The sequence below is a fragment of the Pseudomonas sp. CFII64 genome, assembly GCF_000416235.1.
Taxonomy (GTDB): domain Bacteria; phylum Pseudomonadota; class Gammaproteobacteria; order Pseudomonadales; family Pseudomonadaceae; genus Aquipseudomonas.
The window spans coordinates 57672-105978 of sequence record NZ_ATLO01000054.1 but is presented as its reverse complement, the minus strand read 5'-3'; the positions used below and the strand labels follow the sequence as shown (position 1 = coordinate 105978).

The window sequence follows — 48307 nt, the reverse complement described above, 5'->3', positions numbered from 1 at the left end:
GCATCGATCGTCGTGTACGCGCCGGCGGGAGCCAGACTGTCCTGTTCGGTGTGGGCCAGTTCCGTCGCCCGAAAAGTGCCATCGCCCTGATTGATATCCGGATGGGTGGGCGCTTGATACGGCGCGTCGAGATCCTGCTGCGCGGCATCCGGCCAGAGCATGCGGTGCATGGGATGTTGCGGGTCGTTGACGACTCCATACATAGGACCGGCTTTAGCCGGGAGGAGGCCGGCCCATTCGCAGCGGGTCTGTTGTCTGAACACTCACCCTCCCGGCTAAAGCCGGTCCGACAGGTCCATTCTTTACCGAAAGATCAAGGTTGATCATACCCAGCCACTGACCTGCATCGCCTTGTACACCGCGACCAGTGCCAGCACGAAGAAGGCGCAGGCCGCCAGGCGCCGGATCAAGGTCAGCGGCAGTTTGTCGGCGGCGAAATTGCCCGCCAGCACTACCGGTACGTTGGCGATCAACATGCCCAGCGTCGTGCCGATAATCACCAGCCAAAGGTAGGAATATTGCGCGGCCAGCATCACCGTGGCGATTTGCGTCTTGTCGCCGATTTCCGCGATGAAGAACGCAATCAGCGTGGTCAGGAATGGCCCGAATTTGCGGCCATTGCTGGCTTCGTCATCGTCCAGCTTGTCCGGGACCAGCGTCCACAACGCGGTGGCGGTGAAGCTCGCGGCGAGAATCCAGTGCAGCGTGGCGTCGGAGAAGAAACTGCCAAACCAGGCGCCGACCGCACCCGCCGCAGCGTGGTTGGCCAGGGTGGCCGCGACAATGCCGGCGATGATCGGCCAGGGCTTGCGAAAGCGCGCGGCGAGAATGAGGGCGAGCAGTTGGGTCTTGTCACCGATTTCGGCAAGTGCGACTACAGCGGTGGGGACCAACAGGGATTCCAGCATCAGGGTTTTCCTAAGGGGCGGGTCGACACGGCTATGACACGTACAACCTCCCCGCCCCGGGTAAGGTGTTCGTGTCATAGGTCTGGTCAAACCACCGATCCGTCTGAGCGGATTCGGGGTCGTACGCACCATGGTCTGAGGACCAAGTATGTTGATGCGTACCGGACGAGCATGATGCTCGTGGGAGACTACTCCCCTAGGACGGAGCGGATTCTGCCTACGCAAGCGGCATTCGGCAAGCGCTTATTTTCAGGCGCGCTTGGCGCGGTAAATCCGGAAACCATTGCCCTGAGCCTTGATCGCGCACACGCCCAGGTGCTCTTCGATCAGCGGTTGATACTTGAGGAAGGCATTCGCAACCAAGCGTAGTTCGCCACCTGATTTCAGATGTTGGCGTGCTTTTCGCAGCAAGTTTTCCGTTGCCTGATAATCGGTATGCACCCCGACATGGAACGGTGGATTGCTCAGAATCGTGCTCAAACCCATGGGCGCGGCGTCGATCCCGTCGCCGGTCAATACCTCGGCTTCCAGGCCATTGGCGGCGAGAGTCAGACGGCTGCTGGCGGTGGCGAAAGCGTCCACGTCGAGCATGATGACGTTGTTGTGCGGGTAGCGACGTTTTACCGCAGCGCCGAGTACACCGGCACCACAGCCGAAATCCAGCAGATTGCCGCTGGGCAGCTTGTCGATGTTTTGCAACAGCAGCGCCGAGCCGCGATCCAGACGACCGTGGCTGAAGACGCCCGGCAGGCTGACGACTTTCAGTGGACCATCTTCCATTTCCACTTCGTAATGCTGGGCGAGGCTTTCCAGGGTTACTGCTTGCGGGGCGGTTTCGACAGTGACCTGCCACAGTTGGCAGTGCCGCGCGCTGTCCAGCTTGCGGGCGCGACCGAACGGGCTCAACTGGCGGGCTGCCGCTTCAATACCGCTGCGCTTCTCGCCGACCAGGAACAACTCGCGGCCGGCCAGTCGCGAAGCCAGGGCATTAAGGATGTAATCGGTCAGGTCGCGGGACTTGGGCAGAAACACCACGGCAGCGTCGAAGGGTTCCTGCGGCGCGTCGACGCCAAAGTGCGTGCGGCCTTCGAAACGGGCATCCAGCGCGGCTTGATCGCCCGCATGCCAGCACCAGCCGCGTGCTTTTGGCAAACGGCCAAGCAAATCATCTGCCGGCAAGCCAGCCAGCAGCAGCGAACCCTGAAACAGCTCGGCCTGACGGAGTAACACTTCACTGCGCGGGTCCATTGAAGGGCTCCTTGAAAAGGGGCGCAGTCTAGCAGAGCTTCGCAGTCAACTACGCGCCGTCCCCCGTAGGAGCGAATTCATTCGCGAATGGCCAGTCCAGGCGGCGGAGATTTCCCTGACCCTGACACCGCTTTTCCGGATATATCCGGTCCCACACAGTCTGCACGGGATCTCCCGCTATCAGCTCACCACCCGCACCGGATTACCGGCAAAGAACCCCAGCGCATTTTCCGTCACCTGGGTAACAATCCGTTGCCGCGCCTCACGAGCGCCCCAGGCACTGTGCGGGGTAATGATCAGGCGCGGAATATCGCCAGCCAAGAGCGGGTTGCCAGCGACCGGCGGCTCCACGGTCAACACATCCGATGCCGCGCCGCCCAAGTGGCCATTACGTAGCGCATCCGCCAGCGCCTGTTCATTGATCAGCCCGCCTCGAGCCGTGTTGATCACGTATGCATGGGGCTTGAGCAGGCTCAGTTCATGGGCGCCGATCATGTCGCGGGTGTGCTCGTTGAGCGGGCAGTGCAAGGTCAAGGCGTCAATCTGCGGCAGCAGTTGCGCAAGCGGCAAGCGATCAGCGCGGGCCGGGCGGCCGGGGATCTGCCCGAGCAAGACGCGCATGCCAAAGGCTTCAGCCAGCTTCGCCACCGCGCCGCCGAGTTCGCCATGCCCCAACAAACCCAGAGTTTTGCCTTCCAGTTCGAAAATCGGGAAGTCCAGCAGGCAAAACTGTTTCGACTTCTGCCATTGGCCGTGTTGCACCGCGCTCTGGTAGTCCGGCAGCCGGGTGGCGAGGGCGAGCAACAGCATCAGCGTGTGCTGCGCCACCGACGGCGTGCCGTAACCCTGACAATTGCATACGGTGACACCGTGCTGGCGGGCGGCCTCCAGGTCGACGTTGTTGGTGCCGGTCGCCGTCACCAGCACCAGCTTCAAGTCGGGACATGCGGCGAATGTGGCGGCATCAATCATGATCTTGTTACTGATCGCCACGCTGGCGCCTTGCAGACGCTCAATCACCTGATCGGGTGTGGTGCTGGCATGCAGCACCAGATCGGCGAAACATTCGCGCAACGTACCCAAGTCCAGATCGCCCAGATCCAGGGACGTGTGGTCGAGGAAAACTGCCTTACCGTGATTGCTCATCAGCTGTACCTGTTATTGGAAGTTTCGAAGGCTTAATGTGGTCAGCCTAACAGAGCGAAACGCTTGCTTACATTTTTGGAGAAACGCATGTATTGGGCAGAATTTCTGACCGTTGCCTTGATTCACCTGCTTGCCGTCGCCAGTCCAGGCCCGGATTTCGCCGTGGTGGTGCGTGAAAGCGTGACCCATGGCCGCAAAGCCGGGACCTACACAGCCATGGGCGTGGGCACCGCGATTTTTGTGCATGTGGGCTATTCGCTGCTGGGGATCGGCCTGATCGTTTCCCAGTCCATCGTGTTGTTCAACGCGCTTAAATGGGCAGCTGCTGCGTATCTGCTGTACATCGGCTTCAAGGCCTTGCGCGCCAAACCGGCCAATGCCAGCGATGCACCCGTCAAGGTTGCCGAGGGCGAGCGCACCGCACGCGGCGCCTTTACCAGCGGCTTTGTCACCAACGGCCTGAACCCCAAGGCGACGCTGTTTTTTCTGTCGCTGTTCACCGTGGTGATCAATCCGCACACGCCATTGTGGGTGCAGGCGGGTTACGGCGTTTACCTGGCTGTGGCGACCGGCCTGTGGTTCTGCATGGTGGCGCGCCTGTTCAGTCAAGAGCGTGTGCGTGCAGGCTTTGCGCGTATGGGCCATTGGTTTGATCGGGCCATGGGGGCGGTGCTGGTGGCATTGGGCTTGAAGCTGGCGTTTACCGAGATTCGCTGATAAAGCCAGCTTTGGTCTCGTCAAACCCCACATAACCTGGAATGCGTTCCGTAGGACTGGCTTTAGCCGGGAGGAGGCCATTCCATGCGCAGCAGCTACGTCGTTAGCACTGTCGCCCTCCCGGCTGAAGCCGGTCCTACGGATCTGCGGTATGGCGCGGTGTCAGCTTCAGGGTGAAATCCTCCATGGCTTTGAGCGAAGGCTGGCAATTCGCCTCCCCTGACGCTCATCCAGCAAATCATCCCTTCGGCTGATTTGGCTGGCGGGCCGGGCCTCTAGAGTGCATATTTTCAAGCCTCGACTTTGCACTCGAAAAGGAACTCCCATGCTGCAGACCCGCGTTATTCCACCGGCCGATGGCGCCTATCAGTACCCCCTGTTGATCAAGCGGCTATTGATGTCCGGCAGTCGCTATGAAAAAACGCGTGAAATCGTCTACCGCGATACTGTTCGCTATACCTATCCCGAGCTTTCCGAGCGGATCTGTCGTCTGGCCAATGTCCTGACTGCCGCAGGCGTCAAGGCTGGCGATACCGTTGCGGTGATGGATTGGGACAGCCATCGTTACCTGGAGTGCATGTTTGCCATTCCAATGATCGGTGCAGTGATTCACACGGTCAACGTACGCCTGTCACCCGAGCAAATCGTCTACACCATGAACCACGCCGAAGATAAGTTCGTGCTGGTCAACAGTGAATTTGTCGGCCTGTATAAGGGGATTGCCGGGCACCTGACCACGGTCGAGAAAACCTTGCTGCTCACCGATCTGCCGGAAAAGACCGCTGATTTGCCTGATCTGGTCGGCGAGTACGAAACTTTGCTGGCGCAAGCGAGCAACCAGTACGAATTCGAAGATTTCGACGAAAACTCCATCGCCACCACCTTCTACACCACGGGTACGACGGGTAACCCGAAGGGCGTGTATTTCAGCCATCGGCAACTGGTCCTGCACACCATGGGCGTAGCAACCATTGTCGGCAGCGCTGAACGGTTGCTGGGCACCGATGACGTGTACATGCCGATCACGCCGATGTTCCACGTGCATGCGTGGGGCATGCCGTATGCGGCCACCATGCTTGGCATCAAACAGGTCTATCCGGGGCGTTACGATCCTGAAATGCTCGTCGAGTTGTGGCGTAAGGAAAAGGTAACGTTCTCCCATTGCGTGCCGACCATCCTGCAAATGCTGCTCAACTGCAAGTCCGCTCAAGAGCTGGATTTTGCCGGTTGGAAAATCATCATTGGCGGCAGTTCGCTCAATCGCACGCTCTTTGAGGCCGCCAAGGCCCGTGGCATTCAGTTGACCGCCGCTTATGGCATGTCGGAAACCGGGCCGCTGATTTCCGTTGCTCACTTGAATGACGAGCTGCGCGCTGGCACCGAAGACGAGCGCATTACTTATCGGATCAAGGCCGGGGTGCCGGGGATTCTGGTGGACGCGGCGATTATCGATGAAGACGGCAACTTCCTGCCCGCCGATGGCGAGTCCCAGGGCGAACTGGTGTTGCGCGCGCCCTGGTTGAGCGAAGGGTATTACCGTGAGCCGCAGAAAGGCGCCGAGCTCTGGGCGGGTGGCTGGATGCATACCGGTGACGTGGCCACGCTGGACAGCATGGGCGTCATCGATATTCGTGATCGCATCAAGGACGTCATCAAGACCGGTGGCGAATGGATCTCGTCGCTGGACCTCGAAGACCTGTGCAGTCGCCATCCGGCGGTGCGCGAAGTGGCCGTGGTGGGCATCGCCGATCCGCAGTGGGGCGAGCGGCCTTTCGCGCTGCTGGTGATTCGCGATGGGCACAGCATCGACGCACGGGATTTGAAGGAACACCTCAAACCATTCGTGGAACTGGGGCACATCAATAAGTGGGCGATTCCGCATCAGATCGCGCTTGTTACTGAAATTCCCAAGACCAGCGTCGGCAAACTCGACAAGAAGCGCATGCGCGTAGACATCGTCGAATGGCAGAACAGTAACAGTACCTTTCTCTCGACGCTCTGATACCCAACCTGCCGCGCTCCCCGAGTGCGGCAGGTCCCGCCGATAGCCCCCTGACAAGCGCCTGCCCTGTCAAAAACCGATTTCACGCCACTCTGCGCACCGGTCTCGCCACAGCGATCGCCGGGAAATACGCGTGCCAGAGGGTTTGATGCTGCAAATCACACTTTAGAGGGATCTAGTGCTGCAACCGGCTGGATATAGTCGGCATCAGGGGCTGGGTAAGAGCGCAAAAAGATGCAATGTCGTGTCGTAACCCTCTGGGTTACCCGATTAGTGTCAAAATCGGAGTTTCGACGAGAAGCCCGGTCGTTTTTAGCAGTACCCACTGCCAAAAAAAAATAAAAGCACATGGAGTAGCGTCGATGACATCAGCAAACCAGTTCTGGCGCCGGGCGAAATTGCCTTTGGCCGTCAGCCTCGCTTCTACGCTCGCCGGTCCTGCATTCGGCGTCAGTTTCAACATCGGCGAAATCGAAGGCAAGTTCGACTCGTCGCTCTCTGTGGGCGCCAGTTGGTCGACTGAAAAGGCCAACAAGAACCTCATCGGTGCCAATAATGGCGGGCACGGCCTGTCGCAAACGTCCGATGACGGCCACTTGAACTTCAAACGTGGGGAGACGTTTTCGAAGATCTTCAAGGGCATCCATGATCTGGAACTGAAATACGGCGACACCGGCGTGTTCGTGCGTGGCAAGTACTGGTATGACTTCGAGCTCAAGGACGAAGGGCGTGAGTTCAAGGACATCAGCGACTCCAACCGCAAAGAGGGCGCCAAATCCTCCGGCGGCCAGATTCTCGATGCGTTCGTTTACCACAACTACAGCATTGGCGATGAGCCAGGTTCGGTACGTCTGGGCAAGCAAGTGGTCAGCTGGGGTGAAAGTACCTTCATCCAGAACGGCATCAATAGCATCAACCCGGTCGATGTTTCGGCATTCCGCCGCCCCGGCGCGGAAATCAAGGAAGGCTTGATTCCGGTCAACATGTTCTACCTGTCGCAAAGCATCACCGAAAACCTCTCGGCTGAAGGCTTCTACCAGCTGGAATGGGACCAGACCGTTACCGACAACTGCGGCACATTCTTCTCCCAGCCGGACGTGATTTCCGACGGCTGCGACAACAACCTGGCCGTCTTGCGCAGCCGCAACAGCCTGAACAGCTCACTGACCTCTGCGGGTCTGCCCGCTGCCGCCCGTGGCGCTGTGTTCAACTCGCTGAACCAGCAAGGTGTGCGTTTCGGCAGTCCTGACGAGGGCGCCATCGTTCGTCGCGGCCCGGACCGTGACGCCCGTGACAGCGGCCAGTTCGGCCTGGCGGTGCACTACAACTTCGAACCGCTGGACACCGAGTTCGGCGCGTATTTCATGAATTACCACAGCCGTGCGCCGATTTTCAGCGGCAAGGGCGGTCCGGCCAGCGCTTACAGCGCGGCAGGTCTGGTGGGTTCATTGGTACGTAACGGAATTCCGGCCCAGACAGCGGCCGCGTTGGCGCCGACGCTGCTGCCGGTGGTGGTTGCGGGCAACTCCAGCTACTACGTCGAATACCCGGAAGACATTCATCTGTACGGCCTGAGCTTCTCCACCACCTTGCCTACAGGTACAGCCTGGAGCGGTGAAATCAGCTACCGCCCGAATGCTCCGGTCCAGGTCAACACCACTGACATCCTGTATTCGGGCCTGTCGCCGCTCAACCCGAACGTATCGGTATTGACGGGTCGCCCGAACACCGATCAGCCGGGTTATCGCCGTAAAGAAATCACCCAGATGCAAACCACCTTCACCCAGTTCTTCGATCAGGTGATGGGCGCGGAACGTCTGACCGTGGTCGGTGAAGTTGGCTGGACCCACGTTGGTGGTCTGGAAAACACCTCGAAAGTTCGTTATGGCCGCGACCCAAGCTACGGTCCGGGCCCGCTGGCTGGCGGTCAATGCACCACGCTCAACGCCGGCACCCTGACTGGCGCTGCGCAGAACAACCTCAGCCGCTACTGCGAAGACGACGGTTTTACCACTGCCAACTCCTGGGGTTATCGCGCCCGGGCCATCTGGGATTACAACAGCGTGTTCGCTGGCGTGAACCTGCGTCCGAGCGTTGCCTGGTCCCATGACGTCGAAGGTTACTCACCAGGCCCAGGCGGCAACTTCGAGGAAGGTCGCAAGGCTGTCAGCCTCGGTCTGGATGCCGAATACCAGAACACCTACACCGCGAACCTCTCGTACACCAACTTCTTCGATGGCAAGTACACGACTGTGGATGACCGCGATTTTGTTGCGCTCAGCTTCGGCATGAATTTCTAAGAACACGGTTTTCAGGACGATTATGAAAATGAAAATAACAACAGGTCTATTGCAAATCGGTGTCTTGAGCCTGTCATTGCTGGCAACCGGTGTCATGGCCGCAGTGTCTGAGTCGGAAGCCGCGAAGCTTGGAACCACGCTGACGCCAATGGGCGCGGAAAAAGCCGGCAATGCCGCCAATACGATTCCCGCCTGGAGCCCGATGCCGAAAAATGCGGGGGCAGTGGACAGCAAGGGTTTCCTTGCCAACCCGTATGCCAATGAGAAGCCGCAGTTCACGATTACTGCGGCCAACGTCGAGCAGTATAAGGACAAGCTTGCTCCGGGGCAGTACGCGATGTTCAAGCGCTACCCGGAAACCTTCAAGATGCCGGTCTATCCGTCCCATCGCGGCGCGACCGTGCCGGATGACGTTTTAGCCGCCATCAAGAGAAACGCCACCAACACCAAATCGGTGGGCGGCGGCAACGGTCTGGAAAACTTCGAGACCGCAGTGCCGTTTCCGATTCCTGCCACTGGCGTCGAAGTGATCTGGAACCACATCACACGCTATCGCGGCGGCAGCGTGACGCGTCTGGTCACTCAGGCCACTCCGCAGCCCAACGGCTCGTTCAGTCTGGTGTACTTCCGCGATCAGTTTGTGTTTCGCGACAAGATGAAAGACTTCGATCCGAAAAACCCTGGAAATATCCTGTTCTACTTCAAGCAGGAAGTGACCGCACCGGCACGTCTGGCCGGTGGCGTGTTGCTGGTTCACGAAACCCTTGATCAGGTAAAGGAACCGCGTTCGGCGTGGGTGTATAACGCCGGTCAACGCCGTGTGCGCCGCGCGCCGCAAGTGTCCTATGACGGCCCGGGTACTGCGGCCGATGGCCTGCGCACCTCTGACAACCTCGACATGTACAACGGTGCGCCGGATCGCTATGACTGGAAATTGATCGGCAAGCAGGAACTGTACATCGCCTCCAACAGCCACAAGCTGGACGATCCAAAGCTCAAGTACGCCGACATCATCAAGGCCGGTCACATCAATCAGGACCTGGCTCGCTACGAGCTGCGTCGTGTCTGGCATGTGACGGCAACCTTGAAGGAAGGCCAGCGCCATATCTACGCCAAGCGTGATTTCTTCATCGACGAGGACACCTGGCAGGCAGCGGTGATCGATCACTACGACGGTCGCGGTCAACTGTGGCGCGTGGCGGAAGCTCACGCCGAGAACTACTACGACAAGCAAGTGCCGTGGTACGCCCTGGAAACCCTGTATGACCTGCAATCGGGCCGTTATCTGGCACTGGGCATGAAGAACGAAGAGAAAAGCGCTTACGACTTCGGCTTCACTGCCACCACCAGCGAGTTCACCCCGAATGCGCTGCGTCAGGAAGGGGTGCGTTGATCTGGTTTGATCAGGCGTGAAAGCCGGTCCTACGGATCACATTGATATTGGATAGACCTTAAAGCCCCTTAACCGGGGCTTTTCTATGTCCGGGTATTCGCAATGATGATTGTAGGAATTTTGTTACAGTCTTTTCGGCAACCGCCTTCAAAAGGCGCTACTTAACCGCTAGTCTCGGGACTATCTGCTTAGCCGCTAATAGCGCTTCAACAACAAGAGCCGGCCATGACTGATCTGTCCCGTATGCAAGGATTCGCAGACAGCGCGGTACCCGCGCTGGAAGGGCGATTTTTTCGACCTCCGTTACCAGACGGATACATATCCCGTCCTCGCTTGTGCGAGCGGCTGGCGGCTGGCTTGTCCGGGCGACTGCTGCTCGTCAGCGCGCCGGCCGGCTTCGGCAAGAGTTCGCTGGCGGTGGAGTTCTGCGAGAATCTTCCGCCTCAATGGCAGAGCGTCTGGATTGGCTTGAGTCAGCGCGACAGTGATCCGGGACGGTTTCTCGAACGTTTGCTGGCCGGATTGCAGCAGTTTTTCCCCCAGCTGGGTGCCCAGGCGCTCGGTTTGTTGAAGATGCGTCAGCGTCATCAACCGTTTGCCTTTGAAGAATGGCTGGACGGACTGCTCGATGAGCTCGCCATGCATCTATTGCTGAGCAAGCCGCTGTTGTTGGTCCTCGATGATTACCATCTGGCGCAAGGGCCGGTACTGGATCGTTGCCTGCAATTTTTCCTCAATCATTTGCCCGCCGGCCTGATCATCATGGTCACCAGCCGCCAACGCCCGGACTGGCATCTGGCGCGCTTGCGCCTTTCGCGACAATTACTCGAACTCACTGAACAAGACTTGCGCCTGACCCATTGTGAGTCGCGGGCGCTGCTCGATCAGCACAGCAGTTCGTTGGACAGCGAGGCGTTGCAAAGCCTGATCCTGCGCAGTGAAGGCTGGGTCGCCGGGCTGCGCTTCTGGTTGCTGGCCGCGTCTGAAGCGGGTGGTGACAACGCGCTGCCTCAGGCGCTGCACGGTGGCGAAGGGTTGATCCGCGATTACTTGCTTGAAGAAGTTATCGATTGCCTGCCTGCTGACGTTCAAGCGTTTCTGTACGAAACCGCGTGCCTGGAACGTTTCTGCAGTGAGTTGTGCAATGCCGCGCGTGACAGTCACGACAGCGCGCAAATGCTGCGTTTCCTGCAATCACACCAAGTATTTCTCGTGCCGCTGGACGAGCATGGTCGCTGGTTTCGCTATCACCATTTGTTTTCCGATCTGCTGCGGGCCCGGCCCGATGCCGAGCTGCGGCAAACCCGGCTGCACCTGAATGCATGCCGCTGGTTCAGCGATCAGGGGTTGCTCGACGAAGCGGTCGAGCAGGCGTTGCGCGCGGGTCATCTGGACGTCGCCGCCAATCTGGTGCAGAACCTGTCCGAAGAGCAACTGCTGGCCGAACAGAACGTCGGCATGCTGTTGCGCTGGAAAATGGACCTGCCAGATAGCTTGCTGATCAGTACGCCGCGGCTGATTGTCCTGTACGCCTGGGCATTGGGTCTGGCGTGTCAGCTGGATGCCGCCGAAGAGTTGGCCAGCAACCTGAGTCGCTTTTTGCCCGCGCCGTCGTCCACGGCGCAAAACTCCATGCTTGCCCAATGGCTGGCGCTCAGCGGCATTATTGCCAGGGGGCGAGGCGACAGCGCCCGGGCCCAGCTGTATTGCTCCGAGGCCCTGCTGAGCCTGCCGCAGAAACGTTACGGTCAGCGGTTATTGTGCCTGTCGACGTTGTCCGGCCTGGCCATTGTCGATGGCGATCTGTGGCGAGCCCGTGCGCTGAACCGAGATGCGCTGGAGTTGGCCCAACGCGTTGCCAATCCTCTGTTCGAAGCGCTCGCGCATTACGATCGTGCGCGAGTGCTGCAAGCACGCGGCGAAATCAATCGATCACTTGATGAAGTCCACCAGGGCATGCATCGGCTCAAGGGGCTGTCGTCGCAACGGTTGTATGCGATCCGTGCGCGATTGACGCTTTATGAAGGCTACCTGTTGACCCTGCGCATGCAGGCCGAAGACGGCCGGGCGCAATTGCTTGCCGGTCTGGCCGAAGCCCGTGCCTGTCGCGACATCAGCGTGTTGATCGGCCACTGTGTAATTGCCGGGCTGGAAGGCCGCGAAGGCCGCTTTGCCGAAGCATTTGCCGAACTGGGTGAAGCCGAGCGGCTGATGCATATCTGGGACGTGCCGCCCGTGTATTACCTGGCAATGATCACCTTGGTCAAATGTGAATTGTGGCTGGCGCAAGGGCGTGTCGATCTGGCCGAAGCCTGGCTCTTGCGCCTGACTCAGACCTACAGCGGCGACGCGCCTGCCGCAGCGCCGGAGTGTCATCCGCAATTGCCGCAGCAAGTCGAGCTGCAACGCGCCGCGCTGGAACGGATTCAAGGCGATGTCGTGGCGTGCGCCCAGCGCTTGCAGAGCCTGGAAAGCTACGCGCAACAGGTCGATGGTCAGCTGCTGACGCTGACGACATTGATTCAGCAAATCCTTCTGCTGCTGGGCACTGCGGACGAAGGCCGCGCACGGCTGTTGTTCACTCGCTGCCTGCACGCTGCTTCCGGGGGCGCTTTGCTGCCATTCCACGAGTTGATCCAGCGCCATCCGTGCTGGTTGCGCGAGCAGCTGCTGCAAGCCGAGCCTTGCCCGCTGCGCGATACGCTATTAAGCAAACTGCCCATCGAGATTCGCGCGCGTGAACCCGTCGAAGCGGTGCATACAACCGATACCTTGAGCGTCCGGGAGCTCAGCGTGCTTCAGCTCATCGCCCAGGGCTGTTCGAATCAGGAAATCAGCGATCAGCTGTTCATTTCCCTGCATACGGTCAAGACCCACGCCAGCCACATCAACAGCAAACTCGGCGTTGAACGTCGCACTCAGGCGGTGGCGCGGGCGAAGGAGTTGGGTTTGTTGGGGTGAGGGGTTGGTGTGTTGAATTGCCCTCCCGGCTAAAGCCGGTCCTACAGCTCGCCAAAAGGAGTTTCCAGTTTCATCATGGCGTCAACGCCCCGGATTTCGTACCGCACCACAGCGCTTCAATATCGGTAATCCCCCAATCTTCCGGGCACTCGACTTTCAGAATTGTGTCGTGGTCTTGCGGATTGGCAAGATTGACCAGGCGGTGTTCGATGGGGCGTTTGGTGTGGGTCGACATGAACACTTTGACCTTGGGCAATAACAGGGATTTTTCATTCTGTTCGACGACGATGCCCAAGCGTCCGCTTGCCAGCCTGACCAGCGCCCCGACCGGGTAAATGCCCAGCGTCTTGACGAAGACCTGAAATACTTTTTCGTCGAAATGACCTTTCCAGGTAGCCATCTCCCGAATCGACTGCGCCGCGCCCCAAGCCTTTTTGTAGGGCCGTTCCGAGGTGACTGCGTCATAGACGTCGCAGATCGCACCCATCCTGGCATATACGCTGATCTCATCGCCGGCCAGTCCATGGGGGTAGCCGCTGCCGTCGATTTTTTCGTGATGGTGAACGCAGACGTCCAGGACCATGGCGTTGACCTGCTGATTGTCCTCGAGGATTTTCAAGCCGGCTTCCGGGTGATGCTTCATGACCGCGAATTCTTCAGGGGTGAGCCGGTCGGGTTTGTTGAGGATTTCCGGGTCGATCATCATTTTGCCTACGTCGTGCATCAGGCCCGCGACGCCCGCGTCACGCACCTGCTCATCGGTCAGGCCCATGCGCCGCGCAAGGGCAACCATCAAGGCGCAGACCGCCACCGAATGCATATAGGTGTATTCGTCTGAGGTCTTCAGACGCGACAGACTGATCAATGCATGAGGATGGCGCAGTATTGAGTTGGATATCTCTTCGACCAGCACATCGACATCCGCGACGTTCATCGCTCTGCCCATCTTGGCCTCGGTAAATATCGTCATCACGGCCAACTTCGCCCGACCGCAGATCAGTCTGGCGCGGGCCAGTTCCTTTTCCAGGCTGGCAGGTGAGGTGTCATCAAGTGGTGCAGCAGGTCGAGGTGGGCATTGACCGGAGGCTGATTTGCCCAGGTGGGTGTCGATCCAGACTTCCCTGACAGTTGATTGTTGAATTCTGTGCAGGGCTTCTATGTCATCGAGCGGCACTTCGATCTGATTAACCCACGGCACCTCGCTGCCCGGTGTGCGACAGAATTCGTGGATATGCATGCCCAGTTCAAGATCGGTAACAAGGATTTTTTTCAGCATGACTGCCGCCTTGAGGTACTGATTGCGTTACGCCAGTATATAAAAATATTTCTAAAAATAACCAGTACGACCAATGACTTTAAATACCTGGATAGTTTTAAAAATATAGAACTATTTCAACGAGTTATAAAGAAATTACTTTTGGCGTGAGAAGCGCTTGGCAAATATATTTATTAGCCTCCTAATGATTAGATATTCGGTCTCTTATCACGCAGTTGTTTGTCGGCCAGCGCTTACTGACAAATGTTCATTATTGTTCGTTAACGCACGTTACTTGTGGCGACAGAGTTTTTTCCTGGCCGCGCAGCTGCACATTGGCTGCAGCGTGCGGCGAACCTGTTGTCTGCGCATTGATTTACGTCTAGTTTGCTGCATCCAACAAGCACAAAAAGGAACCCACCATGCAGCCGATTCGTCTCGGTTTAGTCGGCTACGGCAAGATAGCCCAGGATCAGCACGTACCGGCGATACTCGCCAATCCTGCGTTTCGGCTATTGGCAGTAGCCAGCCTCGGGCAGCCATGCCCGGGCGCGGAGAACTTCAGCTCGCTTGGCGAAATGCTGGCCAACGGCCCGGAAGTGGACGCGATTGTCTTCTGCACGCCGCCTCAAGGCCGCTTTGCGCTGGTGAGCGAAGCCATTGCTGCCGGTAAGCACGTATTGGTGGAGAAACCGCCATGCGCGACGCTTGGTGAAGCCATGGCCTTGATTGATCAGGCTGGAGCCCAAGGGATCAGCGGTTTGTTTGCGTGGCATTCCCGGTTTGCCCCTGGAGTCGAGATTGCACGGGACTGGCTGGCGAGCCGAACCCTGGAGTCGGTGCACATCGACTGGAAGGAAGACGTGCGCAAATGGCATCCAGGTCAGGCGTGGATTTGGCAGCCGGGTGGGCTGGGAGTCTTTGATCCGGGCATCAACGCGCTGTCTATCGCCACCCACTTGCTGCCCTTGGCGTTGTTCGTGCAGTCCGCCGAGCTTCGCGTGCCGAGCAATTGCCAGTCGCCCATTGCGGCGTCCCTGCGGTTATCGGATTCCAGTCAGCTGGATGTTCGCGCCGAGTTCGATTTCGATCACGGCCATGATGAATTGTGGAGCATCGAAGTGCGCTGCAAGGAAGGTACGCTGCGCCTGGATAACGGCGGCGCTAATCTGAGCATTGATGGCGTTGCCTGTCAGGTCAGTGAAGAAGGAGAATACCCGGCGGTTTATCGGCACTTCGAAACCCTGATTCGCACCAAAACCAGCGATATGGACCTGCAACCGTTGCGTCTGGTGGCGGACAGCTTCTTCGTCGGCAGCCGCGAACTCGTGGAGCCGTTTTACGACTGATCGCCTTGCTTCACCGAATCGCATTCAACTTTGGCCATTGTTTTCCAGGAACCCCCATGAACCCCGCAAAACCCGCGCTCATCCGCGAAACCTTCCCTGTTGGCCCGTTGCAGTGCAACTGCACGATCATTGGTGACCCGATCACCAGGCAGGCCATCGTGGTCGATCCGGGCGGCAACCATGAAATGATCATTGCTCGCCTTGAGGCGTTGGGTTTGAAGCTGGTCAGCATCATTCACACCCATGCGCATCTGGATCACTTCCTGGCGTCCGGGCAGTTGAAGGAGAAAACCGGCGCGACGCTGCATCTGCATAAAGAGGATCAGTTTCTGTGGGACAACCTGGAAATGCAGTGCCAGATGTTTCGCGTGCCCTATACGCCAGTGCCGTCGCCGGATCGCTGGCTGGAAGATGAGGAAGAGCTGGCTTGCGGTTGTGGGGTTGCCTTGCACACACCGGGGCATACGCCGGGTTCGATGAGTTTCTGGTTTGCTGACGCCCAGTTGCTGATTGCCGGCGATACCTTGTTTCGTCGTGGAATTGGTCGCACGGACTTGTGGGGCGGTGATCAGGCGACCATCGTGCGTTCCATCCAGCAACGGCTCTACACCCTGGATGAAGACGCGACGGTTATCACCGGCCATGGTCCGCAGACGCGTCTGGGTGACGAGATGCGTGAGAATCCCTTCGTCCGCGCGTAAGACCATTCAGGGATCGTTAAGGAATTATTATCGGATGACGTGCTCTAATTTGCGCATTAGGCGCCAGCCTTGACGTTCATAGAATCAGGAGCTTTTCCATGTTTACCTCGCGTCGTTTGATTATTGTCGCTACTGCCGTGGCCATGCTGTCCGGCTGTGCATCGCAGAATCCGTATGACAACCAGGGCCAGGCAGAAAGCTCTGGCGGCATGAGCAAAACCGCGAAATATGGCGGCATCGGTGCCTTGGTGGGTGCTGTTGCCGGTGCGGCAATCGATCACAACAACCGTGGCAAAGGTGCCTTGATCGGTGCGGCGGTTGCGGGCGTCGGTGCGGCTGGTTACGGTTATTACGCCGACAAGCAGGAAGCGGCGTTGCGCGCGAGTATGGCTAACACGGGCGTCGAGGTTCAGCGTCAGGGCGATCAGATCAAGCTGATCATGCCAGGCAATATCACCTTCGCTACCGATTCGGCCGCCATCGCCAGCAGCTTCTATTCGCCGCTGAACAATCTGGCGGGCTCGTTGAAGCAGTACAACCAGAACATTATCGAGATCATCGGCTACACCGACAGCACCGGGAGCCGCCAGCACAACATGGACCTTTCGTTGCAGCGTGCGCAGAGCGTCAGCACGTACCTGACGTCACAGGGCGTGGACGCCAGCCACTTGACCGTACGCGGCGCCGGTCCCGATCAACCGATTGCCAGCAACGCCGACGTCAACGGCCGCGCGCAGAACCGTCGGGTAGAGGTCAATCTCAAGCCGATTCCGGGTCAGCAATATGATCAGCCTCAGCAGTAAAGTGTAGTGAGACCCCGCAGGACCGGCTTCAGCCGGGAGGAGGCCGGTACATTCGGAGCAGTTGCGTCGTCAGACCTGCCGCCCTCCCGGCTAAAGCCGGTCCTACGAATCCTCTGTGCTGGCCGACTACAGGGGGGACGTCTTCAGCGGCTCAGCGAGCAGGCGGATACTCGCGGTGCATGCGGTCCAGCAACGCGTCCTTGTCTTCCCACAGCTTGTTGATCCACTGCTGGAATTCCAGGCGGTACTCGCCGTCCTGGTGGTAGGACCGGCTTTAGCCGGGAGGAGGCCGGTACATTCGGAGCAGTTGCGTCGTCAGACCTGCCGCCCTCCCGGCTAAAGCCGGTCCTACGAATCCTCTGTGCTGGCCGACTACAGGGGGGACGTCTTCAGCGGCTCAGCGAGCAGGCGGATACTCGCGGTGCATGCGGTCCAGCAACGCGTCCTTGTCTTCCCACAGCTTGTTGATCCACTGCTGGAATTCCAGGCGGTACTCGCCGTCCTGGTGGTAGGACCGGCTTTAGCCGGGAGGAGGCCGGTACATTCGGAGCAGTTGCGTCGTCAGACCTGCCGCCCTCCCGGCTAAAGCCGGTCCTACGAATCCTCTGTGCTGGCCGACTACATGGGTTGTGTTTTCAGCGGCTCAGCGAGCAGGCGGATATTCGCTATACATGCGGTCCAGCAACGCGTCCTTGTCTTCCCACAGCTTGTTGATCCACTGCTGGAATTCCAGGCGGTACTCGCCGTCCTGGTGGTAGGACCGGCTTTAGCCGGGAGGAGGCCGGTACATTCGGAGCAGTTGCGTCGTCAGACCTGCCGCCCTCCCGGCTAAAGCCGGTCCTACGAATCCTCTGTGCTGGCCGACTACATGGGTTGTGTTTTCAGCGGCTCAGCGAGCCGGCGGATACTCGCTGTGCATGCGGTCCAGCAACGCGTCCTTGTCTTCCCACAGCTTGTTGATCCACTGCTGGAATTCAAGGCGGTATTCACCGTCCTGGTCGTAGTTCTTGCCAATGAAATGCGCCGGGATCTTGATCTCTTCGAAGTGCGCGACCACTTCCCTGACGTTGCCACACAACAGATCCCAATAGCCCGGACGCCCGCCCGGATAGTGGATGGTCACGTTGATGATAGATTCCAGCTGTTCGCCCATGGCATCGAGCACGAAGGCGATGCCGCCGGCCTTGGGTTTGAGCAAATGGCGAAATGGTGAGCTCTGGGCCGCGTGCTTGCCTTCGGTAAATCGCGTGCCTTCGGCGAAGTTGAAGATGCCAACCGGGTTGTTACGGAATTTGGCACAGGTGCGCCGGGTCGTTGCCAGATCCTTGCCTTTCTTTTCCGGGTGTTTCGCCAGATACGCTTTGGAATACCGCTTCATGAACGGAAAGCCCAACGCCCACCAGGCCAGGCCAATCACCGGCACCCAGATCAGCTCCTGCTTGAGGAAGAATTTCAGCGGGCGGATGCGGCGGTTCAGCACATGCTGCAGAACCATGATGTCGACCCAGCTCTGATGGTTGCTGGTCACCAGATAAGAATGTTGATAATCCAGGCCTTCGAGGCCGCTCAGGTGCCAGCGGGTATGGCCCAGCAACGTCATCCAGCGGCTGTTGTTGCCGATCCAGGCTTCGTGGATGTGGCTCATCAGCCAGTCCGTTACGCGCTGGGCGGCCGGGAAGGGCAGGCAGAACTTGAAGAGCGCGACCACGAACAACGTCGTGCACAGGACGATAGTGTTCAGCGCCAAAAGCAGCGAGGCGATGACGCCACGCAAGGGTGCAGGCAAAAAATCCATGACGGATCAGGCTCCAGAAAGGTATTCGAATGCCGCCGGGTTGCGCCGACGGCATGTGCAGTGTGGTGAATGTCTGTGTCAGGAAAGGGTGTCAGCCTGAATGGCGGTCAGGGCGATGGTGTAGACAATGTCGTCGACCTGCGCGCCACGGGGTAAATCATTCACCGGCTTGCGCAAACCTTGCAGCATCGGCCCGAGGCTGACGCAATCGGCGCTGCGCTGCACGGCCTTGTAGGTGGTGTTGCCAGTATTGAGGTCTGGAAATACGAACACGGTCGCCCGGCCAGCCACCGAGCTGTCCGGCGCCAGTTGCCGGGCCACATTTTCGTTGGCAGCGGCATCGTATTGCAGCGGTCCGTCGATCAGCAGGTCGCGTTTTGCTTCATGAGCCAGTTGCGTCGCTTCGCGTACCTTTTCCACTTCCTCACCGCTGGCCGAATTGCCGCTTGAGTAGCTGATCATCGCCACCCGGGGCGTAATGCCGAACGCCAGGGCGGAATCGGCGCTCTGCAAGGCGATTTCCGCCAGTTCGCTGGCGGTCGGGTGCGGGTTCATGATGCAGTCGCCGTACATCAGGACCTGCTCAGGGAAGAGCATGAAGAACACCGACGACACCAGCGTACAACCCGGCGCGGTCTTGATCAGCTGCAAGGCCGGGCGAATGGTGTTGGCGGTGGAATGAATGACGCCGGAAACCAGTCCGTCGACTTCATCCAGCGCCAGCATCATGGTGCCGATCACCACCGTGTCTTCCAGCTGCTGTTCGGCCATTGGCGCATTCAGGCTTTTGCTTTTGCGCAGATCGACCATGGGCGCGATGTAGCGCTCGCGAATCACATCCGGGTCGAGAATTTCCAGCCCGGGCGGCAGTTCGATGCCTTGCGCCTTGGCCACGGCGTGCACTTCTTCGGGTTTGGCGAGCAGCACGCAACGGGCGATGCCACGCGCCTGGCAGATTGCCGCCGCCTGGATGGTCAATGGTTCGCTGCCTTCGGGCAGCACAATGCGCTTGTTGGCAGATTGCGCCCGCTGGATCAGCTGATAGCGAAACACCGCTGGCGACAGACGCAGCTCGCGCGGCGTGCCGCAACGCTGGTGCAACCAGTTGGCGTCGAGGTGGCTGGCGACAAAATCGGTAATGATCTCGGCGCGCTCGCGGTCATCGATGGGGATTTCCTTGTTGAGCTGGTTGAGCAGCGTGGCCGTTTCGTACGAACCTGTGCTCACTGACAACACCGGCAGGCCCGCCTGCAATGCGCCGCGACACAATTCCAGAATGCGTGGGTCGGGCACGGTGTCGCTGGTCAGCAACAGGCCGGCCAGCGGCACGCCGTTCATGGCTGCGAGGCTGACAGCGAGAATGATGTCGTCGCGATCACCCGGCGTTACCACCAGCACACCCGGTTTGAGCAGCTGCACTGTGTTGAGCACGGTGCGCGCGCAGATGATGATTTTCGACATGCGCCGCTGTTCATAGTCGCCCGCGTTGATCACCTGCGCGCCCAGCAGCTCGGCCACGTCGCGAGTGCGCGGCGCGTTGAGTTCGGCTTGATACGGGATGCAGCCCAGCAGGCGGAAATCACCGCTGCGCAGCAATGGCGAATGTTCTTTCAGGCGGGCAGCGAACGCCTCCATGGTTTCATCGGTCTGGACCTTGTTGAGGATCACGCCAAGCACCTTGGGGTCCTTGGGACCGCCAAACAGCTGCGCCTGCAATTCGACCCGGCCCGACAGCTCCTTGAGCGCTTCGTTTTCCGGTGTGGACACCAGGATCACTTCGGCGTCCAGGCTTTTCGCCAGGTGCAGGTTGACCCGCGCCGCGTAGCTGGCGTGACGGGTTGGCACCATGCCTTCGACGATCAACACATCCTTGCCAACAGCCGCCTGTTGGTACAGAGCGATGATTTCTTCCAGCAGCTCATCGAGCTGGCCATCGCCGAGCATGCGTTCCACATGGCCCAGGGCCAGCGGGCGTGGCGGCTTCAAGCCGTGGGTGCGCGCCACCAGTTCGGTGGAGCGTTCCGGGCCCAGGTCGCCGGGATGCGGTTGCGCAATCGGTTTGAAAAAGCCGACTTTCAGCCCGGCACGCTCAAGGGTGCGCACCAGTCCAAGGCTGATGGATGTCAAACCCACACCAAAGTCTGTGGGGGCAATAAAGAAAGTCTGCATTCAGGGTTCTCGCTTGAGCAGTACAAGGGTCGTGGCGAATATCAGCCGGTCGACCGGAAAAGCAGGGCGCTGTCGAATTGCAGCGTCTCAACGGGGCGTAAGATTATCGTCATCCGGCCTCTGCGCACACCAGCCACAGCGAAAGCTTTGGCCTATTTTTTGTGCGCGCTGCGCCGGATCCAGAACCCAGGCGCGGGATTGCCATGGCGGCTGGTGTCGCAGGTGCTGAGTGTGGCCGCAGGACAGCACGGCGATCCAATGGCCTTGCTCGTCCTGTCGAAAGCCAATCACCGTCGGGTTTTCCAATATGGGCCGTCCGTCAGAGTTGCGTTCGCTTTCGAGCGATTGCTTGGTTAAACTTGCTCGTTCTTCAATCTTAAGCAAAGGTCTTGCCCTCATGCCGATCGCCGCCAATAAGGCTGTCTCCATCGACTATACCCTGACCAACGACGCTGGTGAGGTCATCGACAGCTCCGCCGGTGGCGCGTCGCTGGTCTACCTGCAAGGTGCAGGTAATATCATTCCGGGCCTGGAAAAGGCTCTGGATGGCAAAAACGTCGGTGACGAACTGAAAGTTTCCATCGAACCGGAAGACGCCTACGGCGAATACTCCGCAGAACTGGTCAGCACCCTGAGCCGCAGCATGTTCGAAGGTGTCGACGAACTTGAAGTCGGCATGCAGTTCCACGCATCCGGCCCGGACGGCAGCATGCAGATCGTGACCATTCGCGACCTGGATGGCGACGATGTCACCGTTGACGGCAACCATCCGTTGGCGGGTCAGCGTCTGCACTTCGACGTGAAAATTGTTGATATCCGTGACGCCAGTCAGGAAGAAGTTGCTCATGGTCACGTGCATGGCGAAGGCGGCCATCACCACTGATTTGTGCTGCTAAGCTCACAAAGCTGGCAAGGCGCTTCGGCAGGTTCAGCGAGAACATTATGTTCTGTGCCGCCTGGTGAGGCGCCTTTTTAGTCCGCTGCCATAAGGAAGTTGTCATGAGTGCTTTTCACGACTTGAAACTGAAAGCTCTGGATGGTCAGGAACTGCCGCTCTCGCCGTTCAAGGGGCAAGTGGTTCTGGTCGTCAATGTGGCTTCCAAATGCGGTTTGACGCCTCAATATGCGGCGCTCGAGAACCTCTATCAGCAGTACAAGGATAAAGGCTTCAGTGTGCTGGGCTTGCCCTGCAACCAGTTTGCAGGCCAGGAACCGGGCACCCAGCAGGAGATTCAGGAATTCTGCAGCCTTAATTATGGCGTGACGTTCCCCTTGGCCGACAAGCTTGAAGTCAATGGCCAGCATCGTCACTCGCTGTATCGCCTGTTGGCGGGTGAAGGCGCGGAGTTTCCTGGCGACATCACCTGGAACTTCGAAAAATTCCTGGTGGGCAAGGATGGCCGCGTGCTTGCACGTTTCTCGCCACGCACCGCACCGGATGATGCCGCAGTCATCACTGCGATTGAAAAGGCCCTGGCCTGATTCAAGCGCTTCGCCGGGTGACTGCTTCGTCTATCCGGCCGCCTCATTCCTCCAAGGGTCTGTCCTGACCCTTCTGTTGCAAAATCACTCAGATCAATAGTAGTGGGCTGTCTTTTGTAGACCGCTCTATGCTGGGCGCCTACGTTTCCACCGACAGTCCGAATCACGCGACGTCTGGAGACCATTCATTCGTCCGAGGACATTTGCATGCCGGTAAAAGCCCTGTTCAAACCCTTTCAGTTAGGCAGCTTGAGTTTGACGTCGCGGGTCGTCATGGCGCCGATGACGCGCTCCTTTTCCCCGGGTCATGTGCCCAATTCCAAGGTGATCGAATACTACCGCCGTCGCGCTGCGGCAGGGGTTGGCTTGATCATTACCGAAGGCACGACCATCAACCACAAGGCGTCCAACGGTTATCCGAATGTGCCGCAGTTTTTCGGTGAGGCACCCTTGGCCGGCTGGAAAAAAGTGGTCGAAGCGGTACATGCCGAAGGCGGCAAGATCGTTCCGCAACTCTGGCATGTGGGCGCAGTTCGCCGCTTGGGCTCTGAACCGGATGGCAGCGTTCCGGCGTACGGTCCGATGGAAAAACTCAAGGATGGCAATGTCGTGGTCCACGGCATGAGCAAACAGGATATCGACGAGGTAATTGGCGCGTTCGCCCAGGCCGCCAAGGATGCGCAGGCCATTGGCATGGATGGCGTGGAGATCCACGGCGCTCATGGTTATCTGGTGGATCAGTTCTTTTGGGAAGGGACCAATCAGCGCACCGATGAGTACGGTGGCAGCCTGGCCAATCGCTCGCGTTTCGCCGTCGAGCTGATCGAAGCAGTCCGTGCGGCTGTAGGAAATGACTATCCAATCATCTTCCGTTTTTCCCAGTGGAAGCAGCAGGATTACAGCGCGCGCCTGGTGCAGACGCCGGAAGGCTTGGCAGAATTCCTCAAGCCACTTTCCGACGCGGGCGTGGATATTTTCCACTGTTCAACACGGCGTTTCTGGGAGCCCGAGTTTGACGGCTCTGACCTCAATCTTGCCGGCTGGACCCGCAAACTCACCGGCAAACCGACGATCACCGTTGGCAGTGTCGGGCTGGATGGCGAGTTCCTGCAATTCATGGTCAACACCGACAAGATCGCGCAGCCGGCAAGTCTGGAGAACCTCTTGCAGCGATTGGGTGACGATGAATTTGATCTGGTGGCAGTGGGCCGCGCCTTGTTGGTTGACCCTGACTGGGCCGTGAAGGTGCGTGACGGCCGCGAGCAGGACATCTTGCCGTTCAGCCGCGAAGCGCTGACCACGCTGGTCTGAGTCAACAGGTGATACTCCCCGCGCGGCCGGATTGGCGCGGGGAGCGTCAGCGCTGCACGTGCGGGACTGCTTGTAACTCGGACGCTGCGCAGGCGTTGCGAAGTTGGCGCTCGAACAGATCGATGATCGCGCCCCAACCCTGACGACTGGCATGTTGACGGGCGTTGAGGCGAACCCGGCGCAGGGTTTCGCTGTCATCGAGCAGCCAGCAGGCGGCATCAATGAACGCTTCTTCATCGCCCGGCATGGCCAGCGCGCCGTTATGGCCGTGACGAATGTGCTGGCCGGCTGCCGCTTCGTCGTATGCCACGACGCCGAGGCCCGACGCCAGCGCTTCCAGCACCACATTGCCAAATGTCTCGGTCATGCTGGGAAAGAGAAATACATCCGCCGACGCGTAATGGGTCGCCAGCTCTTCGCCACGCTGCGTGCCGCAAAAAACCGCCTCGGGCAGTTGCTCTTCCAGCATTGCGCGCTCAGGCCCGTCGCCCACCACAATCAACTTCAAATGCCGTCGCGGGTATCGGGTTTTCAGCGCTTCGAAGGTTGACTTGAGCAGCCTCAGGTTTTTTTCCGGCGCCAGCCTGCCCACATGCAATATCGCCGTGTCACCGGCTTGCAGCCCCCAGCGTTCGCGCAGGGCCTGGGAGCGTCGCGAGGGATGAAACAGCTGGCTGTCGACGCCTCTGGACAACAATTCGATACGCTCGAAGCCGCGTCGCTCAAGCTCCATTTTCTGACTGATACTCGGCACCAGCGTCACCCGGGAGCGGTTGTGAAACCAACGCAGATAATGGGTGAGCAGGCGGGCGATGCAACCCAGGCCGTATTGATGGGTGTATTGCGCAAAGTTGGTGTGAAAACCACTGACCACGGCAATCCCCAATCGCCGCGCAGCCCTGAGCGCTGATAATCCCAGCGGACCCTCGGTGGCGATGTACAACACGTCCGGCCGCTGCCGCTGCCAGCGTCGCAGCAATTTGTGCATCGACGAATGCCCCCATTGCAGGCCCGGATAACCCGGAATCGGCCAGCCGCGTGTCAGCACCACATCTTCCGCCGCGGGCCCCTCATCCTGGCTCTGCCGGGGCCGCACCAACTCGATTCGGTGGCCCAACACACGCAACCCGTCACACAACCGCGCCAGGGTATTGGCAACGCCATTGATCTCGGGAGCGAAGGTTTCGGTGATGAAGGTGATACGCATGGATGTGCTCATAGAGCCAGTGTCGGCCGCGATGATTTCGGTTATGTGGCGGCGGGATGATGGATTTGTGACGGTGGGTTTTGATCGCTTGGGATAGCGGTTAGCAGGCTTAAAACCGATGTGATCGTTAGTGCGATATTTCGAAGGACTACAAGGCTCTAAGCCTTTGTTCCGATGCGAGAGTAGGACGTTTCTGTAAGTGGTTTTATATAACTTTGTAGTGTTGACGCTGATTGCGTCCTGAGTAACGTCGAACTATCGATTAGCACACGGCTAGCGATAGTTTGCGAATTCACTGTCTCGACATTGGTCGGGCTTTGAATCGCTTCCCATTACTCAGGAACAAAACAATGAAAAACTTTAAACAGTTGAACGGCACTCTCATGTCTGCAGCAGTCGCTCTTGCTGTTGTATTTGGCTCTCAGAATGCATCGGCGGGTAGCTATGCCTCTGAGGTCAGATTGCCTGTGCTACATTCAAAAGGTTATGTTTATACCGCCCAACTTCCCGCGCTGGGCGCTCCAAGGGAGGGGCAGATTATTAAAAGTGTGAGCTGGAATTGGAATGTGCAAGGTTGGCCGAGGGGGTTGAGGGTTAATTTGTGTCAAACGCCAACTCGATGTATAGACGTATCAAGAGTCCGTCTCGGTTCCTCTCGTGTGTTCAATAATCAACTTGCCAGTGGGCCATTTTACTACGAGTTGCAATTGTCGCCAGATGGACCAGCGCCGGCGGCCGCCCAAATAGGACGGATCACTGTTAGTTGGTAATGTTGACTCACGCTCACGCACCGGGTGTGTGAGCGTGATCAGACTTCACCATCCAGCCATTTCCAGAAACCTGGTCGGCATCGTGTCATTGAAGTCGAAAATTTTTTCCAGTATCTCTGAAGGGGGCGTACCCTTTTCCAGTTCGGACTGATAAAGACCAGCCCGTTCCTTTTGCATGGCGGATCTAATCTCCGCAAAATATCTCGAGGTTTCAGAGCTGACGAGTTCTCCAGTTGCGGAGTATCTTATGTTAGGCCTGTCGGACACATCCAGAAGCTCCATGTTTAAAGAATTATGGGCGAAGCCAAATGCTAATTCCGAAGCGTCGGATGGGTTAGATCGTGCAATTTCCAGCATGCGGTTTCTCATTTCTAAATTCGTAACTGCGCCTGCCGGGCTTCGGCGCTGCTGTGTTGCGGATGTAGCTTCTTTAAGGACTTGATTGAATTGCAAACCGCTGTTCCCGGTCATTTTGGCAGCGGTATCGCGCCTTGAGGTAGCAGCCGAGTCGCCTACAGAACCTACCTGGATATTTGAATAGATATTCATCGTGTTCTCTCACATAGCTTGCCGATGTGCATCGCATCATAGTTTGCTTAATGATTACTCAAGGCAAACGGTAGAAGGCGCGATTCAGCTGTTCGCTCCAGTGCTGCGGGTTGAGGTTTATGGATGACGTTTGTCGAGTTGAGACTCTTCAATTCCAGCGGCGAGCGGGGTTTGATCAATCGGGACAAGCTTGCGGGTTCTGGCTTTATCGGGGTCGCCGTTCTCGTTGCCTCCTTTAGTATCTGCGAGAAAGGCATTGATTCCGTTACCGGTGATTGTCCGCGAGCGACAGGTGCTGATTTCGCAATCACAGTTGCGTGATCGGGCTGGATGTTGACGTTCATGAGCATGGTCTCTTCATTGTTGTTTGAAATGAGAGATAGCAACAACGATGCCAATACGATGTGAAGAAAAATTTATCGATGTCCGGCTAATATTTTCAAGGGTGAAGCGATACCTTTTGTAAGTCATGCGAAAACACTCTGCAAACAAGTGTGGAGATACCGAGGGGCAACTTATTGCCCGTGCTGGCAAATGTTTGCCGCACGCTATTAATGCCGTTATCGTCGATTAAGTAAGATGTGAGAGTTTTACTTGTAGGACTTATCTTTTATTTATATTTCGGTAATTAGTGGCATTGATTAAAAAGGCCCTTCTCAGGGCCTTGTTCAATTACGCCTTCTGCGTCAATAACGCCTCAGCTCCACGCTCCCGAACCCAAAACAATGTCGCACCGGCAACGGCGGCGGGCATCATCAGGAGGTTGACCACAGGAATCAGCAGCACCAGATACACAATCCCGCCGAAGCTCAGGCTCTGCCAGCGTTTGGAACGCAGCCAGGCGAGCATTTCGTTCCAGCCCAGTTTGTGGTTATCCGCCGGGTAGTCGATGTACTGGATGGCCATCATCCACACGCCGAACAATAGCCACAGCGGCGCGGCGACCAGGTTGACGACCGGAATGAACGACAAAATGAACAGCCCGATGGCGCGTGGGAGGAAGTAGCCCAGCTTGCGCATTTCCCGGCCAAAGGTGCGCGGCACCATCGCAACCAGTTCGCCCCAGCTGAAGGCGGGGAAGTCGTCGGTGCCGCGCAGCACGACTTCGACTTTTTCCGCCAGGAAGCCATTGAACGGCGCGGCGATTATGTTGGCGATCATGGTGAAGGTGAAGAACACCATCAGCACCACTAACGTGACGAACAATGGCCACAGGATGTAATCGAGGAAGCTCAGCCAGCTGGGCAGCTCTGGCATGAACGCATCTACCCACATGCCGAACTGATGCATGGCCAGATAGATCAGGCCGATAAACAGTAACAAATTGATGCCCAGCGGAAGCAGGACGAACAGGCGCAAGCCGGGGCTGAGGATCAGCTTCAAGCCTTCGCGCAGGTATTGCGGGCCTGAGAGAACAGGAGCAGGCATGGCAGCCTCCGATCAGTGGTAAACCCGCCGACCTTACCGGCTTTGGTGCGGGGGTGAAAGGAGCAACGCCTCAGGATAGGCCCCGGCTATGAGGTGGATTGTGAAACGATATTTCCTTAATCTTGGCACCCTCGATAAGCTGCACGCCAACTTATCCACCCTTTCCTATTAAATCTGAACCTCTTGGGAGACTTCATGAGCGTACTGGTTAACAAACAGGCACCGGACTTCGACGCAGCGGCCGTATTGGGCGATGGTTCCATCGTCGACAGCTTCAAGCTTTCTTCGCTGCGCGGCAAATACGTGGTGCTGTTTTTCTGGCCGCTGGATTTCACTTTCGTATGCCCATCGGAAATCATCGCCCACAACAACCGCATCGCTAAATTCCGCGATCTGGGCGTTGAAGTGGTTGGCGTTTCCATCGATTCGCAGTTTACTCATTACGCCTGGCGCAGCACGCCGGTGGAAAAGGGCGGCATTGGTGAAGTTCAGTTCGCCATGGTTGCCGACGTCAAACACGAAATCACTCGCGCCTATGGCATCGAGCACGATGATGGCGTTGCCCTTCGTGCATCGTTCCTGATCGACCGCGAAGGCGTGGTACAGCACCAGGTTGTGAACAACCTGCCGTTGGGTCGTGACGTAGATGACATGGTGCGTCTGGTGGAAGCGCTACAGTTCACTGAAGAGCACGGCGAAGTCTGCCCTGCCGGCTGGCGTCCAGGTCAAAAAGGCATGAAAGCCGACGCTCAAGGCGTTGCTGATTACCTGGCGCAGAACGCTACCAGCCTGTAATCCGTCGCTGCGGCTTGAGTCGCAGCCACAGCCTTTTCCGGACTGCCGTGTTGTGAGCCTTCCCCAAGTGCTTTCGGTGGTCCTTTTTTATTCCAGCCGTTCCGACCACGGCATAGATGGTCGGTCGATAGGAGTGTGTCATGTCTGATGTACGTCATTCCCGAGTGATTATTCTCGGCTCCGGCCCTGCCGGTTACAGCGCTGCGGTGTATGCCGCTCGCGCCAACCTCAAGCCTCTGTTGATCACCGGTATGCAGTCCGGCGGCCAGTTGACCACCACCACTGAAGTCGACAACTGGCCCGGCGATCCGCATGGCCTTACTGGCCCGGCGCTGATGGATCGCATGCGTGAGCATGCCGAGCGGTTTGAAACCGAGATCGTGTTTGACCACATCAATGCGGTCGATCTGGCCGGCAAACCGTTCAGCCTCAAGGGCGATAACGGCACTTACACCTGCGATGCCTTGATCATTGCCACCGGCGCCAGCGCCCGCTATCTGGGTCTGCCGTCCGAAGAGGCGTTCATGGGCAAAGGCGTTTCCGCCTGCGCCACCTGTGACGGTTTCTTCTATCGCAACCGTGAAGTGGCTGTGGTCGGCGGCGGTAACACCGCTGTTGAAGAGGCGCTGTACCTGGCCAACATCGCCAGCAAGGTGACTCTGGTACACCGGCGCGAAACCTTTCGCGCCGAGAAGATCCTGATCGACAAGCTGCACGCGCGGGTCGCCGAAGGCAAGATTGAGCTCAAGCTCAATGCCACGCTGGACGAAGTCCTGGGTGACAACATGGGCGTGACCGGTGCTCGCTTGAAGAACAACGATGGCAGCAGCGATGAGCTGAAAGTCGATGGTGTGTTCATCGCTATTGGTCACACGCCGAACACTTCGTTGTTTGAAGGTCAACTGGCGTTGAAAGACGGCTACATGGTTGTGCAGGGCGGCCGTGAAGGCAATGCGACTGCTACCAGCGTGGAAGGTGTCTTCGCTGCGGGCGACGTGGCTGACCACGTTTACCGTCAGGCGATCACCTCGGCCGGTGCGGGTTGCATGGCAGCACTGGACGTTGAACGGTATCTGGACGGTTTGGCCAACGCCTCGTTCTGATAGTGTTTTGCGGTAATAAAAAAACCGGCTCAGGCCGGTTTTTTTGTGGCAGAACTTGTGTGCGAGCTTGTTTGCGAAGGACGTCAACGATAACGCGTGCTGTCTGGATAAACCCGGTTTGTTGACTGGGTACATATCCGTTGCTGCGGTCACGGCGGCTTAGGGTTGCGCCCTTACGGCGCCTCACTTTTGAAGCCCAAAAGTAAGCAAAAGGCTCTTGCCCCACCACTCGGTCCCTCGCCCAGGCTCGGCATGCCCGAACTCCGACATTGATTTGCAGGGCCGCCGCAAAGGGCCATCCCTGGCCCAGTGCGGCTAAACCGGCGTCCTGCCGGTTTACCCTGCAACTCAACATCGAAGTTCGGCCGGCGTGGTTTGACGGGGCGCTTAAGATCAAGATCAAAAAACAGAGCCAAAGCCGCGTTGAATCTGTGTGGTCGGTATTTCAAGTGCAGGAGCGCATTTATTCGCGAGGCGTTCGTGCGAGCAAGCTTGCTCGCGAAGGACTCTGGCTTTGGCTCTGGCTTTTGATCTTGACCTGCCCCGTCGGAAGGCCGAGCGCAGGTTTTGCGCAGTGGGCAACCCGGCATGGATGCCGGGTTAGCCGCCCTTGGCCAGGGATGGCCGATGGCGGCGGGCCCACGGAGCAGAACCGGAGCGAGGGTCTGTCGAGCCCAGGCGAGGCAACAACGGATATGTACGCATGCCTCCTGTGCCGACTGTGTGGGAGCGAGCTTGCTCGCGAAGAACGTCAACAACAGCGCGTGCTGTCTGGATAAACCCGGTTTGTTGACTGGGTACATATCCGTTGCTGCGGTCACGGCGACTTAGGGTTGCGCCCTTACGGCGCCTCACTTTTGAAGCCCAAAAGTAAGCAAAAGGCTCTTGCCCCACCACTCGGTCCCTCGCCCAGGCTCGGCATGCCCGAACTCCGACATTGATTTGCAGGGCCGCCGCAAAGGGCCATCCCTGGCCCAGTGCGGCTAAACCGGCGTCCTGCCGGTTTACCCTGCAACTCAACATCGAAGTTCGGCCGGCGTGGTTTGACGGGGCGCCTAAGATCAAGATCAAAAACAAAGCCAGAGCCAGAGCCAGAGCCAGAGCGGCTTTGAATCGGCGTGGCCCGTACCTGAAGTGTAGGAGCGAATTTATTCGCGAGGTGTTCGTGGCGGCGACACAGATTTACGGCGTGAGCACTGGCCCTTTCCTGGATAAATCCGGTCCCACACAGTCTGCACAGGAGAATGCGTACATATCCCCCGTGGGAGCGAGCTTGCTCGCGAAGGACGTCATCGATACGGCGTGCTGCCTGGATAAACCCGGTGGCCACATTTTTCGCGAGCAAGCTCGCACGATGTCCGTAGGCTCGTGAAAAGGCTCAGCCCTTGCGCGTAAGCGGCTCACCCGCAAACGTTACCCCGGCCAGGCCGTGGGCGATCAATGCGCGGATGTTGCCGTGGTCGCTGCCGTCTGGCGTGGCTTGTACCGAACGGTAATGCTCGCCAAATGCCAGCAAGGCCTCTTCATTGCTCAACCCTTCGAGCAACGCGAGGCCCAGGGTTTTGCACGAGCCTTCGTTTTGCCCGGCAGCGTTTTCAACCGGGCCGTTGCTGAACGCTTGCGGCTGGTAGTCATAGCCGGTCGCGATGACGGCCAGTGTGTCGGCAAACAGATGTTCGCCACGCGCCAGACTGGCGCGCAGGGTATTCAGATCAGTCATGCTTGTGTTCCTTGGCGAACGCCGCTTGCTGTTCGGCGCTGGCTTCTTGCTGATATTGAGCTTTCCACTCGCTGTACGGCATGCCGTAAACCACTTCGCGGGCTTCGTCGAGGCTGACGTCGATGTGCTTTTCATCTGCCGCGGCCTTGTACCATTTGGACAGGCAGTTGCGACAGAAACCGGAAAGGTTCATCAGGTCGATGTTCTGCACGTCCTTGCGACTGTCCAGATGCGCGACCAGTCGGCGAAAGGCGGCGGCTTCGAGTTCGAGGCGTTCTTGCGGGGTCATGATGGGCTCTTCGCAGGCAATTAAGGGCGCAATGATAAGAGTTTCAGCGCTGCCCGGCGAGGGTGATCGACACCGACTCGGCGAAACGCAGGGCATGGGGCTTGTCGACTTCGACTTCGGCGTACAGCACGGGTTCGTAGCTCATCACCAGGTCCAGCACTTCCTGGGTCAGGCGTTCGAGCAAGGCAAAACGATTGCCTTCGACGTGCTGAATGATGGCTTTGGTGATGGTGCGGTAGTTCAAGGCGTGGCCAATGTCGTTGTCGCGCACGGCTTCCTGAGCGGCATAAAGAATCGTCAGGTTGATCAGCACGTCCTGTTTATTGACGATTTCATCTTCGTTGATACCGATGAAGGTGCGCAGGCACAGGTCCTTGACCCGGATGCGTGCGGTGCCTGGTTCAAGTCTTGCCATCAGTTTCTGCTCCGTCCGATCAATTGCAGGAATTCCAGACGGGTCGTGCTCGAATCACGGAATGCGCCGAGCATCACCGAGGTGTTCATGGTCGAGTTCTGCTTTTCGACGCCGCGCATCATCATGCACATGTGTCTGGCTTCGATAACCACTGCCACACCAGCGGCGTTGGTGACTTCCTGAATCGCGTCGGCGATCTGCCGGGTCAGGTTTTCCTGGATCTGCAGGCGGCGGGCGAACATGTCCACCAGACGGGCGATCTTGGACAAGCCGAGCACTTTGCCAGTCGGGATGTAAGCCACATGCGCCTTGCCAATAAAGGGCAGCAGATGGTGTTCGCACAGCGAGTACAGCTCGATGTCCTGGACGATGACCATTTCATCGTTGTCGGAGGCAAACAGCGCACCGTTGACGATTTCCTCGACGCTCTGCGCGTAGCCATGACACAGGTATTGCATCGCTTTGGCGGCGCGTTTCGGGGTATCCAGCAGGCCTTCGCGGTCAGGGTTTTCGCCCAGACCGACGAGAATCTCGCGGTAGTGCTGTGGCAGGGATGAGCTCATCAAAAGGATCCTCGGGGCAGCTTACTTGACGTGCCGTCCGCCGTTTACGGTAAGGGTTGTGCCGGTGACATACGGGTTATCCAGCAGATAACGCAGGCTTTGGTAAATCACCTCGGGACCGGGCTCGATGCCCATGGCCGATTTCGCCAGGGCTTTGGCGCGATAGGCCGAATCGTCATGAGGTTGAAACATCAACAGGGCCGGGGCGATGCCATTGACCTTGATCCGTGGCGCGAACCTGGCGGCGAACGATAAGGTCAGGCTGTCGAGTCCTGCTTTGCTGGCGCAATAAGCGATGTGCTTGCTGCTCCCTTTGCGGGTCACGTCATCGCTGACATGGATAATGTCCGCGACCTCGCATCGATGCAACAACTGCTCGCAATGCAGGTTGATCAGGTAGGGCGCGAGCATATGGACGTTGAACATCCGGGTAAAGACTTGTGCTTCGTCGCCAGGCGTTTCCGCCAGCCACTCTGAAGCATTGTGGACGATGGCCCGCAGGCTGTCGGTGTGGTTTTTCAGTGCGGCGATAAATTGCAGGACGCCTGCTTCGGACGAAAAATCGCCATGAATCGCAATGGCGCCTGCCGCGCGTAGCTGTTCAACTTCGGGGTGCTCGCTGCGGTAGCTGATGATCACTGCCTGGCCGTCCGCCAGCAGGCGCTGCGCGCAGTGCAGCCCAACGCGCTGACTGGCGCCAGTGATCAGGATCGGGGCAGGAGACAAAGCCATGAGCGCTCGCACGTCGGAATCATTGGGTGTCGACCTTTGCTGGCCGCTAGCTGCAGCAAAGTTATACCAATGGGTACTCTTGTACAACTGCGTGCACTCAGACCGCGCCAGTCACCGCTCTATAACCCTGAGGCAAGAGAGATCGCCACGTGGAAGGTTTAGGGCAAGGGCGTTAAAACTTACGCAAAAACTGTACATTGTTACTGGTGTTTGTACAGGTTGTGAGTTGGGCTCACCGTGAGTGAGCCGATTGCGTAGTCGTGCGGGGTGTCGGCGTGCTGTTCAACCACGACGACAGCAAATGCGTCGACAGCGGGATAAACCAGAACACCATCAGCGGCGTCAGCAACAAGGTGCTGATCAGCACGCGTGGCAGCAGCTGCAGCTCATTGAGCAGCGGGCTGAGCACGAAATTGAACAGCAGCGAGACTGGAAAAAACGCCAGCCAGATCGCCACGGCCTGTTTCCAGCGTGGCGGGCGCTGGCCGACTGCGCCGAACCAGCCATCGATACCGCTGACCCGATGTTCCGAAGGTTGCGCAAACAGACCGCTGCCGCGCACCAACCAGGAGCTTCGCGAGGCGGAATGCTCCCAGGCGTGCATGGTTTCAGCGTTGGCGAAGCGGAAAATAATCTGGAATTCGTTATCGTCTGGCGGAGGCGCGAGAACACCCGAACCCAGGTAACCGGGGAAGTCGGTGGCCAGTTGTTCGCCTTCATGCAGCCAGGTCATGAGTTCCTGGTAGCGGCCGTGGGCCACGCGACGAGCAACCATCAAGGTGACGGGGGTGGTAGACATTGTGTATCTCCGATAAACGAGTGAGATTCCCGGATAGGGAAGTCACATGACGAGGCGCCGGGATAGTGGGCTGCGTCAGCTTCGCGTTTTAGCAAGCAAGGATTATTCCTGAAATTCATAAATAAGCCATAGGCTTTCATCACTTCGTCTACATCAGCGCGAGTCGCAGGGGGTTTTAGCGAAAGACCGGTCCACAGGGGTACAATGCGGCCCACTGTGTCCATGCGATCCCTGTCATGACTGAATCTCTCACTGGCCGCTCTGTTTCAAGCGGCCTCAAGCAAGATCTGAAGCAGGAAGAATTGTTCCCGATCCGTGAAGTGTCGCGCATGACCGGCATCAATCCGGTCACCTTGCGCGCGTGGGAAAGGCGCTATGGCCTGATTCAGCCGACCCGCACGGAAAGTGGTCATCGTCTGTATTCTCAGGCGGATATCGATGAAGTGCGCAGCATTCTGGGCTGGATCGAACGCGGCGTGGCGGTGAGCAAAGTCAGCAAGATTCTCGCCAAGACCCAGGCTGCGCGTATTCAGGCGGTGGCGCCCGAGAGCGATATTGCGCTGGGAGAGTGGGGCGAATGGCAGTCGCAAGTACGACAGGCCGCCGGCTCCTTCGATGAGCGCCGTCTGGAACAACTGTACGGCCAGGTGTTTTCCAGCTATCCGATGACGGTGGTATTTCAGGACATCCTGCTGCCGGTCTGGCGTGAATTGTTGCTGCATCACGACCGTTTCGGCCAGGTCAGCGAATGGCTGTTTCTCGACAGCTTCCTGCGTGCGCGTGCCTTGCAGCGCCAGCAATTATCGAATGGGTTGACCGAGAAGAAGGTGGTGCTCGCAGGCCTGCCGGGGCAATGCCGGGAACTGGAACTGTGGGTGGCGGGATTATTGCTGGGCAGTCCTGACTTCGATATTCAGGTTCTGGCGTTGGGCCAGCCGCTGGAAGAACTGACACTGGTCTGCGGCAAGGTTCGTCCGCTGGCAGTTGTGCTATTTACCAATCACCCGCCGGCCCTTGATTTGCCGCGCCGACTCAAACGCCTGGCATTGGCGCTTGACTGTCCGCTGGTGCTGGCAGGAGAGGGTGCCGATCTGGCGCAGGAAAGTCTCGATGGATCGCCGGTGGCGTGTATTGGCAGCGAAGGCGGCTTCATGCAGCGGCGCTTGCGGCAATTCATCGAGGGGCATCTGGATACGTGATGGCGTACGGGAAGGGTTTTGCGGCACCGATCAGCGATGCATGGTTGGATAAACGCGCTGGTGTTCCTGAAGGATGTACTGGCGCAGCCGTTCGGTTTCTTCCTTGTTGCGCTGGCTGAGACGGTACGCCGCAAGCCCTGACTCGGTGAGGCGTTCAAACGTGCCACGAAGCGCAATGGGCGCGTGCCCGACAGGCGCGAACCAGGCGGAGAAGTTTTTTGGCGGTTTGGTCGACCGACGATTTTCCAGCAGCACGCCTTTGAACGAAACCTCATGAACCCATAACGCCGTCGGAGTGCCTTTTTCGGTCTCCAGCGGCACGGGCTCTTGCAGCGTCAGGCGCCACGGACGAATTCGCGGTCCTTCTTCGAAAATACTCGGCGCGCCCAACTCCAGGTGCAAGGCGTGAAACTCGTCCTCCACCAGGTGCAGCGGGAACGTCATCTGCTGGTTGGCGAATTGCGCCTGGATCGTCACTTGCTCATGAGCCGCCAGACGGGTGAGCAGTTCCTGAATGTGTACCCCACCGTTCACCGTCAAGCTGCGTGTCGCATCGCGCACGTTCAGTTTGGGGTTGTGCTGCATGTTCTGGATAAAATCCAGTTCAGCTTGGGTGAGAAGACTGTCGTGTGACATTACAGGGCTCGAAAAAACCGATTATTGGGGAAGCAGACCATTAATTCCACATTATGTTGCACTGATGTGTTTTTTTAACGCGGCGATCTCCTCTTTGGCAATAGCCAATTCAACTTCCAGCTCAACCACCCGTTGTTGAGCCTCTACCTGTTTGGTGACGTTTTTCTGAATGCCGATGAAATACGTCAGCTGATCGGCCTCATTGAGCACCGGCGTTATCGATAATTCGTTCCAGAACGGCGTGCCATCCTTGCGGTAATTGCGCAGAATCTGGCGGCAAGGCTGGCCGCTGTGGACCGCTTCGCGAATCGCTTGCAGCGCTGGCTGTTGCCGGTCGTCGCCCTGCAGGAAGCGGCAGTCCTGATACAGGATGTCGTCCACCGGATAACCGGTCAGCATTTCGAATGCCTTGTTCGCGTAGATCAGAATATTGTCTTCACCTTCCTGCTCGGCGACGACAATGCCGTCATTGGAAGCGTCCACCACCAGTTGCAGCAGTTTTGCATTGATCATGAAGAGAGTTCCGAAGCCGGGAGCAGAGACAGCATTCTAGGTCATGGGCTGGCTTGAGGCATAATGTCCGACGTTTTTCCGCTGATACAGGATGATTCATGAAAGTCGCCATCGTTTCCGGTTCTGTCTATGGATCGGCTGAAGAAGTCGCTCGACACGCCGGGAAACTCCTGCGCGAAGCCGGGTTCGAGGTCCTGCAAGACTCGCGCGTGACCCTCGAAGGTTTGCAATCCTTTGCCCCGCAGGCGTTGTTGTTCGTGACCTCGACCACTGGCATGGGTGAACTGCCCGACAACATTCAGCCGGTTTATTCGCAGATTCGCGATGTTCTGCCAGCAGCCTGGCGCGGCTTGCCCGGCGGTGTCATTGGTTTGGGCGATGCCAGTTACGGTGACACCTTCTGCGCCGGCGGCGAGCAGATCCGCGAGTTGTTCGCGGAGCTGGGCGTGGTTGAAGTACAGGAAATGCTGCGCCTGGATGCCAGCGAAAGCGTCACACCCGAGACCGACGCCGAGCCATGGCTGGAGCAGTTCGTCAAATTGTTGAAAAAGCGGATCGAATAATCGACTTCACCGGGCAGGACAAACATGATCCTGCAGGACCGGCTTCAGCCGGGAAATCACACTCCCGGCTCAAGCCGGTCCTACAGGATGACGCGCGGTCTTTTGGCCTTTTAAGCCGTCAGAATGGCCGCCAGGTCCCCGACGTTTTTGCAGGGCATGGCTAAACTTGGCATCCAGAGCAATCCCTGAATGCCGAGGAACCGCCGTGAACCCTACCCATGTTCTGCACACCCCCGATGCGCCACTGAATGTAAAAGACCAGGTCAGCCCTGCCGAATGGCAGACCCGCGTCGACCTCGCTGCCTGCTACCGTCTGGTTGCACTGCACGGCTGGGACGATCTGATTTTTACCCACATCTCGGCCAAGGTGCCGGGCACCGATGATTTCCTGATCAATCCCTACGGCCTGATGTTCCACGAGATCACCGCATCGAGTCTGGTCAAGATCGATCAGGCGGGCAACAAGCTGATGGCCAGCCCTTACGAGATCAATCCTGCCGGCTTCACCATTCACAGTGCCATCCATGAAGTTCGTCATGACGTCGCCTGCGTCTTGCACACGCACACCGCTGCGGGCGTAGCGGTGTCGGCGCAGCAGCAGGGGATTTTGCCGATCAGTCAGCAATCCTTGTTCGTCCTGTCGAGCCTTTCTTACCATCCGTACGAAGGTGTTGCCCTCAATCATGAGGAAAAAGCCCGCCTGCAGTTCGATCTGGGCGAAACGAATTTTCTGATGCTGCAAAACCATGGTCTGTTGACCTGTTCGGCTAGCATCGCCGATACCTTCCTGATGATGTTCATCTTCCAGCGCGCCTGCGAAATCCAGGTCATGGCGCAAGGTGGCGGGGCGCAGTTGATTACCATTGACGGGCAGATTCTCGCAGGCGCGAAAGCCATGGTGGCCGGCGTGACGAAAAGCACTCAGGGCATGGGCGGCGCGCTTGCCTGGCCAGCCTTGCTGCGCAAACTCGACCTGACCGATACGGGTTACCAGCAATAATGCCGCTGACCGAGATACCGCTGCGTATCTGGCGCACCCGTGGGCAGACGTTCGACTTCAAGGGCCATGCCATTCGCTACTGGACGGCGGGCGAGGGTGAGCCTTTGTTGCTGATTCACGGTTTTCCGACCGCCAGCTGGGACTGGCATTACCTCTGGCAACCTTTGGCAGCGCGGTATCGGGTGATTGCCTGCGACATGCTCGGGTTCGGCGACTCAGCCAAACCGCCGCGCCGCGCTTACAGCCTCATCGAGCAGGCTGATGTGCAACAAGCCTTGTTGCAGCATCTGGATGAAGCTCGGCCGATTCACGTGTTGGCCCATGATTACGGCGACAGCGTTGCCCAGGAACTGTTGGCGCGTCATCACGAAGGGCGCTTTGCAATGGCCAGTTGCGTATTCCTCAACGGCGGCCTGTTTCCGGAAACCCACCGCCAGGTCTTGGCGCAAAAGCTGTTGCTGAGTCCAGTGGGCTGGATATTCAGCCGCTTGTTCAATCGAGGCAGTCTGGACAAAAACTTCAGCAGGATCTTCGGTCCGGACACCGCTCCCAGTGAAAGTGAGCTGGACGATCTTTGGAGCCTGATCACGGCCAACCACGGCCCGCGAATTTTCCATCGCTTGATTCGCTACATTCCGGAGCGCGTCGAACAACGTGAACGCTGGGTGAGCGCCATGCAGGCGGGAGGCGTGCCATTGAGAGTGATTGACGGGGCGGTCGACCCGATTTCCGGCGCGCATATGGTCGAGCGCTACCGGCAGCTGATTCCCGACGCCGATACCGTGTTGCTGGAGGGAATCGGTCATTACCCGCAGATGGAAGCGCCGTTGCTTGTGCTTCGCCACTATCTGGCGTTCCGGGCCGCCATAGAAAAAGAAGGGACAGCGGACGCGACCCGAGACCCGGCGCATCCAGCGGCATTATCGAGCACTATTCAGCGAGGATCGGTTTGATTGTGACCGCAAGTCGAGTGGACGACACTGATGCGAACGCGTTGCTGCCGACCTTTCCTGGAGCTAGTCATGAGTGAACCTGTCCATTTCGACGACAAAGTAGTGATCGTCACCGGTGCTGGCGGCGGATTGGGGCGCGCCCATGCGCTGCTGTTTGCCCGCCATGGCGCTCGCGTGGTGGTCAACGATCTTGGCGGTTCCGCCAGCGGGGAAGGCGCCAACGCGTCGGCGGCAGATCGTGTGGTCAGTGAGATTCGCGAAGCGGGCGGCACGGCGGTGGCCAATCACGATTCGGTAACCGATGGCGACAAGATCGTCCAGAACGCCCTGGACGCTTTCGGCCGTGTCGACGTGGTGGTGAACAATGCCGGAATTCTGCGCGATAAATCCTTTGCCAAAATGGAGGATGCCGACTGGGATCTGGTTTATCGCGTGCACGTCGAAGGCGCTTATAAAGTGACGCACGCGGCCTGGCCTCACTTGCGCGAGCAGAACTATGGTCGGGTGATATTTACCTCGTCGACCTCCGGCATTTACGGCAACTTTGGCCAGTCCAATTACGGCATGGCCAAGTTGGGGCTTTATGGCCTGACACGCACCCTGGCCCTGGAAGGTCGCAAGAACAACATTCTGGTCAATGCCATCGCCCCAACCGGTGGCACGCGAATGACCGAAGGGCTGATCCCGCCCAATGTCTTCGAGCTGCTGAAGCCGGAACTGATCAGCCCGTTAGTTGTGTATCTGGGCAGCGAGCAATGCCAGGACAGCGCCGGTTTGTTCGAAGTGGGCGGCGGCTGGATCGGCAAAGTCCGCTGGGAGCGAAGCCTCGGCGCAGGCTTCGATCCTCATGCGGGGTTCAGCCCGGAAGACGTCGCCGCGCAATGGCAAGTCATCAGTGATTTCGGCGGCGCAGTGCATCCGCAGGATAACGTTGAGGCACTGAAAGAGATGATGGCTAATCTGCAGAGGTATATGGGTTAACTAAAACTATCTAATTGCGCAACGAAACGGCTGATTAACCAGTTGATAATTAGGAGTCTTCATTGCGCGGTGTAAGAATATTCCATATGACAAGTAGTACCCGTCTGGATTTAACCCGTGGGGTGTTCTGTCTATAAAGTCGCCCGGCCAGTTCCCGATATGTTCGATGAATACTTCATTCGACATAGAAGGAACCGCATCATGGGAATGGTTGATCGTTATGCAAATATGCCACAGGTGATTATCAAGCCTCGGCTGGAAGATCCATCACTTAAAAAAGCCAGTGCCGATACCAATCGTATCTTGCTGGAGATCGGCGAGGACCCTGTCGCGCTCAATACACTGTCTATGGAGCAAAATAAACTTCGGCCATTGTTCAAAGACTTTGATGCGGAACAGGTAAGTCCTGAAGAGTTAGGAAACGTTGGCAAACAACTCCTGGCTTTTGGTCTGATTGATAACCTGACTGCGGATCTGATGGGCCGTGCAGCGCTGGAGTTCGACAAGGATGGCAAAATCTCCCACCCGGATGTCAAGATAAATGCTCTGGAATTCTTCGCCAAACGCATCGATGAAATGCAGACCAAAGTACTGACCGGAGACAAATATTCAAAACTGTTGTTGCCGGACTACATCAAGACGGTCCACGTCATGAAAAATTTGCAGGTGTTTGCATCCACAGGGGATACCTATGGAACGATGGCCCTGAACAAACGGATAAAAAATGGCGAAAAGATCAAGGATGAACACCTGCCAGCCAAGTTGAAATCGAAGGTGTAATGGCTCAAGGCCATGAGTTGGTGGGGGGCAAAAAAAAGCCGCTGTATAACACCGGCTAAACAAGACGTAGATCCAGGAGCTATAAAATCAACGTCGATACACTCTAAAAGTCCGGTACGTCAGAGACAGCAACGTGCCAGCGCAAATCGATGGGTAAACAAGGCGAGTTAATTGAGTGGCCTGCTTAAGTGCGGCAAGAATAGAGTGTTTAATTGCATTGGAAAACAGTGGTTTGCGACATTAACTGTTGCATGGACGGCAACAGTCGCCACAAGCGGTTCAGTGTATGGCTTTGCTCGACGGCAGCTGACTCAACCGCTCGGTGAGTCTGAGGCGCTGAAGCGGATCGTCGCTCAAGAGCAGAGCGTGTTCCAGATCAAATCGTTCGGCCTGCGGACAGTCCAGGGCGTGATACAGGCCGGCCCGGATCAGATGATCCCCGGTTGTTGCCTGGCCCAGTTCCACCACGCGATCAGCATCTTTAAGCGATGCCAACAGGTCATCGTTCAGTTGATGCAGATGGCGAAGATTGCGCGAAAGCCGTTGCAGCATGCTCAACTCCGTGGCGCGAATCATGTGCGCCGCGCGCAATTGCATGTCTGGTCCGAACTGGCGAACCAGCAGTTCCCGGCAGTCTTGCGGGTAGAGGCGCCGCCCACCACAGGGGTCCAGCAAATGGTCGGCCCCCGGAACCCGCAGCAGAAAATGACCAGGGAAATTTACCCCTTCGAGTCTGATGTCCAGCCGTCTGGCAATTTCCAGGGCGATCAGCGCCAGGGCCAGGGGTTGCCCGCGACGCCGTTGCAGCACTTTGTGCAGCAGCGCCGACTCAGGTTTGGGCGGGTTCCAGTCGTCCTGGGCGAACCCCATGGCATTGAGTTGCCGCAATAAAGGTTGGGCCAGCTCGGAAGGCGGCAGCGAGGGCAGGGCGTTATTCACCTGGCGCTGCAATTGATCCATTTCGGCGCGCAGGTGCTGGGGGAGAAACTGCGGGTCATGTTCGGCCGATACCCACAGCGCAGCCTCGAACACATCGCAAGGGTTTTTCTGCAAGCAAGACAGACAATGCTGGCGTGGCGTCATCGACCCCTCCGACCGGATCCGGGCAACTGGAATGTTGGCAGCGATGACTTGTTTTAGCCCTCGTCGCAGATTTCGTCCAGTGCCGAATGTAAGCGCAGATGTGTTTTACCCGCATGCACCAGCGGTCAATCATTTTTCCCAGCAGCGCCTATAATCGCCTTAGAAAAAAAGTATTCCGGGAGCACTGCCGATGTTCGCTCTCATGCACAGTTCACGCATCGAATCACTGCATCTGGTCGTCGATCCCGAAACCGGCCTGAAGGCAGTGATCGCCATCGACAATTGCCAGCGCGGTCCTGCCTTGGGTGGATGTCGTTATCTTGCCTATCCAGATGAAGACAGCGCCATCGAGGACGCCATCCGTCTGGCTAGAAACATGAGTTACAAAGCGGTCCTCGCCGGTTTGCCGCAAGGTGGCGGCAAGGCGGTCATCATGCGTCCCGCCCATGTTCCTGATCGCGCTGCACTGTTCGAGGCTTTCGGACGCTTCGTCGAAAGCCTCGACGGGCGTTACATCACGGCAGTGGACAGCGGAACCTCCAGCGCCGACATGGACTGCATCGCACAGCACACCCAGCACGTGACCAGCACCACCGAAGCCGGCGATCCTTCGGCGCATACCGCCATGGGCGTGTTTGCCGGGATTCGGACCACGGCCATGGCGCGTCTGGGCAGCGACAATCTGGAAGGGTTGCGCGTGGCGATTCAAGGATTGGGGCATGTGGGATACGCCCTGGCCGAACAACTTCACGCGGCCGGTGCCGACTTGCTGGTCAGCGATCTGGACAGCGGACGCGTCCAACTCGCCATGGAACAGTTCGGCGCCCATCCAATCGCCTGCGAAGCGCTGCTCAGCACGCCCTGCGACATCCTCGCGCCCTGTGGGTTGGGCGCGGTGCTCAACAGCAAAACGGTTGCGCAGCTACGTTGCGCGGCGGTGGCGGGCGGGGCCAATAATCAACTGACCAGTCTGCAGGTCGCCGATCAACTGGAGAATCGCGGCATTCTGTATGCACCGGACTATGTGATCAATTCCGGCGGACTTATCTACGTCGCCCTGCAACATCGCGGGGAAACGCTCTCCACCATCACTGCGCATCTGGCCAAGATCGGCCAACGATTGACTGAGGTCTACGCCCACGCACAAGCGGAAAAGCGCTCACCCGCGCGGGTCGCTGACATGCTGGCGGAGCACCTCTTGAACGTCGGTCCACGCCTTACCCGGTGATTGCCGACGCCTGAAAACCTCGTCGCCACAAGTGCCGAGGTTTCGTGTAGCACGCGTATCCCGCGTGTAAGGAGAAAGCAATGCCCAGCACCAGGCTCAATGTTGCGTATACCCGTTACCTTGCCCCGGATGGTCGCCTGACAGGTGAACTGCCGCCCTGGGCCGACGACTTCAATCTCCTGACCCGTCTCTATCGGCAAATGGTCTTGACCCGGCTGTTCGACCAGAAAGCCGTGGCCCTGCAGCGTACCGGGCGCATCGGGACTTACGCGCCGACCCTTGGTCAGGAAGCCATTGGTGTTGCCATCGGCAGCCTCATGCATCCCGAAGACGTACTGATCCCGTATTACCGCGACACTGCCGTGCAACTGATGCGCGGCGTGCGCATGGAAGAAATTCTTCTGTATTGGGGCGGTGACGAGCGCGGAAGCAACTTTGCCGAACCGGCCGTCGCTGAGGATTTCCCGCTCTGCGTGCCGATTGCCACGCAGGCGCTGCATGCTTGCGGCGTGGCCAGCGCGTTCAAGATTCGCGGCGAGCATCGAGTTGCCGTGACCACTTGCGGCGACGGCGCGACCAGCAAAGGTGATTTTCTCGAAGCGCTGAACGTGGCCGGCGCCTGGCAATTGCCGGTGGTGTTCGTCATCAACAACAATCAATGGGCGATTTCCGTGCCCCGGCGCATGCAGTGCGGCGCGCCGACCCTGGCGCAAAAAGCTATCGGGGCCGGCTTCCATGGTGAACAAGTCGACGGCAACGACATTCTTGCCGTCTACGATCGCATGCAGGTTGCCCTGGAACGTGCGCGCAAAGGCAAAGGCCCAGTGCTGCTGGAATGCCTGAGCTATCGGCTCGGCGATCACACCACGGCGGATGACGCCACGCGTTACCGGGCGGCTGAAGAAGTGAAACAGGCTTGGCTGGAAGAGCCGATCAAACGCCTGCAATCGTTCATGGCCAGTCAGGGCGTTTGGGACGAAGGTCGCGAACAGACGCTCATCACTGAATGCCAGGCGCTGGTGCAACAGGCCGTTGCTGCGTTCGACGCAGCCGGGATTCAGTCGCCGGAATCGGTGATCGATCACGTCTACGCCAAATGGCCAGCAGCGCTCGCCGAGCAGCGTGAGTGGTTCCTTGAGCGGGCCGCACGCCGCGCCGGAGGTGAGCATCATGAGCAGTGAAAAAGTCAGCCTGCTGGAAGCGGTCAACCTCGCCTTGCATCGGGCCATGACCGAAGACGAAAACGTCGTGGTGCTGGGTGAAGACGTTGGCGTCAATGGCGGGGTGTTCCGTGCCACGCAAGGCCTGCGCGACAGTTTTGGTTTCAAGCGGGTGATCGATTCGCCACTGGCGGAAACCATGCTCGGCGGGCTGGTCATCGGCATGGCGGCACAGGGATTGAAACCGGTGGTGGAAATCCAGTTCATGGGTTTTATCTATGCCGCGATGGAGCATCTGGTTTCCCACGCCAGCCGCATGCGCAATCGGACGCGCGGACGCCTGAGTTGCCCGATGGTCATGCGCTCGCCCATGGGCGCGGGCATTCGCGCGCCGGAACATCACAGCGAAAGCACCGAAGCCTTGTTCGCCCACATCCCGGGCCTGCGCGTGGTCATACCGTCCTCGCCGGCGCGGGCTTACGGTTTGCTGCTGGCGGCCATCGACGATCCTGATCCGGTGATCTTCCTGGAGCCGACCCGGCTGTATCGCATGAACCCGCAACCGCTGCTCGACGACGGCAAGCGCCTGCCGCTGGATACTTGTTTCACCCTGCGCGAAGGCAGCGATATCACCCTGATCAGTTGGGGCGCGAGCGTCCACGAAACCTTGCAGGCCGCTGCTGCATTGAGTGAACAAGGTATCTCGGCGGAAGTGATCGACGTGGCCTGCGTCAAACCGCTGGATCTGGACACCCTCGAAGCCTCGGTGCGCAAGACCGGGCGCTGCGTCATCGTGCACGAAGCGCCGCGTTCCTGCGGCGTCGGTGCGGAGATCGCCGCCAGTCTTTATGAGCGGGTCTTGCTGGATTTGCAGGCGCCCATTGCCCGCGTTACGGCGCCGGATATTCCGCCGCCGCTGTATCGACTGGAGCAACTGTACATTCCTGGCGTGGAAGACATTCTTCACGCCTGCGACCAAGCGCTCAACTTTGCCTGACGGCCCGGATTCAGGAGACTTGCGATGAAATATTTCAAACTGCCCGATCTGGGCGAAGGCTTGCAGGAAGCGGAAATCGTCGAATGGCACGTCAAGGCCGGCGATACGGTCAAGGCCGACCAACTGATGGTTTCAGTGGAAACCGCCAAGGCCATTGTCGACATTCCCGCGCCTTATGACGGCGTGGTCGCCAAGGTCTACGGCGGCGATGGCGACATCCTGCATGTGGGCGAACCCTTGATGGCATTCGAAGGCGAAGGCGATGCGGGCACTGTGGTCGGACGTCTCGAAGGTGGCGGCAGCCAGGATGACCAGTTTTTCGTCGGTGCCGCGCCGTCCACCCGCGAGCACCTGGCCGCCAGAGCGACACCGGCGGTCCGGCAACTGGCACGGCAATTGGGCGTGGACATTGGCGCGTTGAGCGGTTCTGGCAATGATGGCCTGATCACCCGTGCCGATGTCGAGGGCGCAGCCCAGGCCGACCGCGACCGTTTTGGCGGCGAAAAACTGCGCGGTGTCAGACGCAGCATGGCGCTGAATATGGCCCGGTCCCATGCGGAAGTGGTACCGGTGACGATCTATGGCGATGCCGATTTGCATCGCTGGTCCCAAGCCCGTGACCCATTGATCAGGCTCGGCAAAGCCATGGCCGCCGCCTGTAAAGTGGAGCCGGTACTCAACAGCGGGTTTGATGGCAAATCCCTGTCCATCAAGCAGCATCAGCAGCTGGATCTGGGCATTGCCGTGGACACACCGGACGGCTTGTTCGTGCCGGTCCTGCGCGATGTGGGCAATCGTGAGTCGGCTGATCTGAAAGAAGGCATGAGCCGCCTGCGGGCAGACGTTCAGGCTCGGTCGATCCCGCCGAAGGAAATGATGGGCGCAACGATTACCCTGTCCAATTTCGGCACCTTGTTCGGACGTTACGCCAGCCCGGTCGTGGTCCCGCCACAGGTGGCGATCATCGGCGCGGGCGCGATTCGCGATGAGCCGGTAGCGGTCAACGGCGAAGTGGTGGTGCACCCGATTTTGCCGCTGTCACTGACCTTCGATCACCGGGCTGTGACCGGCGGCGAAGCCGCGCGGTTTTTCCGGGCGTTGGTGGATGAGCTGGAGAAAGCTGACTGAGCGTGTTGCCCGCTCGCTCCAACAGGGAGTCACCTGTCTCCGTGGGAGCGAGCTTGCTCGCGAATCGAAACGACGTCTTCCCGGATAAATCCGGTCCCACAAGATCGCGGCGATTTTGCAATCGTGGTTTTATCCGGGAAGGCCTCTAACGTCGACCGGGCCTTACTCTGCCCCTGAACCGTTGAGCAACTCATTCAACGCATCCGGTTGGCTCTTGAATGCACGAGCAAAAATATCGCGATTCTTCGCCATATAAATCCCGGCTTCTTCGACCTGGGCTTCGCTCAGGGAAGGCACGGCCTTGTTCAACACTGCTGCCAGCAACTCAGCGAGTTCGAGCATTTTGTCATGACGATCAGCTTCGGCTTTATCCATGAACAAACGCTCCAGATCTCGGCTGCTGCGGTATACCACTTCGACGGCCATTCACCACCTCACATGCCTTCACGATAGTTGTCTTTAACGACTACTGTATTTTTATACAGTGCCTAGCATAGGCGAAATTTTTCGCGCTGGATAGTGGCCTTCATGCATCTTTTTCAATCATGGATGTGTCTTGCGACAACCCGCCACGCTCTCAACCATAGCTAATGGCCTCGTTCCTGCTTGGTATTCAGGCAAATCAAAGTGTCATGCGCCCGCAGCATCATTCAATCTGGAAGTGCTGTTTAATTTTTGTACAGGATGTGTTGGATATGTCAGAACTGAAATGGGCTGAAAAGCTGCGCAAGAACCTGCACGACCAGGCCGACTCCCTCGGCAATCTCTGTGTCGAAGCCTTTCACTATCTGGCGCTGTTCGGGATTGGTGCGATCACGGCTTACGCGGCGGTGACGACATTCATTGGCATGCTGGAAAAAGGCAGCATCAGCGTCGACGACATTCTATTGCTGTTTATCTACCTTGAGCTGGGTGCCATGACGGGTATCTATTTCAAGACCAACCACATGCCGATCCGCTTCCTGCTCTATGTGGCGATCACCGCGCTGACCCGGCTGTTGATCGGCGACGTGTCGCATCACAATGCGCCTGATCTGGGGATCATTTATTTGTGTGGCGGGATATTGCTGCTGGCGTTCTCGATCCTGGTGGTTCGATACGCGTCGTCGAAGTACCCGTCGGTCAAGGACAAGGCCGAAAACTGACAGAGATCATCGTCGGGAAGGTATTCAGGCCCGCTGAAAATGTGCAGCAATCGGGCCTGAATCTGACATCAGAGGGGTGTGAAAATCTTGCGCATCATCACGACCGCGATGACACGCCATTAAACACTGACCGCCAATCGTGGGCGATCGCGCAACCAGTTGCTGCGTATCGGTGGCGGGGCCAGTTGCCTGAGGTCGCCATCGGTCATGGCCGCGAGGATCTTGATCGCGCTGTGGCCTTGCTCGATCGCGATGCCGAATTGCACGCTTTCAATCAAACGGTTCAGGCGCTTGGGATCGTTGCGCTGGGCGGCGCTGATCAAGCGTTTGGCGACAACGCCGGATTCGTTGGACAGGGTCAGCATGATGCTGCCGTCGAGCCCTTGAATGCTCAGGTTCACCCGATAATCAGGGTGGAACGCGTCAGTGATCTGTTGAAAAGGGTTGTCCATTATCGGCTACCTGCTTTAAGGGGCTGCATAAATTGACTGGGCTTTTGGCACTTTAGTTCTCGGCTGAAGTGGATTGATGGGAAATTTCCTACGCTTGCTGTTAGAGCTGAAAACTGGCATCTTCCGCGTTAATGATAATTTTTCGTGTTTGAGAAGTATTGACATATGCACGACTTCTCCGCATCTGATCGCGACCTGATCAGCCGCCAGCGGCAAATCTCCGAACTCTACGCCGACCATCACAGCTGGTTGCACGGCTGGCTGCGTAAAAAACTCGGTTGCTCGCAGCGCGCTGCCGATCTGGCCCATGACGCGTTCATTCGGGTGCTCACTCTGGCCGAACCGCACAACCTCAAGGAGCCTCGCGCCTTCCTGACGACGACGGCCACGCGCCTGATGATCGACGGTGGGCGGCGGCGCAAGATTGAGCGTGCTTACCTTGATGCGCTTGCTCTGCATGCCGATGAAGCCTCTATTCCAAGCCCGGAAGCCATTCACGCCGCCCTGGAGATTCTGGAAAAAATCGCCCAGATGCTGGAGGGTTTGCCGGCCAAGCCGCGTCAGGCATTTTTGCTCAAT

The 48307-nt window shown here is 58.2% G+C and carries 48 protein-coding genes, 1 pseudogene and 1 riboswitch (1 of these 50 running past the window's edge); of the genes and pseudogenes, 26 read left to right on the top strand and 23 right to left on the bottom strand.

Annotation, left to right across the window (positions count from 1 at the left end; all coding sequences use genetic code 11):
* The 4 genes from CFII64_RS29990 to CFII64_RS28970 form a co-directional block, all read right to left on the bottom strand.
* The coding region (locus CFII64_RS29990; RefSeq protein ID WP_020294463.1) for a hypothetical protein at positions 1–203 on the bottom strand (203 nt) is incomplete at its 3' end.
* A 120-nt stretch (positions 204–323) separates the two neighbouring features.
* Positions 324–908 carry a TMEM165/GDT1 family protein gene (locus CFII64_RS28980; protein WP_020294462.1) on the bottom strand — a complete coding sequence of 195 codons (585 nt, stop codon included), beginning with the start codon at positions 906–908 and terminating at the stop codon, positions 324–326.
* A 21-nt stretch (positions 909–929) separates the two neighbouring features.
* Positions 930–1117: riboswitch (yybP-ykoY riboswitch) on the bottom strand.
* A 40-nt stretch (positions 1118–1157) separates the two neighbouring features.
* Positions 1158–2156 (bottom strand): class I SAM-dependent methyltransferase, encoded by a 999-nt coding sequence (locus CFII64_RS28975; protein WP_020294461.1) that lies wholly within the window; start codon positions 2154–2156, stop codon positions 1158–1160.
* 180 nt (positions 2157–2336) lie between these two features.
* The gene (locus CFII64_RS28970; protein ID WP_020294460.1) at positions 2337–3302 is read right to left on the bottom strand and encodes a 2-hydroxyacid dehydrogenase; all 966 of its coding nucleotides are present in this window, start codon (positions 3300–3302) and stop codon (positions 2337–2339) included.
* A gap of 87 nt (positions 3303–3389) precedes the next feature.
* On the opposite strand from CFII64_RS28970, the gene CFII64_RS28965 reads away from it, so the two are divergent.
* The 5 genes from CFII64_RS28965 (at position 3390) to CFII64_RS28945 (ending at position 12675) form a co-directional block, all read left to right on the top strand.
* Positions 3390–4019, top strand: coding sequence for a LysE family transporter (locus CFII64_RS28965; protein WP_020294459.1), 630 nt, complete (start codon positions 3390–3392; stop codon positions 4017–4019).
* Between the two features lie 325 nt (positions 4020–4344).
* Complete coding sequence (locus CFII64_RS28960) at positions 4345–6021, top strand: fatty acid--CoA ligase (protein ID WP_020294458.1); 1677 nt, start codon at positions 4345–4347, stop codon at positions 6019–6021.
* A 362-nt stretch (positions 6022–6383) separates the two neighbouring features.
* Positions 6384–8321, top strand: a complete 1938-nt coding sequence (locus tag CFII64_RS28955; protein ID WP_020294457.1) for a DUF1302 domain-containing protein — start codon at positions 6384–6386, stop codon at positions 8319–8321.
* A 28-nt stretch (positions 8322–8349) separates the two neighbouring features.
* Positions 8350–9714: a DUF1329 domain-containing protein gene (locus CFII64_RS28950; RefSeq protein ID WP_020294456.1), complete on the top strand. Its 1365-nt coding sequence runs from the start codon at positions 8350–8352 to the stop codon at positions 9712–9714.
* 225 nt (positions 9715–9939) lie between these two features.
* Entirely contained in the window at positions 9940–12675 is a 2736-nt protein-coding gene (locus CFII64_RS28945) for a LuxR C-terminal-related transcriptional regulator (RefSeq protein ID WP_044901811.1), read from the top strand.
* A gap of 73 nt (positions 12676–12748) precedes the next feature.
* Here CFII64_RS28945 and CFII64_RS28940 read toward each other — a convergent pair whose 3' ends face one another.
* Positions 12749–13951, bottom strand: a complete 1203-nt coding sequence (locus CFII64_RS28940) for an HD-GYP domain-containing protein (protein ID WP_020294454.1) — start codon at positions 13949–13951, stop codon at positions 12749–12751.
* A gap of 401 nt (positions 13952–14352) precedes the next feature.
* Between CFII64_RS28940 and CFII64_RS28935 the strand changes: the two genes are divergently transcribed.
* The 3 genes from CFII64_RS28935 (at position 14353) to CFII64_RS28925 (ending at position 16783) form a co-directional block, all read left to right on the top strand.
* Positions 14353–15279: a Gfo/Idh/MocA family protein gene (locus CFII64_RS28935; protein WP_020294453.1), complete on the top strand. Its 927-nt coding sequence runs from the start codon at positions 14353–14355 to the stop codon at positions 15277–15279.
* Positions 15280–15335: 56 nt separating this feature from the next.
* Positions 15336–15980 (top strand): MBL fold metallo-hydrolase, encoded by a 645-nt coding sequence (locus CFII64_RS28930; protein ID WP_020294452.1) that lies wholly within the window; start codon positions 15336–15338, stop codon positions 15978–15980.
* 98 nt (positions 15981–16078) lie between these two features.
* Positions 16079–16783 carry an OmpA family lipoprotein gene (locus CFII64_RS28925; RefSeq protein ID WP_020294451.1) on the top strand — a complete coding sequence of 235 codons (705 nt, stop codon included), beginning with the start codon at positions 16079–16081 and terminating at the stop codon, positions 16781–16783.
* 397 nt (positions 16784–17180) lie between these two features.
* On the opposite strand, the pseudogene CFII64_RS30420 reads toward CFII64_RS28925, so the two are convergent.
* The 4 genes and pseudogenes from CFII64_RS30420 to CFII64_RS29975 all read right to left on the bottom strand — a co-directional run.
* A pseudogene (locus CFII64_RS30420) lies at positions 17181–17300 on the bottom strand (acyltransferase); the annotation flags it as partial.
* Positions 17301–17672: 372 nt separating this feature from the next.
* A complete protein-coding gene (locus CFII64_RS28920) occupies positions 17673–18578 on the bottom strand; it encodes an acyltransferase (protein WP_020294450.1) in 906 nt (301 codons plus the stop codon).
* Positions 18579–18656: 78 nt separating this feature from the next.
* Positions 18657–20747 (bottom strand): phosphate acetyltransferase, encoded by a 2091-nt coding sequence (pta, locus tag CFII64_RS28915; RefSeq protein WP_020294449.1) that lies wholly within the window; start codon positions 20745–20747, stop codon positions 18657–18659.
* Positions 20748–20834: 87 nt separating this feature from the next.
* Positions 20835–21131, bottom strand: coding sequence for a DUF3565 domain-containing protein (locus tag CFII64_RS29975; protein WP_177325471.1), 297 nt, complete (start codon positions 21129–21131; stop codon positions 20835–20837).
* A gap of 13 nt (positions 21132–21144) precedes the next feature.
* Here CFII64_RS29975 and CFII64_RS28910 point away from each other — a divergent pair, with 13 nt between their 5' ends.
* The 3 genes from CFII64_RS28910 (at position 21145) to CFII64_RS28900 (ending at position 23540) form a co-directional block, all read left to right on the top strand.
* Positions 21145–21630, top strand: coding sequence for a peptidylprolyl isomerase (locus CFII64_RS28910; protein ID WP_020294447.1), 486 nt, complete (start codon positions 21145–21147; stop codon positions 21628–21630).
* A gap of 116 nt (positions 21631–21746) precedes the next feature.
* A complete protein-coding gene (locus tag CFII64_RS28905; protein ID WP_020294446.1) occupies positions 21747–22229 on the top strand; it encodes a glutathione peroxidase in 483 nt (160 codons plus the stop codon).
* Between the two features lie 201 nt (positions 22230–22430).
* The gene (locus tag CFII64_RS28900; RefSeq protein ID WP_177325470.1) at positions 22431–23540 is read left to right on the top strand and encodes an NADH:flavin oxidoreductase; all 1110 of its coding nucleotides are present in this window, start codon (positions 22431–22433) and stop codon (positions 23538–23540) included.
* A gap of 46 nt (positions 23541–23586) precedes the next feature.
* Here CFII64_RS28900 and CFII64_RS28895 read toward each other — a convergent pair whose 3' ends face one another.
* Positions 23587–24747, bottom strand: coding sequence for a glycosyltransferase family 1 protein (locus CFII64_RS28895; protein ID WP_020294444.1), 1161 nt, complete (start codon positions 24745–24747; stop codon positions 23587–23589).
* 350 nt (positions 24748–25097) lie between these two features.
* Between CFII64_RS28895 and CFII64_RS29635 the strand changes: the two genes are divergently transcribed.
* Positions 25098–25517: a flagellar protein FlhE gene (locus CFII64_RS29635; protein WP_371106480.1), complete on the top strand. Its 420-nt coding sequence runs from the start codon at positions 25098–25100 to the stop codon at positions 25515–25517.
* Positions 25518–25562: 45 nt separating this feature from the next.
* On the opposite strand, the gene CFII64_RS30410 is transcribed toward CFII64_RS29635, so the two are convergent.
* Both CFII64_RS30410 and cysZ read right to left on the bottom strand, forming a co-directional pair.
* Positions 25563–26066 carry a hypothetical protein gene (locus tag CFII64_RS30410; protein WP_256208208.1) on the bottom strand — a complete coding sequence of 168 codons (504 nt, stop codon included), beginning with the start codon at positions 26064–26066 and terminating at the stop codon, positions 25563–25565.
* Positions 26067–26738: 672 nt separating this feature from the next.
* Positions 26739–27494, bottom strand: a complete 756-nt coding sequence (gene cysZ, locus CFII64_RS28880; RefSeq protein ID WP_020294439.1) for a sulfate transporter CysZ — start codon at positions 27492–27494, stop codon at positions 26739–26741.
* A 195-nt stretch (positions 27495–27689) separates the two neighbouring features.
* On the opposite strand from cysZ, the gene CFII64_RS28875 reads away from it, so the two are divergent.
* Both CFII64_RS28875 and trxB read left to right on the top strand, forming a co-directional pair.
* Positions 27690–28289, top strand: coding sequence for a peroxiredoxin (locus CFII64_RS28875; RefSeq protein ID WP_020294438.1), 600 nt, complete (start codon positions 27690–27692; stop codon positions 28287–28289).
* Positions 28290–28429: 140 nt separating this feature from the next.
* Positions 28430–29392: a thioredoxin-disulfide reductase gene (trxB, locus tag CFII64_RS28870; protein WP_020294437.1), complete on the top strand. Its 963-nt coding sequence runs from the start codon at positions 28430–28432 to the stop codon at positions 29390–29392.
* Positions 29393–30770: 1378 nt separating this feature from the next.
* Here the strand turns inward: trxB and CFII64_RS28860 are convergent.
* The 6 genes from CFII64_RS28860 to CFII64_RS28835 form a co-directional block, all read right to left on the bottom strand.
* Entirely contained in the window at positions 30771–31112 is a 342-nt protein-coding gene (locus CFII64_RS28860) for a HopJ type III effector protein (protein ID WP_020294435.1), read from the bottom strand.
* Complete coding sequence (locus CFII64_RS28855; protein WP_020294434.1) at positions 31105–31401, bottom strand: DUF1244 domain-containing protein; 297 nt, start codon at positions 31399–31401, stop codon at positions 31105–31107. Before CFII64_RS28855 ends, CFII64_RS28860 begins: the two co-directional genes overlap by 8 nt.
* 43 nt (positions 31402–31444) lie before the next feature.
* Complete coding sequence (folX, locus tag CFII64_RS28850; protein WP_020294433.1) at positions 31445–31816, bottom strand: dihydroneopterin triphosphate 2'-epimerase; 372 nt, start codon at positions 31814–31816, stop codon at positions 31445–31447.
* On the bottom strand, positions 31816–32379 hold the full coding sequence (gene folE, locus CFII64_RS28845; protein WP_020294432.1) for a GTP cyclohydrolase I FolE: 564 nt from the start codon (positions 32377–32379) through the stop codon (positions 31816–31818). Before folE ends, folX begins: the two co-directional genes overlap by 1 nt.
* A gap of 21 nt (positions 32380–32400) precedes the next feature.
* A complete protein-coding gene (gene folM, locus CFII64_RS28840) occupies positions 32401–33105 on the bottom strand; it encodes a dihydromonapterin reductase (RefSeq protein ID WP_177325469.1) in 705 nt (234 codons plus the stop codon).
* Between the two features lie 238 nt (positions 33106–33343).
* Positions 33344–33910, bottom strand: coding sequence for a hypothetical protein (locus tag CFII64_RS28835; RefSeq protein WP_020294430.1), 567 nt, complete (start codon positions 33908–33910; stop codon positions 33344–33346).
* Positions 33911–34146: 236 nt separating this feature from the next.
* On the opposite strand from CFII64_RS28835, the gene CFII64_RS28830 reads away from it, so the two are divergent.
* A complete protein-coding gene (locus CFII64_RS28830) occupies positions 34147–35109 on the top strand; it encodes a MerR family transcriptional regulator (protein ID WP_020294429.1) in 963 nt (320 codons plus the stop codon).
* A gap of 30 nt (positions 35110–35139) precedes the next feature.
* Here CFII64_RS28830 and CFII64_RS28825 read toward each other — a convergent pair whose 3' ends face one another.
* Positions 35140–35745, bottom strand: a complete 606-nt coding sequence (locus tag CFII64_RS28825; protein ID WP_020294428.1) for a hypothetical protein — start codon at positions 35743–35745, stop codon at positions 35140–35142.
* Between the two features lie 51 nt (positions 35746–35796).
* Positions 35797–36258 carry a PAS domain-containing protein gene (locus tag CFII64_RS28820; RefSeq protein WP_020294427.1) on the bottom strand — a complete coding sequence of 154 codons (462 nt, stop codon included), beginning with the start codon at positions 36256–36258 and terminating at the stop codon, positions 35797–35799.
* A 98-nt stretch (positions 36259–36356) separates the two neighbouring features.
* Here CFII64_RS28820 and CFII64_RS28815 point away from each other — a divergent pair, with 98 nt between their 5' ends.
* From CFII64_RS28815 to CFII64_RS28795, 5 genes are all read left to right on the top strand, one after another.
* Positions 36357–36821, top strand: a complete 465-nt coding sequence (locus CFII64_RS28815; RefSeq protein ID WP_020294426.1) for a flavodoxin — start codon at positions 36357–36359, stop codon at positions 36819–36821.
* Positions 36822–37044: 223 nt separating this feature from the next.
* Positions 37045–37821 (top strand): class II aldolase/adducin family protein, encoded by a 777-nt coding sequence (locus tag CFII64_RS28810; RefSeq protein WP_044901819.1) that lies wholly within the window; start codon positions 37045–37047, stop codon positions 37819–37821.
* On the top strand, positions 37821–38774 hold the full coding sequence (locus CFII64_RS28805; RefSeq protein ID WP_020294424.1) for an alpha/beta fold hydrolase: 954 nt from the start codon (positions 37821–37823) through the stop codon (positions 38772–38774). The genes CFII64_RS28810 and CFII64_RS28805 overlap by 1 nt, the downstream gene beginning before the upstream one ends.
* A gap of 69 nt (positions 38775–38843) precedes the next feature.
* Positions 38844–39755, top strand: a complete 912-nt coding sequence (locus CFII64_RS28800) for an SDR family oxidoreductase (protein WP_020294423.1) — start codon at positions 38844–38846, stop codon at positions 39753–39755.
* Positions 39756–39956: 201 nt separating this feature from the next.
* Complete coding sequence (locus CFII64_RS28795; RefSeq protein ID WP_020294422.1) at positions 39957–40535, top strand: hypothetical protein; 579 nt, start codon at positions 39957–39959, stop codon at positions 40533–40535.
* Positions 40536–40814: 279 nt separating this feature from the next.
* Here CFII64_RS28795 and CFII64_RS28790 read toward each other — a convergent pair whose 3' ends face one another.
* The gene (locus tag CFII64_RS28790) at positions 40815–41618 is read right to left on the bottom strand and encodes a SirB1 family protein (protein ID WP_044901810.1); all 804 of its coding nucleotides are present in this window, start codon (positions 41616–41618) and stop codon (positions 40815–40817) included.
* A 190-nt stretch (positions 41619–41808) separates the two neighbouring features.
* On the opposite strand from CFII64_RS28790, the gene CFII64_RS28785 reads away from it, so the two are divergent.
* From CFII64_RS28785 to CFII64_RS28770, 4 genes are all read left to right on the top strand, one after another.
* Entirely contained in the window at positions 41809–42846 is a 1038-nt protein-coding gene (locus CFII64_RS28785; RefSeq protein WP_020294420.1) for a Glu/Leu/Phe/Val dehydrogenase dimerization domain-containing protein, read from the top strand.
* An 80-nt stretch (positions 42847–42926) separates the two neighbouring features.
* Positions 42927–44027, top strand: coding sequence for a pyruvate dehydrogenase (acetyl-transferring) E1 component subunit alpha (pdhA, locus tag CFII64_RS28780; protein WP_020294419.1), 1101 nt, complete (start codon positions 42927–42929; stop codon positions 44025–44027).
* Positions 44017–45003 (top strand): alpha-ketoacid dehydrogenase subunit beta, encoded by a 987-nt coding sequence (locus CFII64_RS28775; protein WP_020294418.1) that lies wholly within the window; start codon positions 44017–44019, stop codon positions 45001–45003. Before pdhA ends, CFII64_RS28775 begins: the two co-directional genes overlap by 11 nt.
* 24 nt (positions 45004–45027) lie before the next feature.
* Positions 45028–46131: a dihydrolipoamide acetyltransferase family protein gene (locus CFII64_RS28770; RefSeq protein WP_020294417.1), complete on the top strand. Its 1104-nt coding sequence runs from the start codon at positions 45028–45030 to the stop codon at positions 46129–46131.
* 162 nt (positions 46132–46293) lie between these two features.
* On the opposite strand, the gene CFII64_RS28765 is transcribed toward CFII64_RS28770, so the two are convergent.
* Positions 46294–46557 (bottom strand): YebG family protein, encoded by a 264-nt coding sequence (locus tag CFII64_RS28765; RefSeq protein ID WP_020294416.1) that lies wholly within the window; start codon positions 46555–46557, stop codon positions 46294–46296.
* 269 nt (positions 46558–46826) lie between these two features.
* Here CFII64_RS28765 and CFII64_RS28760 point away from each other — a divergent pair, with 269 nt between their 5' ends.
* A complete protein-coding gene (locus tag CFII64_RS28760) occupies positions 46827–47276 on the top strand; it encodes a phosphate-starvation-inducible protein PsiE (RefSeq protein ID WP_020294415.1) in 450 nt (149 codons plus the stop codon).
* Positions 47277–47395: 119 nt separating this feature from the next.
* Here CFII64_RS28760 and CFII64_RS28755 read toward each other — a convergent pair whose 3' ends face one another.
* Positions 47396–47728 (bottom strand): DUF3509 domain-containing protein, encoded by a 333-nt coding sequence (locus CFII64_RS28755; RefSeq protein ID WP_020294414.1) that lies wholly within the window; start codon positions 47726–47728, stop codon positions 47396–47398.
* Positions 47729–47893: 165 nt separating this feature from the next.
* Between CFII64_RS28755 and CFII64_RS28750 the strand changes: the two genes are divergently transcribed.
* On the top strand, positions 47894–48307 hold the 5' portion of the coding sequence (locus CFII64_RS28750) for a sigma-70 family RNA polymerase sigma factor (protein ID WP_020294413.1). It continues 132 nt past the right edge of the window; 414 of the gene's 546 nt are visible here — the first part of the coding sequence; it begins with the start codon at positions 47894–47896; its stop codon lies off the right edge, out of view.

Excerpts from the sequence above, each read along its gene's own strand:
- CFII64_RS28860 (WP_020294435.1), bottom strand. The coding sequence starts at position 31,112 with ATGACTGATCTGAATACCCTGCGCGCCAGTCTGGCGCGTGGCGAACAT.
- CFII64_RS28925 (WP_020294451.1), top strand. The coding sequence starts at position 16,079 with ATGTTTACCTCGCGTCGTTTGATTATTGTCGCTACTGCCGTGGCCATG.
- CFII64_RS30410 (WP_256208208.1), bottom strand. The coding sequence starts at position 26,066 with ATGAATATCTATTCAAATATCCAGGTAGGTTCTGTAGGCGACTCGGCT.
- CFII64_RS28905 (WP_020294446.1), top strand. The coding sequence starts at position 21,747 with ATGAGTGCTTTTCACGACTTGAAACTGAAAGCTCTGGATGGTCAGGAA.
- pta (WP_020294449.1), bottom strand. The coding sequence starts at position 20,747 with ATGCAGACTTTCTTTATTGCCCCCACAGACTTTGGTGTGGGTTTGACA.
- CFII64_RS28970 (WP_020294460.1), bottom strand. The coding sequence starts at position 3,302 with ATGAGCAATCACGGTAAGGCAGTTTTCCTCGACCACACGTCCCTGGAT.
- CFII64_RS28805 (WP_020294424.1), top strand. The coding sequence starts at position 37,821 with ATGCCGCTGACCGAGATACCGCTGCGTATCTGGCGCACCCGTGGGCAG.
- CFII64_RS28775 (WP_020294418.1), top strand. The coding sequence starts at position 44,017 with ATGAGCAGTGAAAAAGTCAGCCTGCTGGAAGCGGTCAACCTCGCCTTG.
- CFII64_RS28760 (WP_020294415.1), top strand. The coding sequence starts at position 46,827 with ATGTCAGAACTGAAATGGGCTGAAAAGCTGCGCAAGAACCTGCACGAC.
- CFII64_RS28835 (WP_020294430.1), bottom strand. The coding sequence starts at position 33,910 with ATGTCTACCACCCCCGTCACCTTGATGGTTGCTCGTCGCGTGGCCCAC.
- CFII64_RS28815 (WP_020294426.1), top strand. The coding sequence starts at position 36,357 with ATGAAAGTCGCCATCGTTTCCGGTTCTGTCTATGGATCGGCTGAAGAA.
- CFII64_RS28820 (WP_020294427.1), bottom strand. The coding sequence starts at position 36,258 with ATGATCAATGCAAAACTGCTGCAACTGGTGGTGGACGCTTCCAATGAC.
- CFII64_RS28895 (WP_020294444.1), bottom strand. The coding sequence starts at position 24,747 with ATGCGTATCACCTTCATCACCGAAACCTTCGCTCCCGAGATCAATGGC.
- cysZ (WP_020294439.1), bottom strand. The coding sequence starts at position 27,494 with ATGCCTGCTCCTGTTCTCTCAGGCCCGCAATACCTGCGCGAAGGCTTG.
- CFII64_RS28770 (WP_020294417.1), top strand. The coding sequence starts at position 45,028 with ATGAAATATTTCAAACTGCCCGATCTGGGCGAAGGCTTGCAGGAAGCG.
- CFII64_RS28910 (WP_020294447.1), top strand. The coding sequence starts at position 21,145 with ATGCCGATCGCCGCCAATAAGGCTGTCTCCATCGACTATACCCTGACC.
- CFII64_RS28795 (WP_020294422.1), top strand. The coding sequence starts at position 39,957 with ATGGGAATGGTTGATCGTTATGCAAATATGCCACAGGTGATTATCAAG.
- CFII64_RS28965 (WP_020294459.1), top strand. The coding sequence starts at position 3,390 with ATGTATTGGGCAGAATTTCTGACCGTTGCCTTGATTCACCTGCTTGCC.
- CFII64_RS28800 (WP_020294423.1), top strand. The coding sequence starts at position 38,844 with ATGAGTGAACCTGTCCATTTCGACGACAAAGTAGTGATCGTCACCGGT.
- CFII64_RS29635 (WP_371106480.1), top strand. The coding sequence starts at position 25,098 with ATGAAAAACTTTAAACAGTTGAACGGCACTCTCATGTCTGCAGCAGTC.
- CFII64_RS28920 (WP_020294450.1), bottom strand. The coding sequence starts at position 18,578 with ATGGATTTTTTGCCTGCACCCTTGCGTGGCGTCATCGCCTCGCTGCTT.
- CFII64_RS28790 (WP_044901810.1), bottom strand. The coding sequence starts at position 41,618 with ATGACGCCACGCCAGCATTGTCTGTCTTGCTTGCAGAAAAACCCTTGC.
- CFII64_RS28825 (WP_020294428.1), bottom strand. The coding sequence starts at position 35,745 with ATGTCACACGACAGTCTTCTCACCCAAGCTGAACTGGATTTTATCCAG.
- folX (WP_020294433.1), bottom strand. The coding sequence starts at position 31,816 with ATGGCAAGACTTGAACCAGGCACCGCACGCATCCGGGTCAAGGACCTG.
- folE (WP_020294432.1), bottom strand. The coding sequence starts at position 32,379 with ATGAGCTCATCCCTGCCACAGCACTACCGCGAGATTCTCGTCGGTCTG.
- trxB (WP_020294437.1), top strand. The coding sequence starts at position 28,430 with ATGTCTGATGTACGTCATTCCCGAGTGATTATTCTCGGCTCCGGCCCT.
- CFII64_RS28980 (WP_020294462.1), bottom strand. The coding sequence starts at position 908 with ATGCTGGAATCCCTGTTGGTCCCCACCGCTGTAGTCGCACTTGCCGAA.
- CFII64_RS28950 (WP_020294456.1), top strand. The coding sequence starts at position 8,350 with ATGAAAATAACAACAGGTCTATTGCAAATCGGTGTCTTGAGCCTGTCA.
- CFII64_RS28960 (WP_020294458.1), top strand. The coding sequence starts at position 4,345 with ATGCTGCAGACCCGCGTTATTCCACCGGCCGATGGCGCCTATCAGTAC.
- CFII64_RS28875 (WP_020294438.1), top strand. The coding sequence starts at position 27,690 with ATGAGCGTACTGGTTAACAAACAGGCACCGGACTTCGACGCAGCGGCC.
- CFII64_RS28975 (WP_020294461.1), bottom strand. The coding sequence starts at position 2,156 with ATGGACCCGCGCAGTGAAGTGTTACTCCGTCAGGCCGAGCTGTTTCAG.
- CFII64_RS28955 (WP_020294457.1), top strand. The coding sequence starts at position 6,384 with ATGACATCAGCAAACCAGTTCTGGCGCCGGGCGAAATTGCCTTTGGCC.
- pdhA (WP_020294419.1), top strand. The coding sequence starts at position 42,927 with ATGCCCAGCACCAGGCTCAATGTTGCGTATACCCGTTACCTTGCCCCG.
- CFII64_RS28935 (WP_020294453.1), top strand. The coding sequence starts at position 14,353 with ATGCAGCCGATTCGTCTCGGTTTAGTCGGCTACGGCAAGATAGCCCAG.
- CFII64_RS28755 (WP_020294414.1), bottom strand. The coding sequence starts at position 47,728 with ATGGACAACCCTTTTCAACAGATCACTGACGCGTTCCACCCTGATTAT.
- CFII64_RS28830 (WP_020294429.1), top strand. The coding sequence starts at position 34,147 with ATGACTGAATCTCTCACTGGCCGCTCTGTTTCAAGCGGCCTCAAGCAA.
- CFII64_RS28945 (WP_044901811.1), top strand. The coding sequence starts at position 9,940 with ATGACTGATCTGTCCCGTATGCAAGGATTCGCAGACAGCGCGGTACCC.
- CFII64_RS28940 (WP_020294454.1), bottom strand. The coding sequence starts at position 13,951 with ATGCTGAAAAAAATCCTTGTTACCGATCTTGAACTGGGCATGCATATC.
- CFII64_RS28765 (WP_020294416.1), bottom strand. The coding sequence starts at position 46,557 with ATGGCCGTCGAAGTGGTATACCGCAGCAGCCGAGATCTGGAGCGTTTG.
- CFII64_RS28785 (WP_020294420.1), top strand. The coding sequence starts at position 41,809 with ATGTTCGCTCTCATGCACAGTTCACGCATCGAATCACTGCATCTGGTC.
- CFII64_RS28855 (WP_020294434.1), bottom strand. The coding sequence starts at position 31,401 with ATGACCCCGCAAGAACGCCTCGAACTCGAAGCCGCCGCCTTTCGCCGA.
- CFII64_RS28930 (WP_020294452.1), top strand. The coding sequence starts at position 15,336 with ATGAACCCCGCAAAACCCGCGCTCATCCGCGAAACCTTCCCTGTTGGC.